Below are 52338 nucleotides of genomic sequence, written 5' to 3'. Positions count from 1 at the left end.
GTCTTCGCAGATCTCGTCCAAATGGTGCAAGGCGATGCGCGCTTCCAGCAGCGCTCCCCAGTTGTTGAAACGCGCCTTGGGGTGCAGCAGCTCAGACTGCCAGTGATCCAGTTGGCGGGTCAGTTCACGGCGCAGCGCCAAGTAGCCGTCGACCAGATGGTTGACGATGCGCAGCATCAGATCGGCTGAACTGCCTGGAATCTGAGCGCCGCTGACACGCACATCCGTTGCGCCAGACGACATCAGCCGCGAGGCGTAATGCGCCAGCGTGGTGCAACCCGGCGGGTGCACGGTGAGCAGCACGCGGTCGAACAGGGCGAAACCCACTGGACTGGTGTCGATACGGCGCAGCACCGGAGGCCCGCTCTTTCTGGGCCGTTGAACCGGCGTCGGTTGGGTGTCTCGGGGGCTTTCGCCATGACCCGCCGCTAGGCGCCGGAAGACCAGAACATCGTATTGCGAGGTGTAGTCAAAGTGCGAGGGCAGGTGCGGGTTGAGCAGGTCAGAAACGTGCAGATCCACGATGGACACGCCGCACAGATCGCGCAGACTGGCCTGGATCATGGCCTGTTGCTGTTCGAATTCGCTTCTCTCGCAGGCGATCCAGACATAGCCTCGCTCGGGCAAGGCGGCTGGTGGCACCGCGTTTTCGCTGACGCCGCCGGGAACGATGCTGAAAACGCGCATGGCGCCTGTGTGTCCGAGCGGGTTCAGCCGCGCAGCAGCCGCGCGGCGTCGCGCGCAAAGTAGGTCAGCACGCCATCGGCGCCGGCGCGTTTGAAGGCCAGCAGACTTTCCATCATCACCGCGTCGTGGTCCAGCCAGCCATTGAGGGCGGCGGCCTTGAGCATGGCGTATTCGCCACTCACCTGGTAGGCGAACGTGGGCACGGCGAATTCGTCTCTCACCCGGCGCACAATGTCCAGGTAGGGCATGCCAGGCTTGACCATCACCATGTCCGCGCCCTCGGCCAGATCCAGCGCCACCTCGCGCAGCGCCTCGTCGCTGTTGCCTGGGTCCATCTGGTAGACCTTTTTGTCGGCCTTGCCCAGGTTGGCCGCCGATCCCACGGCATCGCGGAACGGGCCGTAGAAAGCGCTGGCGTACTTGGCGCTGTAAGCCATGATGCGCGTGTGAACCAGGCCATGCGCCTCCAGTGCCTGGCGGATGGCGCCGATGCGGCCGTCCATCATGTCGCTGGGCGCCACCATGTCCACGCCCGCTTCGGCTTGGGTCACGGCCTGTTTCACCAGGATATCAACCGTGGGGTCGTTCAGGATGTAGTTGTGCTCGTCCAGCAGACCGTCCTGGCCGTGGCTGGTGTAGGGGTCCAGCGCCACGTCGGTCATCACGCCCAGCTGGGGGAAACGTTTTTTCAGTTCGCGCACTACGCGCGGCACCAGGCCGTTGGGGTTCAGCGCTTCCTGGCCGTCGGGCGTCTTGAGTGCCTGGTCGATCACCGGGAACAGCGCCATCACCGGAATGCCCAGCTTCACGCAGTCTTCGGCCACCGGCAGCAGCAGGTCCAGGCTCAAGCGTTCCACGCCGGGCATGGAGCCCACCGCTTCGCGGCGGTTCTCGCCGTCCAGCACAAACACGGGGTAGATCAGATCGGCGGGGCTGAGCCGGTGCTCGCGCACCAAGTCGCGGGTGAAGGCGTCGCGGCGCAGGCGGCGGGGACGGTAGAGGGGGTAGGGGGCAGGTGGGTACATATTCAGCATTGTGTCAAAGTGCCAGGCCGTGCATCCTGTCGATTGGGGGTCGGTGTTAAACGCTGGCCATCGATTGAAAAACCTAAAAGATTGTGTTGAACTGTGCAGTAGTAAGAAAATACTGCCAGTGGCGGGCAGATCAAGGTCCGCTGAAGGTGGTATTTTTAACCGTCGATTGACTGAAAACCGACCGTGGCGTGGTGCCAGCACCTTGTTGCGCACGGCTCTGCAGGTATCTTGTCGGTCGGTGGCCTCAACTGTCTACATATTTCTCTCGTCATGCAGCAAACCAAAAAAAGCAACGCGAACACATCCGCGTCAGTCAAGCCCGGGGGGGGTGTTGAGCCCGATGGATGGACGCTGGACGAACATTGGCCCGAATTGTTGGCGGGCCTGGCAGACCAGATCACCGAAGGCGTCAGCACCCTGCAAAGCAGCATCGACCAATTGCTGGTCAAAGGCCGCATCACCAAGGCCGAGCACCGCGCGCTCAGCATCCCGGCCGAGCGCATTAAGGTCAGCGGTATCAGTGCGCAGCAAATCAACCGCTTTTACAGTGGCCGCATTCGGCAGTCGCACGAAAAAGTCGATATGGCGGAACTGGTTGAAGGCGTGTTGCAGGAGCGAAAAAAAGAGCTCGGCGTGCTGGGCATTGCGCTGCGCCGCAAGCTCAAGCCAGTGGAGGTGCTGATCGACCCTACTGTGGCCCACACGTTTGTCAATGCGGTGCTCGACTGGGGCCTGCCTTTTGGCAGTCGGGTCGATGTGCGCATGGACCTCAATGCGTGGCCGCAGCACGCCCGCTTTCAGGTGCGCGTGTCCAACGACGGCGTGCCGCCGTCGAGCAGCACCGCGTCAGACAGCCTGAGCTGGATGTTGATCCGTCAGATTGCCATGGCCGCCGGTGGTATTGAAATCGAGCGCGAACTGAACGAAGAGGGCGTGGGTTTCACGGCGCTGTTCAACCGCACCGTGCAAGCCGTAGACGGCATTTCTGCGGTGGACCTGTCCGACGAACACTCTTCCATGTTCAAGTCGCTTTCGGGCACGTATGTGCTCACCGTGTCGCCCAATTTGCAAATTCGGGCCGATGTGCGCGACGCCCTGCGCGAGATCGGCATCATGTCTGACAGCGTGGTCGACTTCGGGCAGGCCCGTGAGGCGCTCAAGGGCCGCATGCCCAACCTGATCGTGATCGACACCGAAATCAAGGACGACGAGTTCGAGGCTTTTCGCCGCGAGCTGTTGCGTGAGGTGTTCGAATTTCCGTTTGTCGAAATTTCGCCGGACGACAGCTCCTTCGACATGTCGGGTTTCGGTGAGTTTTCCATGGCGAAAGTGGGTCGAGGCAACATCCGCGAGGCCTTGGGCACTGCGGTTATGTTTGAACTTGCCAAGATGATGTAAGCCTTTGGCGAACACACTTGCCAGCTTTTTGAGCTCTTTGTCAGATTTGACAGGGGTGCGGTGGCATCAAGAAAATATTGGTGTACCATTTCACCTGAGTGAGCCGAAAGGTGAGCTCCCCGCTTTTCCTCCCTGAGCGGGTGCCTTGGTGTGTGACAGCAAAAAGGCTTCCTAACCCGGCCCTATGGGCCGGGTTTTTTTTCGCCACCGTTTTCTCAGCGCTGTCGCTGTGAGGTTGGCGAGTGGGGCGGGAGGTGGCGGCTACACTGCCTTCATGCTATGGGTCAAATCTTTTCATATCGTTTTCATCGCCAGCTGGTTTGCCGGTCTTTTTTACCTGCCGCGCATCTTTGTCAACTTGGCCATGGTGCCGCCCGAAAGCGTGGCTGAGCGACAGCGTTTGCTGCTCATGGCACGCAAGCTGATGCGTTTCACCACCCTGCTGGCCGTGCCCGCGTTGGCATTGGGCTTGTGGATGTGGCTGCCCGCGCCGGTGGGCTGGGGTTTCGGCTGGGGCTCTGGCAACGGCTGGATGCACGCCAAGCTGGCGGTGGTTGCCTTGATCCTCGGCTACCACCATGCTTGCGGTGTCATGCTGCGCAAGTTTGAACATGGCAACAACCGGCACAACCACGTTTGGTACCGCTGGTTCAACGAGGCACCGGTGATCATGCTGGTGGTGGTCGTGGTGCTGGTGGTGGTCAAGCCTTTCTGAGGCGCTGGGCATGGCAACGTCAGTTGACCGGGTGGCGCTGCGTTGGGTCGCCCGGGTTGTTGCAGGGCGCCCTTTGGCCACCCCATCCGATCGGCCCAGCAGCCGCTTTTAGCTTGAATCCCCGTTCATCTGCCTGGCCGCTGGCCCTGCTGTTTGCGGGGCTGGTGGTGTATGCCAGTTTCTATCCGTTCACAGGCTGGCGTGTTCAAGGCGTTGCGCCGCTGGCGTTTTTGCATGCGCCACTGCCGCAGTATTGGACCGGCTTTGACGTGGTGGCCAACCTCGTTGGGTATGCCCCGCTGGGTTTTTTGCTGGCACTCGCGCTGTTGCGCTCGGGGTGGCCGCGTGCGGCCTGGCCGCTGGCGGTGTGCTTTTCGGCCTTGCTCTCGCTCGCAGTGGAGGCGCTGCAAAACTACCTGCCCATGCGCGTGCCGTCCAACGTGGACTTTGCCCTGAATGCAACAGGCGGCCTGGCGGGCGCTAGCACCGCCTGGGTGCTGGAGCGGCTGGGAGGTGTGCGCCGCTGGAGCCAGTTTCGAGCCGACTGGTTCGACCCCGGCGCCCACGGCGGGCTGGTTTTGCTGGCTTTGTGGCCCTTGGCTTTGCTGTATCCCGTGTCGGTGCCCTTCGGTTTGGGCCAGGTTGCAGAGCGGCTGGAAGCGGGGTTGCGGCGCCTGTTGGCCGAAACCCCTTTTCTGGAATGGTTGCCGTTGCGCGCGCAGGTGCCCGAGCCGCTGAGCCCACTGGCCGAGGCTTTATGTGTCGCACTGTGTCTGCTGGCCCCTTTGCTGATGGGTTACGCCGACCTGCGCTCCGTGCTGCGCCGCTTGATCTTTGCGTGCCTGTTGTTTCTTTGCGCTGTGGCGACGGCGTCCCTGTCCTCGGCGCTCACTTACGGCCCAAGCCATGCTTGGTCCTGGTTCAACCTGCCAGCGGGCATGGGGGTGGTCTTGGCCATGCTGGTCGCATTGGCCCTGCTGGCTTTGCCGCGCAGGGTGTGCACGGTGGCCATGCTGCTGAGCCTGGCGGTTTCGTTGAGTCTGCTGAACCGGGCGCCCGTCAGCCCGTATTTCGCGCAGTCGTTGGAAGTCTGGGAGCAAGGCCGGTTCATCCGTTTCCATGGACTCTCACAATGGCTGGGCTGGCTGTGGCCGTTTGCTGCCCTGGTTTTTGGTGTGCAGGCGGTGCTTCGGCCCCCTGCCGGGCGCTAAGCAAGCGCCAGGGCGAGCACTAAAATCAGCTCCATGTCTGAAAACAAGTCTTATTACGAGCGACACATTTTTTTCTGCCTGAACCAGCGCGAAGGTGGCGAGGATTGCTGTGCCCAACACAAGGCCCAGGCGGCGTTTGACCGGTGCAAGTCGCAGGCCAAAGCACAGGGTTTGCTGGGTCCGGGCAAAGTGCGCGTCAACAAGGCGGGCTGTCTGGACCGCTGTGCTGGCGGTCCCATTGCCGTGGTTTACCCCGAAGCGGTTTGGTACACCTATGTCGACGAGAGCGATATCGACGAAATTGTGCAATCGCACTTGCGCGACGGTGTGGTGGTGCAGCGCCTGGTGACGCCACCCGACGTCGGCCGCTGACCCCATGTATCTTGGCGCAGTGCCTGCAACCGCAGGCTTGCGCGGTTTTTCCCGGAGTTTGCTCATGAATGCCCAGACCGAATACCTGCTGCAGGACGGCCCAGCGGGTCGGCTGGAGGTGGCCATTGACCGGCCCACCGATCCCGCTGTGGGCGTGGCGGTGATCGCACACCCCCATCCCCTGCATGGCGGCACCTTGTCCAACAAAGTGGTGCAGACATTGGCGCGCGCTTGCGTGATGGCGGGTTGGACTGCTGTACGCTTCAATTTTCGAGGGGTGGGGCGCAGCGAGGGCGTCTATGACGAGGGCCAAGGCGAGCTGGACGACCTGCTCGCCGTGATCGCCACGCAGGCGCCCGCTGGCCCGTTGTGCCTGGCGGGTTTTTCGTTTGGGGCTTTTGTGACCAGCCACGCCGCCGCGCAGGTGCGGGATACGCGCGACTTGCAGCGCCTGGTGCTGGTCGGTACCGCTGCCAGCCGTTTCGGGGTGGCCGCCGTTGCGGCGGAACTCCATGGTCGCACACTGGTCATTCATGGTGAGCAGGACGATACCGTGCCGCTCGCGTCTGTATTGGACTGGGCCAGGCCCCAGGTGCTGCCGGTGCTGGTGGTGCCCGCAGGCGGCCATTTCTTTCACGGGCAGTTGCCGTTGCTGCGTGATCTGGTGTTGCGGCATTTGCGCGTCTGATCCAGGCCGGGCCGTTCGTTTTCTTTTTTTCTTCATCCAAGGACAGCGTTTTGTTGCGTCGATTGTTTCTCCGTGTGTTGTTCCTCTCTTTGTCGACGTTGGCGGTTTTCCCAGCCGTAGCCCAGTTGTCGCAGCCGCCCGAGGTCGCTGCCAAAGCCTATCTGCTGCTGGATCTCACGTCGGGCCAGGTGCTGGCGGCCAAAGATCCTGACCAGCCGGTGGAGCCGGCCTCCCTCACCAAGCTCATGTCCGCTTACCTGGTGTTTGACGCCCTCAAGGCCGGCAAGATCAGCTTGACCCAGACCTTTCCCGTGAGCGAGCGGGCCTGGAAAATGCCGGGCTCGCGCATGTTCATTGACCCCAAGATGCAGGTGCCGGTCGAAGACCTCATCAAAGGCATGATCGTGCAGTCGGGCAACGACGCCACTGTGGCTCTGGCGGAGGGCGTGGGGGGGTCTGTCGAGCGCTTTGTCCAGATGATGAACGAGCAGGCGAAAGCGCTGGGCATGTCCAGCAGCGGCTTCAAAAACCCCGAAGGCCTGACCGTTGCCGGCCACACCACCACGGCGCGGGATCTGGCCACGCTGGCCACCCGCCTCATGCGCGATTTCCCGGAATACGTGCCTTATTACGCCATTCAGCGCTACCGCTACCCGGGCACGCCTGCGGCCAATGACACCAACCGCAACCTGCTGCTGTTTCGCGACCCGAGCGTCGACGGGTTGAAGACCGGACACACCAACGCCGCGGGCTACTGCCTGGTGGCCACGGCCCGCCGCCAAGTGTCGGCGCTCGGCGAGGGCCCCCAAGGGCAACGCCGTTTGCTCAGCGTGTTGCTGGGTGCTTCAAGCGAAAACGCGCGTGCCGCCGAAAGCCAGAAGCTGCTGAACTGGGGTTACGCCGCCTTCGAGGCGGTGCGGCTGTTCCCTGCAGGTGCGTCGGTGGCCACACCGCGGGTCTGGAAAGGCAAAACCCCCGTGGTGAAGCTGGGCCAGCCCGGTGGCGTGGTGGTTTCGGTGCCAGCTGGTGAAGGTGGCCGTCTGAAAACCGACATCGTGCGCCCCGATCCGCTGGTGGCGCCGCTCTTGCAGGGGCAATCCGTGGGTGTGTTGCGTGTCAGCCTGGCCAGCGGTGCGTTGGTCACCGAGCTGCCACTCACCGTACTCGAAACGGTGGAAGAGAGCGGTCTGATCGGCCGCGCCTGGGATGCTTTGCGCCTCTGGATCCAGTGAGAGCCAGGCCGGCTGGGCCACCTGTTTTCAGCAGAAGTGCCACTTCGATGGCTCGCTTTTGATCGATCAGCCTCATTTGGTTTGCCAGAAAATTGGCCCCGTGCTACAGTCGAGGGCTTTTCGGAATCTTCCGGGAAGTATCCGTTTTTGCTTTTTTTAAACGTTTAGGGACGTTTCATGCCAACTATCAATCAACTCGTGCGCCACGGCCGGGAGGTCGAAAAGACCAAATCCAAGAGCCCGGCCATGGAAAACTCTCCGCAGCGTCGCGGTGTGTGCACCCGTGTGTACACCACGACCCCCAAGAAGCCCAACTCCGCTCTGCGTAAGGTTGCCAAAGTGCGCCTGACCAACGGTTTTGAGGTCATCTCCTACATCGGCGGCGAAGGCCACAACCTGCAGGAACACAGCGTCGTGCTGGTTCGCGGTGGTCGTGTCAAGGACTTGCCCGGTGTGCGTTACCACATCGTGCGTGGTTCGCTCGACTTGCAAGGCGTGAAAGACCGCAAGCAGTCGCGCTCCAAGTACGGTGCCAAGAAGCCCAAGGCCAAATAAGCTCCGCTTCGTCCAGATATCCAGTTGCTGTTTCCCCGCGTGGCGCGGTGATCCAGTGTCGTGACCCCAAGCGCGGAATGTTTCGTGTGGGTCGAGTAAGTGAGGGTTCCACTGACCCTCGCGGTGTCTGAAAAGATGCCAACTGAAGTTTTATGAGGTGAAAAAATGCCACGTCGTCGCGAAGTCCCTAAACGTGAAATCCTGCCGGATCCCAAGTTCGGCAATGTCGAGCTCTCCAAGTTCATGAACGTGATCATGGAAGGCGGCAAAAAAGCTGTCGCCGAGCGCATCATTTACGGTGCCCTGGAGCAGATCGAAAAGAAAACCGGTAAAGATCCGGTTGAAATCTTCTCGAACGCCATCAACAACGTCAAGCCCATGGTGGAAGTCAAGTCCCGTCGCGTGGGCGGTGCCAACTACCAGGTGCCCGTTGAAGTGCGTCCTGTCCGTCGTCTGGCGCTGTCCATGCGCTGGATCAAGGAGGCTGCGCGCAAGCGCAGCGAGAAGTCCATGGCTATGCGCCTGGCCAATGAGTTGGTCGAGGCCACTGAAGGCCGTGGCGGCGCCATGAAGAAGCGTGACGAAGTGCACCGCATGGCCGAAGCCAACAAGGCTTTCAGCCACTTCCGCTTCTAAGACCTGTTCCCAACGTCAGTTCAAGCGAGCCCGCAGACCCCAAAAAGGGTGGCGGGCTTGCCTTATTCAGGAGTATTTTCATGGCACGAGTTACGCCACTGGAGCGGTACCGCAATATCGGTATTTCCGCTCACATCGACGCCGGCAAGACCACCACCACCGAGCGCATTCTTTTCTACACCGGTGTGAACCACAAAATTGGTGAAGTGCACGACGGTGCCGCCACCATGGACTGGATGGAGCAGGAGCAGGAGCGTGGTATCACCATCACATCCGCTGCCACCACGTGCTTCTGGCGCGGTATGGACGGCTCTTTCCCTGAGCACCGTTTCAACATCATCGACACCCCCGGTCACGTGGACTTCACCATCGAGGTGGAGCGTTCCATGCGCGTGCTGGACGGCGCTTGCATGGTGTACTGCGCTGTGGGTGGTGTTCAGCCCCAGTCGGAAACCGTCTGGCGCCAAGCCAACAAGTACAAGGTGCCACGTCTGGCCTTTGTGAACAAGATGGACCGCACCGGTGCCAACTTCTTCAAGGTCGTGGACCAGATGAAGACGCGCCTCAAGGCCAACCCAGTGCCGATCGTCATCCCTATCGGTGCCGAAGAGCATTTCACGGGCGTGGTTGACCTGCGCAAGATGAAGGCCATCATTTGGGACGAAGCGTCCCAGGGCATGAAGTTCACCTTCACCGACATTCCTGCCGAGCTGCTTGAGCTGGCGCAGGAATGGCGCGAGAAGATGGTCGAGGCTGCGGCCGAATCCAGCGAAGAGCTGATGGACAAGTACCTCGGCGGTGAAGCGCTGACCGAAGATGAGATCACCGCTGGTTTGCGTGCCCGCACGCTCGCTTGCGAGATCCAGCCCATGTTGTGTGGCACCGCGTTCAAGAACAAAGGTGTTCAGCGCATGCTGGATGCCGTTATCGAACTGCTGCCTTCGCCAGTGGATATCGAAGACGTCAAGGGCACCGACGACGACGAGGCTCCCACCACCCGCAAGGCCGACGACGAAGAGAAGCTGTCGGCATTGGCATTCAAGCTCATGACCGACCCGTTCGTGGGTCAGCTGACCTTCGTTCGTGTGTATTCGGGCGTCATTAAAAAAGGCGATACCGTTTACAACGCGGTCAAGGGCAAGAAAGAGCGTATTGGCCGTATCGTTCAGATGCACGCCAACAACCGCCTGGAAGTTGAAGAGATTCGTGCTGGCGACATTGCCGCCTGCGTGGGCTTGAAAGACGTGACCACGGGCGAAACCCTGTGCGATCCATCGGCCATCATCATGCTGGAGCGCATGGTGTTCCCTGAGCCTGTGATTGCGCAGGCCGTCGAACCCAAGACCAAAGCCGACCAGGAAAAGATGGGCATTGCACTGGGTCGCCTGGCTGCAGAAGATCCATCGTTCCGTGTGCGCACCGACGAAGAGTCGGGCCAGACCATCATCGCCGGTATGGGCGAGCTGCACCTGGACATCATCGTTGACCGCATGCGCCGTGAATTCGGCGTGGAGGCCAACGTGGGTAAACCACAAGTGGCTTACCGCGAAACCATTCGCGGCACCATCGAAGATGCCGAAGGCAAGTTCGTTCGCCAGTCCGGTGGTAAAGGCCAATACGGTCACGTTGTGCTCAAGATCGAGCCGCAAGAGCCGGGCAAAGGCTTCGAATTCGTCGACGCCATCAAAGGTGGTGTGGTGCCGCGCGAGTACATTCCTGCGGTTGAAAAAGGCGTGATCGAAGCGCTCGGCCAAGGCGTGCTGGCGGGTTATCCCGTGGTGGACGTGAAGGTCACGCTGCACTTCGGTTCGTACCACGACGTGGACTCCAACGAACTCGCCTTCAAGATGGCGGCTATCTTCGGTTTCAAGGAAGGCTGCCGCAAGGCCCAGCCGGTCATCCTGGAGCCCATGATGGCCGTGGAAGTCGAAACGCCTGAAGACTACGCCGGTACCGTGATGGGTGACCTCTCTAGCCGCCGCGGCATGGTGCAGGGCATGGACGACATGGTGGGTGGTGGCAAGGCCATCAAGGCCGAAGTGCCCCTGTCCGAAATGTTCGGTTACTCGACGTCGCTGCGCTCGGCCACGCAAGGCCGCGCCAGCTACACGATGGAATTCAAGCATTACTCTGAAGCACCGCGCAACGTGGCAGAAGCCATCGTTGCATCGCGCGCCAAGTAAATCGCCACTCGGAAGCTCCCACCCAAAGGATTCAATCTCTTGGGTTGGGCGCAAGATTTAGCCGGTCTGCGATCATGCGCCGCTCTGTCCCCGTGCGGAGCGAATCAGCAGTGTGATGCAGACCTAAAACCAGTGACACGGGTTTGTTCTTTCTAAGGAATTGAAAAATGGCAAAAGAGAAATTTGAGCGGACCAAGCCGCACGTCAACGTTGGCACCATTGGTCACGTTGACCACGGTAAAACCACCCTGACCGCGGCCATCACCACCGTGCTGTCGGCCAAGTATGGCGGCTCCGCCAAGGCCTACGACCAGATCGACGCGGCTCCGGAAGAGAAGGCCCGCGGTATCACGATCAACACCGCCCACGTGGAATACGAAACGGCCAACCGCCACTACGCCCACGTCGACTGCCCCGGCCACGCTGACTATGTGAAAAACATGATCACCGGTGCGGCCCAGATGGACGGCGCCATTCTGGTGTGCTCGGCCGCTGACGGCCCCATGCCCCAGACTCGCGAGCACATCCTGCTGGCTCGCCAGGTGGGCGTGCCTTACATCATCGTGTTCCTGAACAAGTGCGACATGGTCGACGACGCCGAGTTGCTCGAGCTGGTCGAAATGGAAGTACGCGAGCTGCTGGACAAGTACGAGTTCCCAGGCGACGCCACCCCCATCATCCACGGCTCTGCCAAGCTCGCCCTCGAAGGCGACAAGGGTCCTCTGGGTGAAGAGGCCATCATGAAGCTTGCCGACGCTCTGGATACCTACATTCCCACGCCTGACCGCGCGGTGGACGGTGCCTTCCTGATGCCCGTGGAAGACGTGTTCTCCATCTCGGGTCGCGGTACCGTGGTGACCGGCCGTATCGAGCGCGGTATTGTCAAAGTTGGCGAAGAAATCGAAATCGTCGGTATTGCCGACACCCAGAAGACCACCTGCACCGGCGTGGAAATGTTCCGCAAGCTGCTGGACCAGGGTCAGGCAGGCGACAACGTCGGTATTCTGTTGCGCGGTACCAAGCGCGAAGATGTGCAGCGTGGCCAGGTGCTGTGCAAGCCCGGCACGATCAAGCCACACACCCACTTCACGGGCGAGATCTATGTCTTGTCCAAAGACGAGGGTGGCCGTCACACGCCGTTCTTCAACAACTACCGTCCGCAGTTCTACTTCCGCACGACCGACGTGACCGGTTCCATTGAGCTGCCAGAAGGCAAGGAAATGGTCATGCCAGGCGACAACGTGTCGATCACCGTCAAGCTGATCAACCCCATCGCCATGGAAGAAGGTCTGCGCTTCGCTATCCGCGAAGGCGGTCGTACCGTCGGCGCCGGTGTGGTTGCCAAGATCATTGCTTAAGGAGTTCGAATGTCTTCCAAGCAAAAAATCCGCATCCGCCTGAAGGCGTTTGACTACAAACTGATCGACAGCTCTGCTGCTGAAATCGTTGACACCGCCAAGCGCACCGGTGCGATCGTCAAGGGCCCTGTGCCCCTGCCGACCCGCATGAAGCGTTTTGACATCCTGCGCTCGCCGCACGTCAACAAGACCAGCCGCGACCAGCTCGAAATCCGCACCCACCAGCGTTTGATGGACATCGTGGACCCCACCGACAAAACGGTTGACGCCCTGATGAAGCTCGACCTGCCGGCTGGCGTGGACGTCGAAATCAAGCTGCAGTAAGCAGCTTTTGTGAGCCCAGTGGCATTTCGATGCCGCTGGGCTTGCAGAAACAAAGCCCGCTGGTTATACTGGCGGGCTTTTCGGACTTCTGTCCGGTAGGTTCGGCTTTGCCGATGCGGCCTGTCAATTTTGCAGTTGCCGTATTTTTAAAACGTGTCGGTGTCTCGTCAGAGGTGCCGACGCATCATCAGCCCCGGCCAATTGAAGTCGGGAACGGAGAAAACAATGAGTCTTAGCAACTCCCTCGGGTTGTTGGGTCGCAAGGTGGGCATGATGCGCCTGTTCACCGATGATGGGGACTCAGTTCCTGTCACGGTGGTCGACGTGTCTAACAACCGTGTGACGCAAGTCAAAACTCAAGCCAACGATGGCTACGATGCATTGCAGGTCACCTTTGGTGCCCGCCGTGCCTCACGCGTGACCAAGCCCGAAGCGGGCCACTTGGCCAAGGCCGGTGTTGAAGCGGGTGAGATCATCCAGGAATTCCGCGTCGCCTCCGACGTGGCTGCACAGTACCAGCCCGGTGCCGTGGTGGCCGCCACCGCGATCTTCGCGGCTGGCCAGAAGGTGGACGTGCAAGGTACTTCGATTGGTAAAGGCTTTGCCGGCACCATCAAGCGCCACAACTTCAAGTCGCAGCGCGCGTCGCACGGTAACAGCCGTTCGCACAACGTGCCCGGCTCGATCTCCATGGCACAAGACCCAGGTCGCGTGTTCCCCGGCAAGAAAATGACCGGTCACATGGGCGATGACACCAAAACCATTCAAAACCTCGATATTTTCCGCGTTGACGAAGCCCGTCAACTGCTGATGATTCGCGGCGCGGTGCCGGGATGCAACGGTGGCTTTCTCACCGTTCGCCCTGCCATCAAAGCCAAAGTCAACAAGGGAGCAAACTGATGCAAGTTGAACTCCTGAATGACCAGGGTCAAGCATCGTCCAATGTGGACGTGCCTGAGACCGTTTTTGGTCGCGATTACAACGAAGCGCTGATTCACCAGTTGGTCGTGGCCTACCAGGCCAACGCCCGCCAGGGTACGCGTGCGCAAAAAGACCGTGAGCAGGTCAAGCACTCGACGAAGAAGCCATTCAAACAAAAAGGCACGGGTCGCGCTCGCGCCGGTATGACGTCTTCGCCGCTGTGGCGCGGAGGCGGTCGTATTTTCCCGAACAGCCCTGACGAGAACTTCACCCAGAAGATCAACAAGAAGATGTACCGTGCCGGTATGGCTTCGATCTTCTCGCAGCTGGTTCGTGAAGGCCGTTTGTCGGTGGTGGATTCCATGAAAGTGGACTCGCCCAAGACCAAGCAATTTGCTGACAAGCTGAAGGCGATGAACCTGAGCCACGTGCTGGTGATCGCTGAAGAAGTCGACGAAAACCTGTACTTGGCTTCGCGCAACCTGCCCAACATTCTCGTTGTTGAGCCGCGTTACGCCGATCCAGTGTCTTTGGTGCACTACAAAAAGGTGATCGTCACCAAGGGCGCTATTGACCAGCTCAAGGAGATGTTCGCATGAGCGTCACGAAATACGACGAAGGCCGCTTGATGCAGGTGCTGGTAGCGCCCATCGTGTCGGAAAAAGCTACGCAAGTGGCTGAGCAAACCAACGCTGTGCTGTTCAAGGTGCTGCGTGACGCTTCTAAACCAGAAATCAAGGCCGCTGTGGAATTGATGTTCAAGGTTCAGGTCAAGGGCGTTTCCGTTCTCAACCAGAAGGGCAAAGCCAAGCGCTTCGGCAAGACCGTGGGTCGCCGCGATCATGTGCGCAAGGCTTATGTGACCCTGATGCCGGGTCAAGAGCTGAACTTCGGCGGGGAGGCTGTTTAATCATGGCAGTTATCAAGATGAAGCCAACCTCACCAGGCCGTCGTGGCATGGTGAAGGTTACGCGTGACCACCTCCACAAAGGTGAAGGTTTTGCGCCCCTGCTGGAACCTCAGTTCCAGAAGGCTGGCCGCAACAACAACGGTCACATCACGGTTCGCCACAAAGGCGGTGGTCACAAGCACCATTACCGCGTGGTCGACTTCCGTCGCAACAAAGACAACATCCCGGCCAAGGTCGAGCGCATCGAGTACGACCCCAACCGTACCGCGCACATTGCACTGGTGTGCTACGCCGACGGCGAGCGCCGCTACATCATCGCTCCACGCGGTGTTGAAGTGGGTGCGACGCTGTTGTCCGGTTCGGAATCTCCGATCCGCGTGGGCAACACGCTGCCTATCCGCAACATCCCCGTGGGTTCCACCATTCACTGCATCGAACTGCAAGTCGGCAAAGGCGCTCAAATCGCCCGTTCCGCTGGCGCTTCGGCTGTGTTGCTGGCCCGCGAAGGCATCTACGCCCAGGTGCGTATGCGTTCGGGTGAAGTGCGCAAGGTTCACGTGGACTGCCGCGCCACCATTGGTGAAGTGTCCAACCAAGAACACAGCCTTCGCCAGTTGGGCAAGGCCGGTGTGAAGCGTCATATGGGTATTCGCCCAACTGTTCGCGGTACCGCCATGAACCCAATCGACCACCCACACGGTGGCGGCGAGGGCAAGACCGGCGAAGGCCGTGCTCCGGTGGATCCATGGGGCAACCTGACCAAAGGCTACCGTACGCGCAACAACCGCCGTACGCAGTCGATGATCGTGTCGCGTCGCAAGAAGTAAAGGGTTGATAACATGACTCGTTCACTCAAAAAAGGCCCTTTCGTTGACCATCACCTGATGGCCAAAGTCGAAAAGGCCGTGTCCACCAAGGACAAAAAGCCCGTCAAGACCTGGTCGCGCCGCTCCATGATCCTGCCCGATTTCATCGGCCTGACCATTGCTGTGCACAACGGCAAGCAGCACGTACCCGTGTACATCACCGACCAGATGGTTGGACACAAGCTCGGCGAGTTCTCGCAGACGCGGACGTTCAAAGGCCATCCGGCGGACAAAAAAGCGAAGAAGTAAGGACCTACCATGAGTACAGAAACCCGCTCCGTCGTTCGCGGCGTGCGCCTGTCGGTGGACAAAGGCCGACTGGTTGCCGACTTGATTCGCGGCAAAAAAGTCGACCAGGCACTGAACATTCTCGCGTTCACGCAGAAAAAAGCTGCTGGCATCGTTAAAAAAGCGCTCGAGTCGGCCATTGCCAACGCCGAGCACAACGACGGCGCTGACATCGATGAATTGAAGGTCAAGACCATCTACATCGAGCAAGGCACCACGCTCAAGCGCTTCTCGGCCCGCGCCAAAGGCCGCGGCAACCGCATCAGCAAACCCACCTGTCACATTTATGTGACGGTTGGCAACTGAAGAGGTCAAGGACTATGGGACAGAAAATCAACCCAACCGGGTTCCGCCTCGCCATTTCGCGAAACTGGGCCAGCCGCTGGTACGCGAGCAACCGTGACTTCGCCGGCATGCTGGCCGAAGACATCAAGGTGCGCGAGTACCTCAAGGGCAAGCTGAAGAACGCCGCCGTTTCGCGCGTCGTGATCGAGCGCCCCGCCAAGAACGCACGCATCACCATTTACTCGGCACGTCCGGGCGTGGTGATCGGCAAAAAAGGCGAGGACATCGAGAAGCTGAAGAAAGAACTGGCTGCCAAGTTGGGCGTGCCGGTCGCGGTCAACATCGAAGAAGTGCGCAAGCCTGAAATCGATGCCAAGCTGATCGCTGACAGCATCACGCAGCAGCTCGAGAAGCGCATCATGTTCCGTCGCGCCATGAAGCGTGCGATGCAAAACGCCATGCGTCTGGGTGCCCTGGGCATCAAGATCATGTCGTCGGGCCGTTTGAACGGCATCGAAATTGCACGCTGCGAGTGGTACCGCGAAGGCCGTGTGCCACTTCACACCCTGCGCGCTGACATTGACTACGGCACGTCCGAAGCCAAGACCACCTACGGCATCATCGGTGTCAAGGTCTGGGTCTACAAGGGCGACACCCTGGGCCGCAACGATGCGCCCGTGGTGGCCGAAGCACCCCGTGCCGAAGAAGAGCGTCGCCCGCGCGGTCCACGCCGTGAGCGTCCAGCAGGTCCACCTGCACGCGCTGCGGTTCGCCGCCCTGGCGCCAATGCCGCACCGGCCGATGGCAGCGATAAGCCCGCCGAAGCCACCACCGGCACCGACAAACCCGCCGTTAAGCGCGTTCGTAAAGACGCACCCGCATCTGCAGCTGCGGACGGCAAAGGAGAATAACTATGTTGCAACCTGCTCGTCGCAAGTACCGTAAAGAGCAAAAAGGCCGCAACACGGGCGTCGCCACCAGTGGCGCCACCGTGGCTTTCGGTGACTTCGGTCTGAAGTCCACCGATCGCGGCCGCCTCACGGCCCGCCAGATCGAAGCCGCACGCCGTGCGATTTCCCGTCACGTGAAGCGTGGTGGCCGTATCTGGATCCGCGTGTTTCCGGACAAGCCGATCTCCAACAAGCCAGCCGAAGTCCGTATGGGCAACGGTAAGGGCTCGGTGGAGTACTACGTGGCTGAAATTCAGCCCGGTAAAGTGCTCTACGAGATCGTGGGTGTGCCGGAGCAGCTGGCTCGTGAAGCATTCACGCTGGCCGCCGCCAAACTTCCATTGCGCACCACGTTCGTGACGCGCTTGCTGGGTCAGTGATTCAGGAGAACATGCATATGAAAACTACTGAACTGCGCCAGAAGGATGTGGCTGGCCTCGAAGCCGAAGTGAAATCGCTGCAAAAGGCCCACTTTGGCCTGCGCATGCAAAAAGCCACGCAACAACTCAACAACAACGCCACGCTGGGCGACACCCGTCGCGCCATCGCCCGTGCCAAGACCATCCTGGCCGAGAAGCAGCGCGCTGCTGCGGTCAAATAAGGAGCGAACCCATGACGGAAGCTAAAACATCCCTCAAGCGCACCTTGGTTGGCAAGGTGGTTAGTGACAAGCGTGCCAAGACCGTGACGGTGCTGGTTGAGCGTCGCGTGAAGCACCCGCTTTACGACAAGATCGTGGCCAAGTCGAGCAAGTACCACGCGCACGACGAAAACGGTGAATACAAGACGGGCGACGTGATCGAGATCACCGAAAGCCGTCCGCTTTCCAAGACGAAAAACTGGGTGGTCAGCCGCCTGGTGCAAAAAGCCGCTCTGGTGTAAGCCTGTTTGTGCTGTTCGCAGCGCAAATCTGAAAAGCGACCGATACTTCGGTCGCTTTTTTTCTTTCTGAGCCCCGTTTTCATGGGGCCATTTTTTGAGACCCGCGGGTCCACAACCACGAGGAGCACAGCATGATTCAGATAGGCGAAAAAATTCCAGCCGCAACGTTGATGGAGTACATCGAAGTCGAAGGGAATGGCTGCAGCATAGGTCCGAACCCGGTCGACGTCCAAGCCGCCTCTGCAGGCAAAAACATTGCCGTGTTTGCGCTGCCGGGCGCTTTTACGCCAACCTGCTCTGCCAAGCATGTGCCTGGATTTGTGGAACAAGCTGCCGCTTTCAAAGCGGCTGGCGTGGACGAAATATGGTGTCTGAGCGTGAACGATGCGTTTGTGATGGGCGCTTGGGCACGCGAACAGAAGACGGGCGGTAAGGTGCGCATGCTGGCGGACGGCAGTGCCGATTTCGCCAAGGCGACAGGTCTGACGCTGGACCTGACGGCCCGTGGCATGGGCTTGCGCAGCAACCGTTATTCCATGCTGATCAAGGATGGCGTGGTTCAAAGCCTCAACATTGAAGGCCCTGGCAAGTTTGAAGTGAGCGATGCAGACACCCTGTTGGCTCAAGCCAAAGCGAGCGTCTGAGCCTTAAAGCCTTCTGCGACAAGAGCCGCGCTGTAAAAACAGCGCGGTTTTTTTGCTCAAAGGCGTTAAAGCTCGACCTTGAGGTAGTGGGCCCCCGCAATCGGGTTGTGATAATAAGGCGCAACCTCATAAAAGCCGGCTTCTTGGTACAAGGCCCGGGCCGCTTCCATATCGGTCAAGGTGTCGAGCAGCATGTTGGTGTAACCCGCCAACCGGGCTTCTGAAAGAATGAGATCCACCAACTGGCGCCCAAGGCCGAAGCCGCGGAAGGCCGGGCGCACGAACAGACGCTTCATTTCACAAGCGTTCAGGTGGTCACTCCCCTCCAGCGGGCGAAATGCACAGCAACCCGCAGGGCTACCGCCTACCAGCGCCAAAGCAATCGCCCCGTGCGGTGCCACGTATGGACCAGGCAGTTGTTCCAGCTCGGCAGCGAAGCCCTGGAAACACAGGTCGATGCCCAAATCGGCCTGGTAATCCAGAAATAGGACCCGAACGGCCTCGATGTCCTCCAGGCCATGGGCCCATCGTATGGTGATGTCGGTTGAAGAGGACTCGGTCATGTGCAGGCAAAGGGGCGATCGGGCCGCCGTGCAGGATGTGGATTGCCACTATAAAGCAGAGAAGGCCCCTACCCGGAATGGTTCCCATCAGAAGGAGCCTGTTTCGCCGAGCCAGACAAGGACATAAACTGCTGCCGCGCAGAGACTGAACACCGCCAGCGCGATGCAGCGGGTGAACCCAGTGTCGCGGGAGCCGGGCATGGGCGTAGACACGGCCTTGTCACCGAGCACCATGGGAAGCACTAGGATTTCTTTCTTCACCAGCTTGTGGAACAGGATGGCTGCGATGTGAAGAAGCACCAAGCCGAGCACGATGAATTTGCCGATGCTCTTGTGGTAACGGGTGGCCTGGCTGACGGTTTCGCCGGACACGAAGGCAACGAGGGGGCCGAAAAACGCAATTTCGTCGTCACTGATCAATCCGCTGCCGACCTGAGCCAGCAACACGGCGAGCAGTGCGAACACCGACAGTGCACCCAGTGGGTTGTGCCCTGTGGTGTGCTCGGGCCGTGCCTGGCCCTTGAGGTAGTTCAGGGCCGTACTTGGCGTGTAAAGGAAACTGGAAAAACGCGACCAATGCCCACCAATGAGGCCCCACACGAGCCTGAAAAGCAGCAGCGTGAGGACGGCATACCCCAGGCGAAGGTGCCAATTCATCCAGTTGCCACCGACGTTGCCGGTGATCAGCAGTCCGACAACACAACAGGCCAGCGCCCAGTGAAAGAGGCGGGTTGGAAGATCCCAGACGCGAATGATGTGCATAGTGGGTGCCTTAGCCGCGTCGAGCGGCATTGAAGAGGGAGTCTGGAAGGCGCGGAACAGTTGCGTTGGAACTTGGAAGAAAGTCATACACTTTGCCCAGCGCAGCCGCTTTGGTTGTGCAAAGTCTACTCAACCCGCGTAGGAGACCGCATGAAAATCTTTTCTTCACTCGCTATCGCCGCCGTGGCACTGGCTGCGTCTGTTCCCGCTATGGCGCAATTTCAAAAGCCCGAAGACGCCGTGAAATACCGCAAAGCCGCCTTCACCGTGATGGGCGCGCACGTCGCACGCATTGGAGCGATGGCCAACGGACGTGTTCCCTTCGACGCTGCTGCGGTGGCCGAAAATGCGGCTCTGATGGAGACGATGAGCAAGTTACCGTGGGCAGGATTTGGCCCCGGCACAGACAAGGGCGATACCCGCGCCAAAGCCGAGATTTGGACGGAACAAGCGAAATTCACAGCGGGTGCTGAAAAGATGCAGGCCGAAGTGGCAAAACTGAATGTGGCGGCCAAAACTGGCAACCTGGATGCGGTGAAAACGGCTTTTGGTGCCGTGGGCCAGAGCTGCAAAGCGTGCCACGACGTCTACCGCAAGGATTGATCGCCGCAGGCTGTGGCTGGCGGGCCATGCAAAAAGGCTGGTGTCTTGCGAGCGCCAGCCTTTTTAAATGGTACTCAAGCAATCAGCTCTGCGCCAGCAGCTTTTCGATGAGCGAGTGCAGCGCTGCAAAGTCAGGCTCGCCCACGTAGCGTTTGACAATGCGCCCTTGCTTGTCCACCAGGTAGGTGGTGGGTGTGAGTTTGACGTCGCCCCAGCGCTGGGCGATTTCGCCGGTGTTGTCGAGCGCCACTTTGAAGGGCAGTTGCCGCGTCTGGGCGAAATTCAGTACCCAGGCCGGAGGGTCGTAGCTCATGGCTACCGCCACGGTTTCAAAGCCTTGGTCTTTGTACTTGTTGTAGGTTGACGCCAGAGCTGGCATTTCTTTGACGCATGACACACAAGTTGTGGCCCAAAAATTCACCAGCGTCACTTTGCCTTTAAGGTCGGCTGTGGTGGTCTTGGCGCCGTCGATCAACACGAATGTTGAGTCAGGCGCTGCGTCCCGGGCACCACATCCCGCGAGCAACAAGGTGGAAGCCAAACCCAGAGCTGCCACCGCTGAGAGCAGGGTGCGCCGAGGTACCGAGGTGTGTGTTTCTTGGGTCATTGTGGTTTGAGCGTGCCGCGAATACCGTGCTCAGATTGAGCAAAACGTTTTTGATACCGTCCATCTTCAGGAGTTCACCATGCAGCGCCGCCAGTTTAACCAGTCGCTTGCCAGCGCCACAGCGTTGTTGGTTCTGGCTGTCCACCAGCAGGCTCAAGCCCTCGCGCTGGCTGACCTGACCGATAAAGACGCCAGCACCGGGCTCAAGACCGCTCTGGAACGAGGTGCGCTCGCCGCAGTGGCCTTGTTGGGCAAGCCCGACGGCTTTCTGGGCAACCCAAAGGTGCGTATTGCGCTGCCAGGTTTCCTGGAAGATGCGGCCAAACTGCTGAAGATGACCGGTCAGGGCAAGCGGGTGGACGAACTCGTGACCAGCATGAACCGCGCGGCTGAGGCTGCGGTGCCCATGGGCAAGGACTTGCTGGTGGGTGCGGTCAAAAGCATGTCGGTAACCGATGCGAAAAAAATCCTGACCGGTGGCGATAACTCGGTCACGCAATTTTTCGCCGAGAAAACACGACTCCCGCTCGGAGAGCAATTTTTGCCGGTGGTGACGCAGGCCACCGAACACGTGGGCCTGGCCGCGAAATACAACAAAGTGGCGGGCAGAGCAGCGGGTATGGGACTGGTGAAGAAAGAAGACGCCAATGTTCAGCAGTACGTGACCAGCAAGTCGCTGGATGGCCTGTACACCATCATTGGTGATGAAGAGCGCAAGATTCGACAGAACCCGGTGGGCGCTGGCAGCGCCATCCTGAGCAAGGTGTTTGGCGCCTTGAAGTGAGTCTGTGCAGCACCGTGATGCCAACGGCGTTAGCAGGTGCTTACTTCAATTTTGCGCGGGCCTCGTTCAGGCGCGCTTCCAGGTACTCGCCATAGAAGTCGGGCACGGCCACGCCCACCAGGCGTTCGGCCAGCTCCTGTCCGTTGGGGCCCAGAAACAGCACGGTGGGTGCAAAGCGGGCTTTCCAGGCGCGGGCCTGGTCGGCGGGCGTGGTGGTTTCCCCAGCAAAGCCTTGCAGGTTGGTGGTGCGGTCGCGGATGTCAATTTGCACGGCCTGCACCTTGCCCTCGGCCCGCATGGGTAGCAGATAGTGGTTGCGCACCAAGTCGCAATACGGGCAACCCGTGAGGGTGGTCATGACCACCAACGGCTCGCCCCGCGCCGCTGCGGCTTGCGCGGCCGCACGCAGTGAAGGCGGGCTGGGTAGGGCAGCGTGCGCTTTTGTGGCAGTGGCTCGCGCGGGCGTGGCTGTGGTCATGTTGGGAACCAAAATAAAGTGACAGCAAGACTGGGTGCGGCTCAGACAATACCGCGCTGCTGCAATTCAGACAAGCGCTCGGCGGGAGCGTTCAACCAGTCGCGCAAAACCTCAGCGGTGTGCTGGCCCAGCATGGGCGGAGGCAGATCGTTGCGCACTGGGGTGGCGCTGAGCTTGAGCGGGCTGGCCACCAGGTCCACCGCGTCGGCCATGGGGTGCTCCCAGCGCTGCACCATGCCGCGCGACAAAATGTGCTCGTCGGCAAAGACCTCGGCCAGGTTGTTGATCGGTCCGCCCGGCACCTTGGCGGCTTCCAGGGCGGCCAACCAGTCGGCCTTGCTGCGGGTTTTCATGATCGCCTCCAGCAACGGCACCAACGTATCGCGGTGGCGCACGCGGTTTTGGTTGCGGGCATAGCGTTCGTCAAGCGCCAGCTCGGTCTGGCCGGCAACTTCGCAAAATTTGGCGAACTGGCTGTCGTTGCCCACAGCCAGGATGATGTGCTGAGGCTGGCCTTGCGCATCGGGTGCGACTTCGAACACTTGGTAGGGCACGATGTTGATGTGTGCGTTGCCGGCTCGGCCGGGCACTTTGCCTTCTTCGCGGCCTCGCACCAGGTAGTTGGCGCCCAGGTTTGCGAGCATGGCCACCTGGGTGTCCAGCAGCGCCATGTCGATGTGCTGGCCTTCGCCGGTGCGCTCGGCGTGGCGCAGCGCCGCCTGAATGGCGACCGTGGCGTAAAGCCCAGTGAAGAGGTCAGCCACAGCCACGCCCACCTTCTGCGGACCGCCACCAGGCAGGTCGTCACGCTCGCCGGTCACGCTCATCAGGCCGCCCATGCCTTGTATGGCGTAGTCGTAACCCGCCCGGTCTTTGTAGGGGCCGGTTTGCCCAAAGCCGGTGATGGAGCAGTACACCAGGCGCGGGTTGAGGGCGTGCAACGAGGCGAAATCCAGCCCATAGCGCGCCATGTCGCCGACCTTGTAGTTTTCCACGAATACATCGGCTTTGGCGGCGAGATCGCGGATCAACGCCTGGCCTTCGGGCTGGGCAATGTCGCAGGTGATGGAGCGTTTGTTTCGGTTGGCACCTAGGTAGTAAGCCGCCTCGTGGGTGTCGGCACCATCGCGTCCGCGCAGGAACGGCGGTCCCCAGCCGCGGGTGTCGTCACCGCCGGGGTGGTTTGGGCCCGGCGGGCGTTCCACCTTCACCACGTCGGCCCCCAGGTCGGCCAGGGTTTGCGTGCACCAGGGGCCGGCGAGCACGCGCGACAAATCAAGTATGCGGATACCATCCAGAGCGTTCATTTCGCCATTGTGCGCGACCCGGCGCGGTTCGGTTGTCGCTGCCGCGTGGCCGACCCTTTGCTGGAATCCCATGTTGCTCTTTAACCGGGCTGGTGCGCCGTGCGCTCACCGCACGCTGTCTCGTTGGCTGTTGCCGTTTTTGCTGCTCGCCTGGGCAGCGTCGGCCTGCAGCCCCACCTTTAACTGGCGCGAATGGCGATCCGATAGCACGCCCCTACAGGCGCTCATGCCGTGCAAGCCCGAGAGCGCCGTGCGCCCGGTGCCGCTGGGCGGCACCCCCACCACCTTGCACATGCACAGCTGCGATACCGGTGGCTTGACCTTTGCAATAGCCTGGGCCGAACTGCCCGATGCGGCACGCGCCCCCGAGGCGCTGGCCCAGTGGCGCGGCGCGGCGCTGGCCGCCATTCGGCTGGACCCGGCTTTGGCGCTTGACGCCCAAACCCAGTGGGCTGCGCGGGTGCCAGGCGCAGCCACTGTCCAAGGCCTGACGGCCCAGGGCACCACCCACGACAACCGCCCAGTGCAGATGCGTGCGGTGTATTTCGCCCGGGGCAACCATATTTACCAGGCGGCGGTGTACGGCACCCGTCTGCCAGATGCCGAATTGACCACGTTTTTCGACGGGCTTCGGCTGCCATGAGCGGTCCCAAGCCCCGTGCAGCTGCCCACGCCAGCGCAGCCAAACGCCCTGGGCCTGAGCGCCGACCTTCGGAACCGGCGGGAGCGTACACACCCGGCGCCAACCCTGCGGTGGACCAGTTGGGTCTGCGCGCGGCGGTGGTTGTGTTTCTGTCCTTCGCGCTGGCCTACTTCTTTTCGGCCCTCGTGCGCGCCATCACTGCCACCATTTCACCCACCCTGAGCGTGGAACTGGCGCTCAACGCCAGTGATCTGGGTTTGCTGGCTGGCGGCTATTTTTTTGGCTTTGCGCTCACCCAACTGCCGCTGGGCAACTGGCTCGACCGCCACGGCCCGCGCCGGGTGATTCTGGCCTTTTTGAGCCTGGCGGTGCTGGGCTGCGTGGCATTTGCGCTGGCCACCAGCTTTTCGGGTTTGCTGGCGGCGCGGGTGCTCACCGGTATGGGCGTGAGCGCCTGCCTCATGGCGCCACTCACCGGCTACCGCCGCTGGCTCGCACCGGCCGCACAGATGCGCGCCAACTCCTGGATGCTCATGACCGGCTCGCTCGGCATGGTGGCCGCCACGCTGCCCGTGCAGTGGCTCATGCCCTTGATGGGCTGGCGCGGTTTGTTCTGGGCGCTGGCGGCGTTGATTCTGCTGTCCATGGTGGGCATTGCCGCAGCGGTGCCACCGTGGCGCCAGGCGGTGGTGCAGCCGCTCTCGCACGGCGCCAGCGGCACGCCGCCTGGCTACGGACTGATCTGGCGGCATCCGTATTTCCGCCAGATGCTGCCGATTGGTTTCGTCAACTACGGTGGCATGGTGGCGGTGCAAACACTCTGGGCTGGCCCGTGGATGGTGAAGGTGGCGGGCTACACGCCGCAGCAGTCGGCGGCCGGGTTGTTTGGCATTAACTTGTCTATGCTAGGTGCGTTCTGGCTCTGGGGCATCGTGAACCCTCGGCTGGTGCAGCGCGGACTGAGCGCCGAGCGTCTGATTGCCTGGGGTTTGCCGCTGAGTCTGGGTGTGTTGGCGACCATTGTGGTGCTGGGCGCAGGCGCGGGCTGGCCGATGTGGGCTTTGTTTTGCGTCAGCAGCACTTTCGTGGCGTTGTCACAGCCGGCGGTGGCGCTGGCGTTGCCTGCCGAGGCCGCAGGCCGTGCCTTGTCGGCTTACAACCTGGCCATTTTTTCCGGTGTGTTTGCGGTGCAATGGGGCATTGGCCTGGTCATTGACGCGTTCAGCGCACTGGGCTGGAGCGAACCCGACCGCTTCCGCGCTGCGATGGGCGTCTTCCTGCTGTGTTGTGTGCTGGCCTACCTGAGCTTTCTCCGCCCTTACGTCCGTTCAAAGGCCCGCAACACGGGTTGGCAACAAGGCTAAACTGGTGCGATGAACGGCATCCTCATCATTGCCCACGCGCCGCTGGCTTCGGCTTTGCGCGCATGCGTGTTGCACGTGTTTCCAGACAGCGCCGAGGCGGTGGCTGCGCTGGACGTTCAACCCAATATGCCGCCCGAAGAATCGCTTGCCCAGGCGCGCGCCCTGATGCGCCAGCTGGGCCAGCCCAACACCTTGGTGGTGACCGACGTGTTCGGCGCTACCCCCTGCAACGTGGCGCAAAAGCTGGTCGACGGCGTGCGCTCCAAGCTGATCACCGGCGTGAACCTGCCGATGCTCCTGCGCACCGTGTCGTACCGCCACGAGTCGCTGGACGCGCTAATCTCGCGCGCCATGATCGGTGCCACGCAGGGTGTGATTCAGGTGGCGGTGACCGCTCCCCAAAATCAGGCCAGACGAGCCCCCCATGATCAAAACCACCGTGACCATCAGCAATAAGCTCGGGCTGCACGCGCGCGCTTCGGCCAAACTCACCAAACTCGCTGGCAGCCACAGCTGCGAGGTCTGGATGTCGCGCGGTGAGCGCCGCATCAACGCCAAAAGCATCATGGGCGTGATGATGCTGGCTGCCGGCCTGGGCAGTCAGGTGGAGGTAGAAACCAGCGGCGCCGACGAGCAGCAGGCGATGGACGCTCTCGTGGCGCTGATCAACGACAAGTTCGGCGAGGGTGAGTGATGGCCTGCTGCGCCTGCATGCGTCTGGCCGTGCTGTGTATGCGGGGCTGTGCCGCGGCGCAGGCCGCTGAACGCGACCCCATCGGCTTGGGGTTCGCATGAGTTTTTCCATACACGGTCAGGCTGTTTCTCGCGGCATTGCCATCGGGCGGGCGGTGATCGTGGCGTCCAGCCGCATGGACGTGGCGCACTATTTCGTCACCACCGAGCAAGTGGACGCCGAAATCGAACGCCTGCGCAGCGCGCGCAATGCGGTGGTGGAAGAAATTGAGCGGGTGCAGCACAGCCTGGGCGCACTGGGCTCTAACGACGCGCACCCCGAACTCAGCGCGCTGCTGGATGTGCACCTCATGCTGCTGCAGGACGAGCAGCTCACCAGCGGCGTCAAGCACTGGATTGTGGAGCGCCATTACAACGCCGAATGGGCGCTCACCAGCCAGCTGGAGGTGATTGCGCGCCAGTTCGATGAAATGGAAGACCCCTACCTGCGCGAGCGCAAGGCCGACCTGGAGCAGGTGGTCGAACGCATGCTGCGGGTGATGCGGGGCATGGTGTCGCCTGTGGCCGCGGGTGCCCAACCCGGCGCACACGACAGCAGCAACGAAGCGCCCCTGGTGCTGATCGCGCACGACCTGTCACCGGCCGACATGCTGCAGTTCAAGCAAAGCGTGTTCGCCGGTTTCGTGACCGACGTGGGGGGCAAGACCAGCCACACCGCCATTGTCGCGCGCAGCATGGACATACCGGCGGTGGTCGGTGCCCGCTCAGCCAGCCACCTGATCGGGCAAGACGACTGGGTCATCATCGACGGTGATGCGGGCGTGGTGGTGATCGATCCCTCACCGGTGCTGCTGGCGGAATACGGTTTCAAGCAGCGACAGGGCGAGGTCGAGCGCGAGCGCCTGGCGCGGTTGAAAAACACACCGGCTGTGACGCTGGACGGCCAAAAAATCGAGTTGCTGGCCAACATCGAACAACCCGAAGATGCGGTGGCCGCGCTCAAGGCCGGCGCGGTGGGCGTGGGCCTGTTCCGCACCGAATTTTTGTTCATGGGCCGCAACGGCAAGCTCCCTGACGAGGAGGAACAGTACGCGGCTTACCGCCGCGCGGTGGAAGGCATGCAGGGCCTGCCCGTCACCATCCGCACGGTGGACGTGGGTGCCGACAAGCCGCTGGACCGTGGCGCTTCACGCTCGGGTGACGACTACCTGAACCCGGCGCTGGGTTTGCGCGCCATCCGCTGGAGCCTGGCCGACCCGGCCATGTTTTTGGTGCAGTTGCGCGCCATTTTGCGTGCCGCCGCACACGGCGCGGTCAACCTGCTGGTGCCCATGCTGGCGCATGCGAGCGAAATTCGCCAGACGCTGGCGCTGGTACAGCGTGCACGCGAACAGCTGGATGCGCGCGGCCAGGTGTATGGCGCGGTGCGCTTGGGCGCCATGATCGAAGTGCCGGCCGCAGCGCTCACCATCCCGCTGTTTCTGCGCCATTTCGACTTTCTGTCCATTGGTACCAACGACCTGATCCAGTACACGCTGGCGATTGACCGCGCCGATGAGGCCGTGTCGCACCTCTACGACCCGGTGCATCCGGCGGTGTTGCAGCTGCTGGCCAGCACCATTGCACAGGCGCGGGCACAGGGCAAGGGCGTGAGCGTGTGCGGTGAAATGGCGGGTGACGTGACCATGACGCGGTTGCTACTCGGTTTGGGTCTGCGCAGTTTTTCCATGCATCCGTCGCAGATATTGGCAGTCAAGCAGCAAATCTTGCGCTGCGACACGGTCAAGCTCGCCACCTGGGCGCAGAGCGTGCTGGTGGCCGAAGACCCAGCCGCGCTGATGGCCGATTGATGGGGCTGGCCCCGATGCTTCTGCGCATCCACCACGCAGCCATCATTGCCTCTGACTACGCGCGGTCCAAACGTTTTTACACCGAGGTGCTGGGGCTTGCCGTGGTGGCCGAGCACCACCGCGCCGCGCGCCAAAGCTGGAAGCTCGATCTGTCGTTGCCCGATGGTTCGCAGATCGAGTTGTTTTCATTCCCGGGCGCACCACCCCGGCCCTCGTACCCCGAAGCGCAAGGCCTGCGTCATCTGGCGTTTGAGGTGCAGGACGTGGGGTTGTGCAAGCGCGAGCTGGAAGCCATGGGCGTGGCTGTCGAAGCAGTTCGACGGGACGAAGCGACCGGTCGGCAGTTCGTCTTTTTCGCCGACCCCGACGGCTTGCCGCTGGAGCTTTACGAAGCGGCCCCATCGTTCTGAGGGCAACCTGCGTTCGAGCCAAACGTTTTGAATGCGCCTGACGCCAGCATGCGTTCGTCGTAGGCATAGCGCGCATTGTGGTGTAGGGCAGCCAAATGGGCTAGGAGCCTGCGCGGCAGAAGGCGTTAGAGCGAAACGGGTGTGAAAAGAGCCCTATTTGGCTGGGCTTTTGAGGACTGTGGCTTGTTGCCACAGCCGGAAAAACCGGGGCGAAGTGGGACGTTTTTCCGCCCTTTGCAGCCGATGCCCTTCTGCCGCGCAGGTTCCTCGGTTGAGCAGGTGTCTTATACGGACCCGACCAGCCCCAATTGAAGGTTTTCCGCGCATCTGCCACCCCCATCTTGATTGATCGGTGCCACACCCAGGAGGTTGGCGATGCGCCAGCGGCGCGGCCAGTTTGTGCAATTTCGCCAACCGCGCGGAAAAGAGGGCAGCACCAACGCCCTAGTCGCAGCTCAAATCTTGGCTGACGCGCCATGTTGTTCCCAGACGTCGCTGGCGCACTGCTTCTCGATGGCTCCCGTGCGGGTGGCCGCTGCGCCCCACCTTTTTTGCAGGCCATGCTGCTGTGTGTGTCAGTGCACAGACGAACTGCGCGCAGAAGCAAAACCTGGTGTTTGCATTAAGCGATGCGAAAGCAAAGTCAAAAACAAGAGTGACTCGAACGTTGCCTCCCAACCCGTGCAGCTGAACACAGGCCGAATGCGATGAAGCGATGTTGCTTCGAATTTTTCAGCATGGAGGCCCGATAGGAATATGACAAAAACAGGGCCAAAATTGGCGTTGGTCTTGGTGGCCGTGGGATGGATGGGCAGCGTCTGGGCCGACACCTACACGGTAACCGCTTTGGCTACCGCAGCGGTTGTGACGCCGTTGACCGTGACGAAGGCGGCCGACATGAAGTTCGGCACTTTTGCAGCCACTGGCGGTGCCGAATGTGTGATGCAGCGCACCACAACCGCGCTTTCAGCGGGAAGCGCCGTGAAGGTGCACACCGGTGCGGCGCTGACAGCGGCCACATTCGCCGTGAGGGGGGCGGCGCTCGCACTTTCGCTATCGTCTATGAAGGCTCCAGTACTGCACTGCACATGTTGCCACCATGCCTATTGACTGGACAACCGTAGCCATGTCTGCCGAAGCCGCTGTGGCAGACCTGTTCAATGGGGCGAAGGCTACCGGGGATACCCTGACCGCCGGTGTGGCCAACATCTTTGCGGTCAGTAACCTCACGGTCAGCGCCTACCAGCCAGCATCCGCCTACACGGCAACTGGGTGGTGACGGTGGCCTACAACTGAGCTGGGGTTGGCGTTGGCATGCCGGCCCGGGCGTTGTTTGCGTTGGTTTTCTCCCCAGCGGGTCTCGGTTTGGCTGTTATCGGCGGGTTTCTGTGCCGTGGTACCAGCAGTTGCTCAAACGATTGCCAGCACAGCGAATCTGTCGTTGGGTGCATTTGCAGCGATGCCAGGGGGCGGTGGCGGTACGGTCGCTGTAGCCCTGAGCGGTGTCCGCACCACGGCTGCAGGCCGCGTGATGTTGATTGGCCATGCCGGTATTTCGGCTGCGGCGTTCACGGTCAGCGACACCCCCGGTGTTGCCTACAGTCTTTCGCTGTCCATGGACAGCACCGCAGTCCTCGCGGAGGGTGACGGTCACCCCATGGCGCTTCATGGTTTTGTTGTGAGTTCCGGCGCCACTGGCGTTTTTTCCGGCTCTTCAGGGGCTATAGCTCGGTATGAGACCTTGGTGCAACCTGGGTTGTGATGCTCTCGGGCGCTTCGCCTTCTGCGCCTATTTATGTGTATGCCTTCCCCCCCCCCCCCCCAGCATGTTGACGCCACTAACGCCTTAAAAACCCCATCACCGCGCGCGTGTGGCTAGCACCGCCGCGCCGATGATCATCACCGCCGCCAGCGCCACCGACAGGCTGGGCGTCTCACCGCGCACCCACAGCAGCGTGAGCGTGGACAGCAGCGGCGTCAAGAAGCTCAGCACCCCGATCTGCCGCGCGTCGCCGCGCTTGAGTGCCGCGTCCCACAGAAAAAACGCACCGCCCAGCGGCCCCAGGCCCATCAGCATGATCAGCCCCCAGTCGCGTGCAGACAGGGCCGTGGCGGGCTCCAGCCACGCGTGGCACAGCAAAGACAGCAGCCCCGAGACCAGTGCAAAGCTGCCAATGGCGGTGGTGGGGAAGGCGCGCACCCGCTTGGTCAGCAGCGAGTAGCTGGCCCAGATGAACGCCGAGCCTAGCGCTGGAATGTAGCCCCAGGCCCATACCGCTTCGGCGCTGCCACCGCGCCCACCCAGGATGGCCAGCGCTGCGCCAGCGAAGCCCAGCAGCGCAGCCACCACATGCCTCAGGGTGAGCGACATGCCCGGCAGAAACAGGGGTGCCATCACCACAATACCCAGCGGCCAGAGGTAGTTCACCAGGTTGGCCTGCACTGGCGGCGCGTGGCGCAACGCAATGAACAGCAAAAAGTGAAAGCCAAACAGGCCGTAAACGCCAATGGCTAGCGTGGGCAGCGGCACACGCCATTGGCGAAAGTCAAAGCGCGAGAGTGGCAGGGCGATCACGCTGCCGACCAGCAAGGCCAGTCCGGTCAGCAAAAACGGGGGCACGTGCGACAGCAACACCCCGAGCGCCGCCAGTGAGGCCCACAGCGCAATGGCACCCAGCGCCAGCAGGTTGGCGCTCATGGGCAGGTTCCGTTGTTTTGCACCGCAGTTTGATCCATGACAAAGCCGAAAAGCACCACCATCTCAGATACTCCAACGGGTATTTATAAATTGCATAGGACAAAACATGAGCACCTTCGATCACAGTGGTCTGATTCAAGACATCAACGACAGCCTGGCTCCTTTTCGCAAGGCGCAGCCCGAAGCCATGGCCGGGTTTGGTGCGCTCGCCAAGGCCGCCATCACCGACGGCGCGCTCAGCGCCAAACAGAAAGAGCTGATTGCGCTGGCCATTGGCGTCACGCAGCGCTGCTCAGGCTGCATTGGCTTTCATGTGAAGGCGCTGCACCGCCTGGAATGTACCCGCGCCGAGCTGGAGGAAATGCTGGCGGTCTGCGTGTACATGGGAGGTGGTCCGGCGCTGATGTACGCCGCCGAGACCATCACAGCCTGGGACAAGATGCACCCCAACAAGGGCTGAAAAGCCCCGTGGCCTTAGGCGGCCGGCGTTGGGTTCAGTGCGTTGTGGGCCTGCACGTCCGCGTGGTAGCTACTGCGCACCATGGCCCCCACGGCGGCGTGGGTGAAGCCCATTTTGTAGGCCTCGGCTTCGAACATCTTGAATGTGTCCGGGTGCACATAGCGGCGCACCGGCAGGTGGTGGCCGCTGGGCGCCAGATACTGCCCAATGGTGAGCATGTTGATGCCGTGCGCGCGCATGTCGCGCATGACCTCCAGGATTTCTTCGTCCGTCTCGCCCAGGCCAACCATCAGGCCGCTTTTGGTGGGTACATGCGGAAATAGCGCCTTGAATTTTTTCAGCAGGTTCAGGCTGAACGCGTAGTCCGAGCCCGGGCGCGCTTCCTTGTACAGGCGCGGCACGGTTTCCATGTTGTGGTTCATCACGTCGGGCGGCGCGGCCTTCAAGATATCCAGCGCGCGGTCGTCGCGGCCGCGGAAGTCGGGCACCAGCACTTCAATTTGCGTGTGCGGGGACAGTGCGCGGGTCTTTTCAATACAGGCCACAAAGTGACTGGCACCGCCGTCGCGCAGGTCGTCGCGGTCGACACTGGTGATCACCACGTATTTCAGTTTGAGCTGCGCAATGGTCTTGGCCAAGTTGTCGGGCTCGTTCACGTCGAGCGGGTCGGGGCGACCGTGCCCCACGTCGCAAAACGGGCAACGCCGCGTGCACTTGTCACCCATGATCATGAAGGTGGCCGTGCCCTTGCCAAAGCATTCGCCAATGTTGGGGCAGCTGGCCTCCTCGCAAACGGTTACCAGTTTGTTGGCGCGCAGCACGTCCTTGATTTCGTAAAAGCGCGTCGTGGGTGACCCAGCCTTGACGCGAATCCATTCGGGTTTTTTGAGCACCTCGGCCTGCACGATCTTGATCGGAATACGCGCGGTCTTGGCCTGGCTTTTCTGTTTCGCGGTGGCGTCGTAATGGGCGGCAGACTGGGCTTCGCGCACGGTGTTTGCCGTGCTGGATGTGTCGGCCGTGGGGGTGTCGGGGCTGGTCATGGCGTGGGCGCAGATCGCGCGGTTGTGTCAGGGCGTGAGGGTGGTCTGGAGCTTCTGGCCCAAAACCTGCGCCGCTTCATCCCATGAAACGGCAACCCCAATTGTAGAAAGGTCCACCGTCTGCAGGCCAGCATAACCACAGGGGTTGATGCGCCAGAAGGGTTGAAGGTCCATGGCCACGTTCAGCGCCACACCGTGGTACGTGCAGTGGCGGCTGACCTTGATACCCAGCGCGGCAATTTTGCCCAGCCCGGTGAAATCGGGTTCTGGCGACTCACCAGGCACTTTCTTTTGCGGCCGCTGGGGCAGCAGGGCGTGGCTGGTCGGGTCCGCCAGCCGCACGTAGATGCCTGGCGCGTGGGCCACCCGGTGGCCGGTCACACCGAAATACGCCAGCGTGCGGATGACGGCCTCTTCAATGCGGTAGACGTACTCTTTGACGAAGTAGCCCGCGCGCTGCAGGTCGATCAGCGGGTAAGCGACCACCTGACCTGGCCCGTGGTAAGTCACCTGCCCACCCCGGTTGGTTTTCACCACCGGAATGTCGCCGGGTGCCAGCAGGTGGTCTTCACGGCCGGCCAGGCCTTGGGTAAACACCGGCGGGTGTTCGCACACCCAGATTGCGTCGGGCGTGTCGGTGGTACGGGCCGCCGTGCAGACCTGCATCGCCTCGTAGATGGGGGCATAGTCCACCTGGCCAAGAAATCGAAGCTCCATTCAGAGGACGATCTTGACCATGGGATGCGTGGTCAGCGTGCGGTACAGCTCATCGAGCTGCTCGCGGCTCGTGACGTGCACAGACAAGGTGAGGCCCAGGTAGTTGCCCGCCTTGCTCGGGCGTTGCTCCACCGTGGTCTCATCGAAACTGGGGTCAAATGCGCGTGCCACATGCGTCATGGCCAGCAAAAATCCCTCGGCGTTGGCGCCCATGACCTTGATGGGAAAGTGGCAAGGGTAAACAATCAGCGATTGCTCTGGCGGGATCTCGGGCGGCATGTCCATACGGAACTCCTCAAATGCATTGGTTGGCTTTCGCCGCTTGGTACCCTGCGTACAGGCGCTGGTACACAGGGCCCGGCAGGCCGCGCAAAGCACCGTGGCCTACCGGCACACCGTCCAGCAGGGTCACGGGCAGCACCTCTTTGGTGGCCGACGACAGCATGAGCTCGTCCGCGTCAAGCACCTCGGCGCGGGTGATGCGGCGCAATTCAAAAGAGATGCCTTGCTCTTGGCAAATATCTTCGATCAGGTTGAACCGAATGCCTTCCAGCACCAAGTTGTCCTTGGGCGGCCCCATAACCACGCCGTTTTTGACCACCCAGACGTTGCTGGCGGCCGCTTCGCTCAAAAAGTCACCCCGAAACATCACCGTTTCCAGCGCGCCAGCATCTGCGCTGATCTGGCGAGCAAACACCGCGCCCAGCAGACTGGTGCTTTTGATGTGGGCCTTTTCCCAGCGGAAATCGGGGGCAGTGACGCACGCCACGCCCTCTGCGCGCTGAGCGGCGCTGGCCAGCTTCATCTCTCCACACATCACAAATACCGTGGGCTTCAAGCCCGGAATCATCACGTGATCGCGCGGGGCCACGCCGCGGGTCACCTGGATGTAAATCAGCTGGTTCGGTGCAGCGGTGGTGGTCGCTAGGTCTTGAATCAGCCGCCAGGCGATCTGGAGCCACTCCTCCTTTGAGAGTGGGTTGGGAATGCGCAGTTCGGCCAGCGAGCGGTCCAGGCGGGCCAGGTGCTGCTCAAACTGGAAAATATGTCCGTTGTAGGCCGGCAGCACCTCGTACACGCCGTCACCAAAAATGAAGCCGCGGTCAAGCACGCTCACCTTGGCATCGCACAAAGGGCTGAAATCACCGTTCAGGTAACAAAGGGAGTTTGGAAGAATGGGCGTATCGCCCTGGGCCATTGGGTGCATGGGGTGGATTATCGGCTGGCACCTGCCCGCACAAAAACGATCCCCAGGAGGCTTGACGACCCCATGGGGTTTCTACGTATAATGAGCGGCTTTGCGGGACCTCTCGCGTTTGTAACCTGCTAGTAATCTGCCATGACGACAATGCCAACGGTTGAGTCGACAGCGACACAGCAAGACGAATGGGAAGATGGGGCGCAAGAACCCGAATTCAAGCCCCTGACGCGCGAAGAGGCGCAGCAGTGGCGAGCAAGTCAGCCAGTTTTTTTTGTCTGGCGCTTGGTGGGGGTGCAGTTGCTGGCGGGGCTTGTAGCTGGTTTGCTGGGTTGGTTGCTGACGCAATCGACCGCAGTAGCCTGGTCGGTTCTGTACGGCGCGGCTTCGGTGGTAATGCCTTCGGCTCTCATGGCCTACGGTCTGACCTCAAGTGCTCTGGCTCGACTTACCTCGGGTTTTGCGCAAGCTGCGTTTGCTGGCTTTCTGCTGTGGGAAGGGGTCAAAGTGCTGTTGGTGGTCACCCTGTTGTGGTTGGCCCCGGCGGTAGTTCCCGAGTTGAATTGGCTTGGCCTGTTGGCGGGCCTGGTGGTGGTACTCAAGGTGTACTGGTTGGGTCTCTGGATCCAGACCCGTCGCTCTAACGAAAACGGTTGAATTTCCGACAGATCGGTGAAACGAACATGGCAGCTGACGGTAACGCTCTAACCCCTGGTGAATACATTCGCCACCATTTGGTTCACCTGACCAACAAAAAGCAGGAGTCCATTGTGGACTTCTCCGTGATCAACATCGACTCGGTGGTTGTGAGTTCGCTGCTGGGTGTGTTGGTTTGTTTTGTGTTGTGGCTCGCAGCGCGCAAGGCAACTGCGGGTGTGCCGGGTCGCTTTCAGGCGGCGGTAGAAATGCTGGTTGAAATGGTGGACAGCCAAGCCAAAGCCGTCATTCACAACGCCAACAGCCGCAAGCTGGTTGCCCCACTGGCGCTGACTGTGTTTGTGTGGATCTTCATGATGAACTTCATGGACATGATTCCAGTGGATCTGATCCCCATGATCTGGCATTCCGCTGGTCCTGCCATGGGTTTCAAAGACTACATGCGTGTTGTTCCCACCGCCGACCTTTCCACCACGTTGGGTCTCTCGGTGTCGGTGCTGCTGATGTGCTTGTTCTATAACATCAAGATCAAAGGCCTCGGCGGCTGGGCGCATGAGCTGGTGTCTGCGCCTTTTGGTACAAGCAAGAACCCCTTCTGGGCAGTGCTGCTGGGCATTGTCAACTTCCTGATGCAGATGATCGAGTTCGTGGCGAAGACGGTTTCCCACGGCATGCGGTTGTTTGGCAACATGTTCGCTGGTGAGCTGGTGTTCATGCTGATCGCGTTGCTCGGTGCTTACGGCGCCTTGTCGCTCGGCGGTGGACTCTTCTTCGTCGGACACGTGATCGCTGGCACGGTGTGGACCTTGTTCCATATCTTGGTCATCACCTTGCAGGCGTTCATTTTCATGATGCTGGCCCTGATTTACCTCGGGCAGGCGCATGACGCTCACTAAGGCGCACTGAACGGTTGCGCTCTGGTTTTCTCTCTCGTTTGTTTCTTTCTCAACTTTCGTTCATCTCATAGGAGTCATCATGGAAAACGTTCTGGGTCTTGTCGCACTGGCTTGCGGTCTTATCGTTGGTCTGGGCGCCATTGGCGCATCCATCGGCATTGCGCTGATGGGCGGCAAATTTCTGGAGTCGTCAGCCCGCCAACCCGAGCTGATGAACGACCTGCAGACCAAGATGTTCATCTTGGCCGGTCTGATCGACGCTGCTTTCCTGATCGGCGTGGCTATCGCTCTGTTGTTCGCTTTCGCCAACCCCTTCACGCTGTAATCGGGTTTGCTGCCCAGCGCGGAGCCATGGGTGAGTGTGATGCGGGGTCTTGACCCCCGTTGCAACACCAGGCGCTTCGCGGCAGCAAGTGCGTCACCACTCTTGTCAACACACAGAAAGGCGTTGCGATGAATATCAATGCAACCCTCTTTGCGCAGGCCATCGTTTTTGCGATCCTGGTGCTCTTCACGATGAAATTCGTGTGGCCACCGATTGCCAAAGCTCTTGATGAGCGTGCGTTGAAGATTTCCGAAGGTCTGGCTGCTTCCGAAAAAGCCAAGACCGAACTGGCTGGCGCCAACAAACGGGTGGAAGAAGAGTTGAGCAAATCGCGCAACGAGTCTGCTACCCGCCTGGCCGATGCCGAGCGCCGTGCGCAAACCTTGATCGAAGAAGCCAAAGGTCGGGCCACCGACGAGGCTTCGAAGATCGTCGCTGCAGCCCGTCAAGAAGCCGAGCAGCAGGTCGTCAAGGCCCGCGAAGCTCTGCGAGAAGAAGTGGCTGCGCTGGCTGTCAAGGGCGCCGAGCAAATCCTCAAGCGCGAAGTCAACGCTGGCGTTCACGCCGAGTTGCTGGGTCGCCTGAAGACCGAGCTCTGATCGCCGCAACCCAGTCGGTATCGTCTAGAGGCATCCAAAGGTAAACCATGGCCGAAATTGCCACCATTGCCCGCCCTTACGCGGAAGCGCTGTTCCAGGCTGCCAAAGCCGACGCAGCCACGACCGCGGTCTGGCTCGACGAGCTGGCCGCCGTGGCATCGAACGACCAGCTGCGTCAGTTTGCGGACAGCCCCAAATCGTCACCTGCCCAGGTGTTTGAACTTATCTCTGGCGTGCTGAAAAGCAACCTGCCCGAAATGGGTGCCAACTTCCTGCGCACCGTGATAGACAACGGTCGCATCGCTGCACTGCCTGAGATCGCTGCCCAGTTCCGCGTCTTGAAGAACGCGCAGCAGGGTACTTTTGACGCCGTGGTCTACAGCGCTTTCGATCTGGACAGCGCTGCGCTGGCCGATCTGTCGGGTGTGCTCGAAAAACGCTTCGGCCGCAAGCTCAACCTCCAGGTTGAACTGCAGCCCGAGCTGATCGGTGGCATTCGCGTTGTGGTGGGTGACGAAGTGTTTGACACTTCGATCAAAGCCCGCCTGGAACAAATGAAAATTGCCCTGACAGCCTGACGGCTCGATCCCCGGGCGCGCCTGCATCACATTTAACGAAAGAAGGAAAGAGTCATGCAACTCAATCCCGCCGAAATCTCTGAACTGATCAAGTCCCGCATTGAGGGACTGGCCGCATCGACCGATGTGCGCAACCAGGGCACCGTGGTGTCGGTGACCGACGGTATCGTCCGCGTCCACGGCCTGTCCGATGTGATGCAGGGCGAAATGCTGGAATTCCCGGCCAACAAAGATGGCGTGCCATCCTTTGGTCTGGCTCTGAACCTCGAACGCGACTCCGTCGGCTGCGTGATTTTGGGTGAGTACGAACACATTTCCGAAGGCGAAACTGTCAAGTGCACGGGCCGCATTCTGGAGGTACCGGTCGGTCCTGAGCTGATTGGCCGTGTGGTGAATGCCCTGGGCGCGCCAATCGACGGCAAAGGTCCAATCAACGCCAAGATGACCGACGTGATCGAAAAGGTCGCTCCCGGTGTGATCGCCCGTAAATCGGTGGACCAGCCGGTGCAGACTGGTCTGAAGTCGATCGACTCGATGGTGCCCGTGGGCCGTGGTCAACGAGAGCTGATCATTGGCGACCGCCAGACCGGTAAAACGGCTGTGGCCATCGACGCCATCATCAACCAGAAGGGTCAGAACATGACCTGCGTTTACGTCGCGATTGGCCAAAAGGCCTCGTCGATCAAGAACGTGGTGCGTGCCCTGGAGCAAGCCGGCGCGATGGACTACACCATCGTTGTGGCAGCTTCGGCTTCCGAATCTGCCGCCATGCAGTACCTGTCGGCCTACTCTGGCTGCACCATGGGCGAGTACTTCCGTGATCGCGGCCAAGATGCACTGATCGTGTACGACGATCTGTCCAAACAAGCCGTGGCCTACCGCCAGGTTTCGCTGCTGTTGCGCCGCCCACCAGGCCGCGAAGCCTACCCTGGCGACGTGTTCTATCTCCACAGCCGCCTGCTGGAGCGCGCAGCCCGTGTGAACGCCGACTACGTCGAAGCTTTCACCAAGGGTGAAGTCAAAGGCAAGACCGGCTCGCTGACCGCGCTGCCCATCATTGAAACGCAGGCCGGCGATGTGTCCGCCTTCGTGCCAACCAACGTGATCTCGATCACCGACGGTCAGATCTTCCTGGAAACCAGCCTGTTCAACGCCGGTATCCGCCCCGCTATCAACGCCGGTATTTCGGTGTCGCGCGTCGGTGGCGCTGCCCAGACCAAGCTGATCAAGAATCTGTCTGGTGGTATCCGTACCGACTTGGCCCAGTACCGGGAACTGGCAGCTTTCGCGCAGTTTGCTTCCGATCTGGACGAAGCCACCCGCAAGCAGCTGGACCGCGGTGCCCGCGTGACCGAACTGCTGAAGCAGGCCCAGTACAGCCCACAGTCGATCGGTCTGATGGCGGCTACGCTGTTTGCCGTTAACAAGGGTTTCATGGACGATATCGAAGTCAAGAAAATCTTGTCCTTCGAAAACGGCCTGCACGCATTCTTGAAAGACAAGCACGTGGCCCTGCTGACAAAGCTGGAAGCCGACAAGGCCATGGACAAGGACGCTGAAGCCCAGATGGCGGCAGCCATTGCCGAGTTCAAGAAAACCGGCACGTACTGATCCGGCCCATTGACCCGATAAAGGAGCAGCAATGGCAGCAGGTAAGGAAATACGCGGCAAGATCAAATCGGTGGAAAACACCAAGAAGATCACCAAAGCCATGGAGATGGTCGCCGCCTCCAAAATGCGCAAGGCGCAGGAACGCATGCGTGCGGCCCGGCCTTACGCCGAGAAAGTGCGCCAGATCACCGGCAACCTGAGCCGGGCCAATCCGGAGTACACGCACCCGTTCATGCAGACCAACGATGCCAAAACCGCAGGTTTTGTCGTTGTGACCACGGACAAAGGCCTGTGCGGCGGTCTCAACACCAACGTGTTGCGTGCCGTGACCAACCAGCTCAAGGAACTGCAGGCGCAAGGCGTGGGTGCTGAGGCCGTAGCCATCGGCAACAAAGGTCTGGGCTTCCTCAACCGCATCAACGCCAAAGTGGTGTCCAGCGTGACGGGCTTGGGCGATACACCCCACCTCGACAAGTTGATTGGCCCCGTGAAGGTGCTGCTCGACGCTTACACGGAAGGGCGTGTCAACGCGGTTTACCTCTGCTACACCAAGTTCATCAACACGATGAAACAGGAGTCGGTGATTGAGCAGCTGTTGCCCTTGAATACCGGTGAGTTGCAGGACAACGCGGGTGGTCGCGACTGGGACTATGTGTACGAGCCCGATGCACCAGCCGTCATTGACGAATTGCTGCTGCGCTACGTCGAAGCACAGGTGTACCAGGCAGTTGCCGAAAACATGGCGTCCGAGCAGTCCGCTCGCATGGTGGCCATGAAAGCCGCAACGGACAACGCGGGAAGCGTGATCGGCGAACTCAAGCTGGTCTACAACAAGACCCGACAGGCCGCGATCACGAAAGAACTTTCGGAAATCGTCGCCGGCGCCGCAGCGGTCTGAAGCAGCCGTTCAACAGAATTCAGAGAAATTAAAAGGTATCTATCATGTCTCAAGTACAAGGCAAGATTGTTCAGTGCATCGGCGCCGTCGTGGACGTGGAGTTTCCGCGCAACGAGATGCCGCGCGTTTACGACGCCCTGAAAATGGAAGGCTCTGCCCTGACGCTGGAAGTCCAGCAACAGCTGGGCGACGGCGTGGTGCGCACGATTGCGTTGGGCTCCTCCGACGGTCTGCGCCGCGGCATGCTGGTGACCAACACCCACGCCAACATCACCGTGCCTGTGGGCAAGGCCACGCTGGGCCGCATCATGGACGTGCTGGGAGCACCCATTGACGAGCGTGGCCCGGTCGATCAGACCCTGACCGCACCCATCCACCGCAAGGCCCCGGCCTATGACGATCTGTCGCCTTCGCAGGAGCTGCTGGAAACCGGTATCAAGGTGATCGACTTGATCTGCCCGTTTGCCAAGGGCGGCAAGGTGGGTCTGTTCGGTGGCGCGGGTGTGGGCAAGACCGTGAACATGATGGAACTCATCAACAACATCGCCAAGGCCCACAGCGGTCTGTCTGTGTTCGCTGGTGTGGGTGAGCGTACCCGTGAAGGCAACGACTTCTATCACGAGATGGCCGACTCCGGCGTGGTGAACCTGGAAAACCTGGGTGAGTCCAAAGTGGCCATGGTGTACGGCCAGATGAACGAGCCTCCAGGAAACCGCCTGCGCGTTGCGCTGACCGGTTTGACCATTGCCGAGTCCTTCCGTGACGAAGGCCGTGACGTGCTGTTCTTTGTGGACAACATTTACCGCTACACGCTGGCCGGTACCGAAGTGTCCGCCCTGCTGGGTCGTATGCCTTCTGCCGTGGGTTACCAGCCGACGCTAGCCGAAGAAATGGGCCGCCTGCAAGAGCGCATTACTTCCACGAAGGTCGGTTCTATCACCTCCATCCAGGCCGTTTACGTGCCCGCCGATGACCTGACCGATCCATCGCCTGCCACCACCTTCGCACACTTGGATTCCACTGTGGTGCTGTCGCGTGATATTGCTTCGCTGGGTATCTACCCCGCTGTGGACCCACTGGACTCCACGAGCCGCCAGCTGGACCCGCTGGTTGTCGGCCAGGAACACTACGAAACCGCCCGCGCCGTGCAAAATACGCTGCAGCGCTACAAAGAATTGCGCGACATTATTGCCATTCTCGGTATGGACGAACTGGCACCTGAAGACAAGCTGGCCGTGGCCCGTGCCCGCAAGATCCAGCGCTTCCTGTCGCAGCCGTTCCACGTGGCTGAGGTGTTCACGGGTTCCCCAGGCAAGTACGTGCCACTGTCAGAAACCATCCGTGGTTTCAAGATGATCACCGCTGGTGAGTGCGATCACTTGCCCGAGCAGTCGTTCTACATGGTCGGCTCTATCGACGAAGCGTTTGAGAAAGCCAAAAAAGTCGCCTAAAGCGATGCCGTCGGGAAAATGGCAAGGTAGCCGACAGCGATGGGCCAGCCCAGATCGTTTGCCGACCACCTGCCAAGCAACCGCCGACAAGCTTGAACTCGACTTTTTACAGGAGTACATATGAGCACCATTCGCGTCGATGTGGTCAGCGCCGAAGAGTCCATCTTTTCTGGTGATGCCAAATTCGTGGCGCTGCCGGGCGAAGCCGGTGAACTGGGTATATTGCCCGGTCACATTCCGCTGATCACCCGGATCAAGCCCGGTGCTGTGCGCATCGAAAAGGCCGACGGTAGTGAAGAGTTTGTGTTCGTGGCTGGTGGCATTCTGGAAGTACAGCCGCACCACATTACGGTGCTGTCTGACACCGCCATCCGCGGCAAAGACTTGGACGAAGCCAAAGCTACTGATGCCCGCAAGCAAGCAGAGGAAGCCTTGAAAAACGCCAAGAGTGACATTGATTTGGCGAAAGCGACGTCTGAACTCGCCGTCCTGGCGGCGCAAATTTCCGCTCTGCGCAAATACCGCCAGAAAAAGTGAGCAGCTGCGGGCTGTTCATTCACGAAGAAACCGGCCATGGGCCGGTTTTTTTATGTCCGCAACCGGTATATCAGGAGGGTGCATGTGCTCGTGAATGCGGACAGGAGAAGGACTTGCCGGTCATCTATTTCTGAACATCAGGAGCTTTCCTCGGAAGATGTGGCGGCCCAACTGCCTGTGAAAGCTTTGTTCAAAGAGCCCATCTCGCGGAACATGGGGTGCTCAACATGGGGTCAGGCCAGCTGATCGGCGAAATGGGCTTGCTGGACGGAGTGGCCACGGCCGACCACTTACACCGCCAACATCGATGTGGGATGTTGACCTGCAGCGCCGTGATGGCTTTGCGGCAAAAAAAGCCCGATAGGGGAGTCCGCCTGTTGCTCCCCATGCCCAAACGCATGACTGACCGTATGCGGGGCATGACACGAAAGTTCAATGCCTTTGCACAAATAAAAGGTGGAGCGTGAGGAGTGCCCGTTGGTACTAAGCCCGGACCACACAATCGGGTAGCTCGTTTAAGCGTGGATCACCGGCCACTGATGGAAAGTGTTCTACCAACAGGGCTGACACTTCTTCCAGTGCCTGCGTCAAACCGTCTTCAAAAGCGCCGTCGTGCAAGCGGTGCGCCAGACGGTCAACGATAGCTTGCCACTGGGCCGGGCTGACGCAGCGGGTCAGCGCCCGGTCGGCCACGAATTCGATGGCGTGTTCAGCCAGCAGCAGGTAGATGAGTACCCCGTTGTTCTGCTCGGTGTCCCAAACCCCCAGCTTGCCAAACCAGCCGAGTGCACGCGCCCTGATCACGCCGGCCAGCGGATGCTGATTAGAGATGCCCCAAACGTCTGGGAGTGGCAGGGCAGCCTCCACACAAAGCCGAACTTCACCGGTGTGCCGTGCTTCACTGGCTGCCACGCGCCGAGCAAGGCGCTGTGCCAGATCATCTGGCACAGCGCGCAGGGTGTCAGAGCGGTCCAGCCATTGGTGACGGAAAATACGGATGAATTTGTTCATGGTGTCCCGTGCATTTACCATCCGCCAGAAGCGCCGCCGCCGCCAAAATTGCCACCGCCGCCCGATCGAAATCCACCGCCACCCCCCAAACCTCCACCGCCCCGAAAACCGCCACCGCTGGCGCCATCCCAGGGGCTACCGCGACCCCTGCGACCCGCTGATGGAACATGGGGAATCAGCTGCATGAACAGCCCAGCCAGCATGCCCAGCAAACCCGCCCCCACCGATATCCAGAAAACCGAGGTGATGACCCATGCGAGACCGCCTGCGCCCGCGCCGGTCAGGAGCACACCCAGCTTGTTGCCAAATATGCTGCGAAGCACCGATGAAATGATGGGAACCGCGAACACCAAAAAGATGAGAATATCCATCCACTCAAAATCGCCGCTGCCTTGGGTGGCTGAAGGCAGAGGCAGCTCTTCTCCTCGGATGCGGGCGAGTATCTGATCCACACCGGCCTGGATGCCACCGGCGTAATCGCCCGTGCGAAACGAGGGTGTCACCGCTTGGTCCAGGATGCGGCGGGCCATCAGGTCGGGAATGGCCCCTTCGAGTGTCTTGGCTGTGGCGATGCGCAGGCGGCGATCGTCTTTGGCGATCACAAACAACACGCCGTCTCCCACGTCCTTGCGCCCGATCTTCCATGCGTCACCGAGGCGCTGCGTGTAGTCGGCAATGTCTTCGGGCACCGTGGTGGGCAGCATCAGCACCACAACCTGTGAGCCTCTTTCGGCTTCGAAGGCCGCAAGCTTGGCTTCTATCGCTGCAAGGCTGGCCGCATCCAGCGTGCCCGTCTGGTCCATCACGCGGGCTTTCAGCTCTGGAATGGCTTGCAGCCCTTGGGCATGGCTGGCGAACGAGATCAGCGACGCAAACAGGCCGATAGCCAGCCAGCGAAATGAGTGCCAACAGGCCACCTCGGGGCCGCCATAGCGGCCCATGCAGGCTGTGGCCATCGGGCCTGGCCTCATGGTTTGTTGAAGTCGACGGTGGGTGGCGCCGAGATGGCGGCTTCGTTATCCACCAGGAAGTTCGCTTTGGGCGCGTAGCTGAACACCATGGCTGTCAGGTTGGTCGGGAAGCTGCGAGAGAGTACGTTGTACTCCTGAACCGTCTGGATGTAGCGGTTGCGGGCCACGGTGATGCGGTTTTCGGTGCCTTCCAGCTGTACGCGAAGGTCGCTAAAACCCTGGTTGGCCTTGAGGTTGGGGTACTGCTCCACAACCACCATCAGTCGGCTGAGCGCGCTGCTTACTTCACCCTGCGCGGCCTGAAATTTTTGCATCGCGGCCGGGTCGTTCACCATTTCAGGTGTCATCTGGATCGACGTGGCTTTGGAGCGGGCCTCAATCACCTTGGTGAGCGTGTCCTGTTCAAAACTCGCCTCACCCTTCACCGTAGCCACGATGTTGGGGATCAGATCGGCGCGGCGCTGGTACTGGTTCAACACCTCGGACCAGGCCGATTTGCTTTGCTCGTCCAGACGCTGGAAGTCGTTGTAGCCACAGCCTGTGAGGCTGGCAGCGAGCAGCAAGCCGCTGATCCAGAAAAAAACGCGTGTGACAGATGTGCGCACCGTGAAACCTCCGCAGGCCTGAGCGGCCCCTCGAAATAAAAAATGAGCGAAATGAATCAAAAGCACTATACCCCCGGCCGATGCACAGCACTGGGTCATTGGTGCAACACGGCAGGGGTGAAGACGTCAAAATACCAGCATGCCCAAACCGAAACTGCCCCTTGGTTCTCCCGATGACACCGAACACGCGTTTTACGACGCCTTGCAGCACGCCGACATTGAACGCTTGATGGCTTGCTGGGTCGACGAGGACGACATCGTCTGCGTGCACCCCGGCGGGCCACGCCTGGTAGGGCATGCGGCGGTCAGGGCTGCTTTTGAAGCGATGTTTGCCCATGGCAGCGTGCAGGCATTCGCAGAAAAAGTGCGCCGGCTGGACGCTGGCCCCTGCAGCGTGCACAGCGTGGTCGAACGCGTCTCCGTGATGGGTGATGACGGCATGCAGCATGCCTGGGTGGTGGCCACCAATGTGTACGCCAAGACCGCACAAGGCTGGCGTATGGTGGCGCATCATGCCAGCCCGGGCACTCGCACCGAGCCGGTTGAAGTGTTGACAGCCCAGCCTGTGTTCCACTAACGGGCGCCTGTTTTGCAGCCCATGATCGACCGAATTCATTCTGCAGAAGCCATGGACTACCAGGCGCCCTGGTGGTTACCTGGCGGCAACCTGCAAACCTTGTGGGCAGCTCTTGCCAGTCGGCGCCATTTTGGCTCGGCCCCCACGTGGCAGCGCAGCCGCTGGACCACGCCCGACCGCGACTTCATCGACGTGGACCATGCCCAGCACGCCAGTGCCCCACAAGCACCCCTGCTGGTGTTGTTCCACGGGCTGGAGGGTTCGTCGGGCAGTCATTACGCCATGGCGTTCGCCGACTTCGCCGCCGCCCGAGGCCTCGCTTTCGCCGTGCCGCACTTTCGTGGCTGCTCGGGCGAACTCAACCACGCACCAAGGGCTTATCACTCGGGCGATCACAACGAAATCGACTGGGTGCTGGCCCGCTTCGCACGCGAAAACCCCGGCCGACCCTTGGTCGCCGTGGGCGTCTCGCTGGGCGGCAATGCCCTGCTGCGCTGGGCCGGTGAGGCCGGTGAGGCCGCTGGTAAGTGGGTCCGTGCCGTGGCCGCAGTCTGCTCTCCGCTGGACCTCGCTGCCGGTGGCCATGCCATTGGCCATGGATTCAACCGGCAGGTGTACACGCGCATGTTTCTCTCCACCATGGTGCCCAAGGCCCTCAAAAAACTGGAACAGCACCCAGGCCTGTTTGACCGCGAAGCCTTGCTGGCGGCGCGCGATCTCTATGAATTCGACAACCTGTTCACTGCACCGCTGCACGGCTTTCGCGACACCGACGATTACTGGGCGCGTGCCTCAGCCAAGCCCGTGATGCACCGCATACGGGTGCCCGCGCTGGCCTTGAATGCGCTGAATGACCCGTTCGTGCCAGCGGCTTCGCTGCCTTCAGCACAACACGCAGGGCCCTGCGTGACGCTGTGGCAGCCAACCCAGGGCGGTCACGTAGGCTTCCCGAGTGCTGCTGGGCTTCTGGGTGTGCCGGGGCATGTGCGCACCATGCCCGAAGCGGTCGGGCGCTGGCTGCTGGCACACACCTGAAAAAGGAATTTCTCATGGATGATATCGTCAAGGCCGCCATGGCCAAATGGCCCCATGTGCCACATTGTTACGGCTGGCTCGGGCTGGACGCACGGGGCCAATGGTTCATGCGCGACGATGCAACCCAAGCCGCAGGCCCCTTTGCCTGCGAGCCCGGCGAGTCCTGCAGCGTTGCCAGGGGCTCGCTGCTGTTGCACGACAAACTGATCGAATTCATTCACCGCAACTACAGCAGCGATGCCGCCGGTTGTTGGTTCTTTCAGAATGGGCCCCAGCGCGTTTATGTCGAGCTGGACCTCACGCCCTACATCTGGCGCCTGCAGCCCGACGGCACCGTGCTGGCTCACACCGGTACATCCGCTGGCCAGGTCTTGCGGTGTTTGCTGGACGAGGAGGGCCGGTTTTACCTGCACACCGAACGCGGTTTGGGCCTGGTGCACACCAGCGACATGGCGCTCGCCGCCGATGCGGTGGAGGCTGGGCGATGGGAGCCGCAAGACGTTCAGTCGGCCAGCCTGCCCGCGCTGGGTTCGTATGTTCGCAGTCCCCTGCGGGCCTTCAACGGGCACAAGCCAGGCGTGTGAGACCATGGCTTGAAATGAGCAAACAAAAAAAAAGCCGGTCAGTGACCGGCTTTTTTCAATAAGGCTAAAGCGAATTACTTCACCGAAGCCAGCATGTACTCCACCGAAGCCTTGATATCAGCGTCCGAAGCGGCTGAACCACCTTTGGGCGGCATGGCGCCTTTGCCCTTGATGACGCTGGCGGTCAGACCGTCCACACCCAATGCCAGACGAGGAGCCCAGGCAGCCTTGTCAGCGAACTTGGGAGCACCGGCCACACCGGCCACGTGACACACCGCGCAGGCTTGCTTGTAAAGCGCCTCACCAGCGCCGGCGGCTACCGTGGCCGACGCAGGCGCTGGGGTTGCAGCTACAGCGGGTGCGGTAGCTGCAACGGCCACAGGAGCCTCTGCAACGGCTGGCGCAGCGGCTGCGGTGTCAGCAGCCTGGGCAGCCCCCTCGGCGGCGGGAGCCGAGGGCTCGGCAAACTTGCCGCCACCCGCGTTGGCCAAGTGCACCACAGCGCGGCCAATTTCTACGTCGCTGAATGCGCCACCCGCCTGGGCACCCATGGCACCCTTGCCCTTGAGCGCTGAAGTCAGCAAAGCCTCGTAACCCGTGGCCACGCGTGCAGCCCAAGCACCGGCGTCCCCAAACTTGGGCGCACCTGCCAAGCCGGCGTCATGACAGGCGGCACACTGCGCCTTGTAGACCGCATCACCCGCTTGCAGCGGGCGGTTGGCGTCGCGCAGTTCAACCGAGCCCACGCGCTGAATACGAATGGCGGTGGCCAGCTCAGGGTCCACTGCGCCTGCCGCAGGTTTGTCACCTGTTGTGACGACATAAACAAGGCCGATGATGATGAAAATAGGAGCAACAAAGGAGAAGAAAGACGTCCACAGCAGTTGTGCGGGTGTCTTGATCGGGCCGGTGTGAGATTCGTGCGCGTGGTCGCTCATGGTGTCCTCAAGGGGTGGCGGAACGGGGCCAGGATGGGTAATGGCGGGCCTGCACGGGTTGGGCAGACAGCCTGTGATTATAGCCAAGCGCCCCTTGCGCTGGCCTTGCTTGAAGGGGTAGCTGCTAGAATCCTGTTCTAACGCTGCACTGACACGGAAAGCGGCGTTGGCGCCATAAGGCGATGAACAACGGCGCGCGACGCGCCGGACAGACTATGGGTCTCTAAACAGCATGCGGCTGTAGCTCAGTGGATAGAGTATTGGCCTCCGAAGCCAAGGGTCGTGGGTTCGATCCCCGCCAGCCGCACCAAACCTCTGCTTTTCTTACGTAAGTCCTTGTTGCGTAAGAACTTGAAGCACATCAACACCTTAGACGAGTCCCGCTTGGATACATCGGCGGATACATTGACCGAGCAACACGGCCAATTTCTCCGCCCACTGTCACCGGGACTTGCGATGAAAAAGTGGCCTGGCTTCACCCGTGAGGGTGGCCGCATGCGTTTCCAAAAACGCATCCCCCAAGATGTCCGCCACGCCTTCGACGGCGCTGAGTGGATTCGGTTTCCTCTTGACTACCCGACCGAGCGTGAAGCGCAGTTGAGCGCACTCGCGTGGTTCGCCACCTATGAGCATCGGATAGCTCAAATCCGGGGCGAGGCGTCGGGCGTGTGGCGCGAGGCGCCCAAAAATGCCCCTGCGGTTCCTCCTGCGAAACCTCTGAGTGAATACATACCGGCAGAGATGCGGGCGCTGATCGTGCCGACCGCTGAGGGCATCAACAGAAGCCAACATGAGGCCATCGCAAGCGGCTCGTTAGGGTTCGATCAGCTTGCGGGCGATCAAGCGCTTCTGGCGGAAGCCGTCAAGGATGCGCTGAGTGGCCGGGGGTCAAAGCGCCTTGAACTGCTGTCCGCTTTGTTCCTCGTAGCTCGCGGGATACCTGAGGGCACGCCAGAGGCCTTTAAGCGATTCGTCCATGTGTCCGCCAGTGCGTTGCACAGTCTGGCTGTCACGCCGAATGCCCAGCGCCTTGCGGGTGAACCTGTGGAGCCCCCGCCCATGCCGGCTAGTGCTGCCATGGGTACTGGGCTACGAATCCCGGCGGTAGCTGCACCCGCCCGAGGTCTGGCGCTGGGGCCGCTGATTGACGACTACGTGACCGCGTACCCCAAGAACGAATACAAGCGCAAGATGGCGCTGGCCCTTTCGCTGTTCAAGGACACGGTGGGCGCATCAGCGCAAGTGCGGGACCTCAAGAGGGCGCACGTAGCGGACTTTCTCGACACGGTTTGCAAACCGACCCTACTGTCGGAACTACCAGTAGGTCCGTAAGCCGCCTCAAATGCTAGTTTTCGTAAAAGGAGCCTTGAGCAGGTGGCGTGAGGATTTTTGGCGGTAAATAATTCGTCTTTCATATTATAATCTTTCACATGAAACTATTGGAGGCCTGAGTGAATCCTCAAGCTAACGTCCAAGTTGATCCGGGGTATGTACTTGCCAAAGCAACTGCCCGTGCCAGCGAGCTGTTGGGGCTGTCTGGGGCGGCACTTGCCCGGGTCATTGGTGTCAGTGAGCCCACCGTTTCGCGTGTGCTCAAAGGTCAGCGAGGACTTGATCCGTCTTCCAAGGAGGGTCAACTCTCGCTGTTGCTCGTTCGTGTCTACCGATCTCTTGACGCGCTCGTAGGCACCGATGGCGAAAAGCGCCAAGTGTGGATGCAGAGCCACAACCGTGCGCTGGGCGGAAAACCGGTCAACTTGATCGAAAACCCTGAAGGACTGGTAGCTACCCTGAGCTATCTTGACGGCATGCGAGCGCCCGCATGAGTGAGGCGGTTTGGAGCCCCGACTGGTTTGTTGGAGGGGTGTTTCCCAAGGCCATGAAGGCTTGGCGTGGTGTCGAGGCGCAGCATGTGGTGTCCACCATGCGGTTGGTGGATACCAGGGATGAACAGGACGTGCTGGAATCTTTGTTGGAGAGTAGCAAGCCCCTGGCACCGGCCATGAAAGTGCCCAAGCATTTCCTGATCTACACCCCATTCCGTTACCGACCGCGACACCCCAGCCGTTTTCGCAAGGGCGGGACGCTAGGGCTCTGGTACGGAGCCGAAGATCTGCACGCGGCTTGCGCCGAAGTCGCCTACTGGCGCCACCGTTTCGTCCTGGATAGTGCAGGTCTGACCAAGGGGGATGTGATGACCGAGCACACCTTTTTCCAAGCGTCCGTTGACGGTTCGGCCATTGACCTGATGGCGCCACCCTGGGTGAGCGCTCATGCCGCCTGGACGCACGGCAGCGACTACACGTACACACAGGCTGTGGCCGAAGAGGCGGCGGAGCGAGGCGTGCAATGGATCAGCTATGAATCAGTTCGCGCGCCGGGGCGACGATGTGCTGCCGTATTGGATGTGGCCGCCTTGGATATTGTGGCAAATGGCACGACACAACAGACGTGGCGATGCAAGGCCAATCGCAATGCAGTGATGATGGTGCGCGATCAGGACTGCTTTGTTTGGGATTTCTAAGTAAGTCCAGCCATGCTTGACTTTGTGCTGTTGGCAAGCACAGCGCTCACCACGCACCTAGGTCACTGTATCAATGAGTGAAGAAGAGGCGGGGGCCGATGGTCATTGGGCGCTGACGGCAAGATTCCGCTGCTTTTTGGCGGCAAGGTGTGACAAGTGGGGGAGCGGTACACAATCACGTGTCACAGGGATCCGGCCGAAAAGATCATGTAAATCAAGAGACTAGGGACGAATAGCGTCCAAGAATGCAACGAGGCGCGACTTGTTGCTTCAACATGTTGATCAATTTTTCTGCTCTCCGAAGCCAGCTTTTTTTGGGCCATGTGGTTCACAAGACCAGGAGTCAAGGTCTGGAATCTGCTATGTCTGTGGCCCATCCATGGCCCACGCGTGGCCCACGGGCTGCCCTGATTTTCACCGCGTCAGCATTTTTTGACCACCAGCCCCGGGCTACGCACCGGGTCAGGCCAAGCCCGAAGCAGCGGCAAACCACCGCAACGGCAAGAGCGCCAAGACGGTGCTGACCGATGCAGGCGCGCTGCGCATCGACATCCCCCGTGACCGTGAGGGCACGTTCGAGCCGCAGCTCATTGGCAAGCACGAACGCCGCTTCACCGGCTTTGACCACAAGATCGTTGCCATGTACGCACGCGGCATGACCGTGCGCGAGATACAGGCCTTTTTGAACGAGATGTACTCGGTAGAGGTCTCCCCCGACCTCATCAGCCGCGTCACCGATGAAGTCATGAGCGAGGTCACGGCCTGGCAAAGTCGCCCACTGGAAGCCATGTACCCGGTGGTGTTCTTTGATGCCCTGCGCGTGAAGATCCGCGAGGATGGGGTGGTGCGCTCCAAGGCCGTGTACCTGGCCCTTGGCGTGCTGGCCGATGGCAGCCGAGACATCCTGGGGATCTAGGTCGAGAACACCGAGGGTGCCAAATTCTGGATGAAGGTGTTCAACGACTTGAAGACCCGTGGCGTGCAGGACATCCTGATCGCCGTTACCGATGGGCTCAAGGGTATGCCAGAGGCGCTGGGCGCCGTGTTTCCGGCCACAACGCTTCAAACCTGCATCGTGCACCTGATTCGCAACAGTCTGGACTTTGCCAGCTGGAAGGACAGGAAGGCACTGGCAGCGGCCATCAAGCCGATATACACGGCCACCAGCGCTGAGGCCGCTGAGGCTGAGCTGGATGCGTTTGAAGCGGGGCCATGGGGGAAGAGGTGCCCCAAGGTGGTGGGTGCCTGGCGCAGGGCCTGGGATAGGGTCATTCCGTTCTTTGCCTTCCCGCCAGAAGTGCGCCGGGTGATCTACACGACCAATGCCATCGAGAGCGTGAACGCGCGGCTGCGTAAGATCATCAAAACGCGTGGTCACTTCCCCAGTGACGATGCCGCGACCAAGCTGATTTGGCTGGCACTGCGCAACATCACGCAGGACTGGGGGCGGGCGGCGAACCACTGGAAATCAGCGATGAACCAGTTCGCCATCCTGTACCCCTGATGGCCAGTCCAAATTCCCCCACCTGTGGCCACCCCAAATTCCCCCAGGCAGGACAGGTCGGATTATGACGATTCCGGGCTGATGGCGATGCGGGCGGCGGCTTCCTTGAGGCGATAGCTCTTGCCCTCGAATTCCAGCATCGCGCAGCGGTGCATGAGCCGGTCCAGGATGGTGCTGGCCATGGTGGCGTCGCCGAGGTATTTACCCCAGTCCTGCACCACGCGATTGGAGGTGACCACGATGGCGCGGCGTAACTTGTAGCGCTGGTGCACGATGGCCTGCAGGACTTCGGCTGCATGCTCGCTGATGCGCCTGGCCAGGAACAGGTCATCGAGGATGAGCAAGTCCGGCGCGACCCAGTCCTTGAGCAGCTCGGTGCGCTCTGTAGCGCTGGCCAACGCGTAACGGGCAAACTCGGTATCGGCCTCCAGGTAACGCACGTCATAGCCCTGCAGCGTGGCCTGGTAGGCCACGGCCTTGGCCACATGGCTCTTGCCGGTGCCGGGCTTGCCGATGATCAGCGCGTTGGCACCCTCGCCGATGAACTTCAGGGTGTGCAACTCGAAGCAGGCGCTGCGCGGCAGCTTCGGGTTGAAACGCCAGTCGAAGTCCCCCAGAGAGGGGCGCTCATCCAGACCCGAGCGCTTGAAGCGGCGCTCGGTCAGACGCGAGCGCCGGCGGTCCAGCTCGTCCTGGAGCATGGCGGCAAAGGTTTCCA

The 52338-nt window shown here is 60.8% G+C and carries 66 protein-coding genes, 1 tRNA gene and 1 pseudogene (1 of these 68 only partly in view); 51 read left to right on the top strand and 17 right to left on the bottom strand.

What is annotated here, in order from left to right; translation table 11 throughout:
- On the bottom strand, positions 1–687 hold the 5' portion of the coding sequence (locus ACTG4K_RS00340) for a magnesium transporter CorA family protein (protein ID WP_439112208.1). Its footprint begins 432 nt before the window's first position; the window shows 687 of its 1119 coding nt (coding positions 1–687); it begins with the start codon at positions 685–687; its stop codon lies beyond the left edge, outside the window.
- A gap of 23 nt (positions 688–710) precedes the next feature.
- A complete protein-coding gene (gene hemB, locus ACTG4K_RS00335) occupies positions 711–1712 on the bottom strand; it encodes a porphobilinogen synthase (RefSeq protein WP_439112207.1) in 1002 nt (333 codons plus the stop codon).
- A gap of 279 nt (positions 1713–1991) precedes the next feature.
- Here hemB and ACTG4K_RS00330 point away from each other — a divergent pair, with 279 nt between their 5' ends.
- The 22 genes from ACTG4K_RS00330 to ACTG4K_RS00225 all read left to right on the top strand — a co-directional run bounded on the left by ACTG4K_RS00330 (position 1992) and on the right by ACTG4K_RS00225 (position 18139).
- Entirely contained in the window at positions 1992–3119 is a 1128-nt protein-coding gene (locus ACTG4K_RS00330; RefSeq protein WP_439112206.1) for a hypothetical protein, read from the top strand.
- Positions 3120–3393: 274 nt separating this feature from the next.
- Positions 3394–3834: a CopD family protein gene (locus tag ACTG4K_RS00325; RefSeq protein WP_439112205.1), complete on the top strand. Its 441-nt coding sequence runs from the start codon at positions 3394–3396 to the stop codon at positions 3832–3834.
- A gap of 113 nt (positions 3835–3947) precedes the next feature.
- A complete protein-coding gene (locus ACTG4K_RS00320; protein ID WP_439112204.1) occupies positions 3948–5045 on the top strand; it encodes a VanZ family protein in 1098 nt (365 codons plus the stop codon).
- A 33-nt stretch (positions 5046–5078) separates the two neighbouring features.
- A complete protein-coding gene (locus tag ACTG4K_RS00315; protein WP_439112203.1) occupies positions 5079–5417 on the top strand; it encodes a (2Fe-2S) ferredoxin domain-containing protein in 339 nt (112 codons plus the stop codon).
- Between the two features lie 64 nt (positions 5418–5481).
- Positions 5482–6105: an alpha/beta hydrolase gene (locus tag ACTG4K_RS00310; protein WP_439112202.1), complete on the top strand. Its 624-nt coding sequence runs from the start codon at positions 5482–5484 to the stop codon at positions 6103–6105.
- A 53-nt stretch (positions 6106–6158) separates the two neighbouring features.
- Positions 6159–7337, top strand: a complete 1179-nt coding sequence (locus ACTG4K_RS00305; RefSeq protein ID WP_439112643.1) for a D-alanyl-D-alanine carboxypeptidase family protein — start codon at positions 6159–6161, stop codon at positions 7335–7337.
- A gap of 177 nt (positions 7338–7514) precedes the next feature.
- Positions 7515–7892, top strand: coding sequence for a 30S ribosomal protein S12 (gene rpsL, locus ACTG4K_RS00300; protein WP_056266875.1), 378 nt, complete (start codon positions 7515–7517; stop codon positions 7890–7892).
- A gap of 165 nt (positions 7893–8057) precedes the next feature.
- Complete coding sequence (gene rpsG, locus ACTG4K_RS00295; protein ID WP_439112201.1) at positions 8058–8528, top strand: 30S ribosomal protein S7; 471 nt, start codon at positions 8058–8060, stop codon at positions 8526–8528.
- 80 nt (positions 8529–8608) lie between these two features.
- Complete coding sequence (fusA, locus tag ACTG4K_RS00290; RefSeq protein WP_439112200.1) at positions 8609–10711, top strand: elongation factor G; 2103 nt, start codon at positions 8609–8611, stop codon at positions 10709–10711.
- A 167-nt stretch (positions 10712–10878) separates the two neighbouring features.
- Positions 10879–12069: an elongation factor Tu gene (tuf, locus tag ACTG4K_RS00285; protein ID WP_439112199.1), complete on the top strand. Its 1191-nt coding sequence runs from the start codon at positions 10879–10881 to the stop codon at positions 12067–12069.
- Between the two features lie 9 nt (positions 12070–12078).
- Positions 12079–12393 carry a 30S ribosomal protein S10 gene (gene rpsJ / locus ACTG4K_RS00280; RefSeq protein ID WP_304828262.1) on the top strand — a complete coding sequence of 105 codons (315 nt, stop codon included), beginning with the start codon at positions 12079–12081 and terminating at the stop codon, positions 12391–12393.
- A gap of 225 nt (positions 12394–12618) precedes the next feature.
- Positions 12619–13293, top strand: coding sequence for a 50S ribosomal protein L3 (gene rplC, locus ACTG4K_RS00275; protein WP_439112198.1), 675 nt, complete (start codon positions 12619–12621; stop codon positions 13291–13293).
- Positions 13293–13913, top strand: a complete 621-nt coding sequence (gene rplD / locus ACTG4K_RS00270) for a 50S ribosomal protein L4 (protein WP_304835050.1) — start codon at positions 13293–13295, stop codon at positions 13911–13913. The genes rplC and rplD overlap by 1 nt, the downstream gene beginning before the upstream one ends.
- Positions 13910–14224: a 50S ribosomal protein L23 gene (rplW, locus tag ACTG4K_RS00265; protein ID WP_304835048.1), complete on the top strand. Its 315-nt coding sequence runs from the start codon at positions 13910–13912 to the stop codon at positions 14222–14224. Before rplD ends, rplW begins: the two co-directional genes overlap by 4 nt.
- A gap of 2 nt (positions 14225–14226) precedes the next feature.
- A complete protein-coding gene (gene rplB / locus ACTG4K_RS00260; protein WP_304835046.1) occupies positions 14227–15051 on the top strand; it encodes a 50S ribosomal protein L2 in 825 nt (274 codons plus the stop codon).
- Between the two features lie 12 nt (positions 15052–15063).
- Positions 15064–15339, top strand: coding sequence for a 30S ribosomal protein S19 (gene rpsS / locus ACTG4K_RS00255; protein ID WP_304835043.1), 276 nt, complete (start codon positions 15064–15066; stop codon positions 15337–15339).
- 9 nt (positions 15340–15348) lie between these two features.
- Positions 15349–15684 carry a 50S ribosomal protein L22 gene (rplV, locus tag ACTG4K_RS00250; protein WP_439112197.1) on the top strand — a complete coding sequence of 112 codons (336 nt, stop codon included), beginning with the start codon at positions 15349–15351 and terminating at the stop codon, positions 15682–15684.
- 14 nt (positions 15685–15698) lie between these two features.
- A complete protein-coding gene (gene rpsC / locus ACTG4K_RS00245; RefSeq protein WP_439112196.1) occupies positions 15699–16574 on the top strand; it encodes a 30S ribosomal protein S3 in 876 nt (291 codons plus the stop codon).
- Between the two features lie 2 nt (positions 16575–16576).
- Positions 16577–16993 (top strand): 50S ribosomal protein L16, encoded by a 417-nt coding sequence (rplP, locus tag ACTG4K_RS00240; protein WP_304835037.1) that lies wholly within the window; start codon positions 16577–16579, stop codon positions 16991–16993.
- A gap of 17 nt (positions 16994–17010) precedes the next feature.
- Positions 17011–17214, top strand: a complete 204-nt coding sequence (gene rpmC / locus ACTG4K_RS00235) for a 50S ribosomal protein L29 (RefSeq protein WP_439112195.1) — start codon at positions 17011–17013, stop codon at positions 17212–17214.
- An 11-nt stretch (positions 17215–17225) separates the two neighbouring features.
- Complete coding sequence (gene rpsQ, locus ACTG4K_RS00230; RefSeq protein ID WP_304832224.1) at positions 17226–17495, top strand: 30S ribosomal protein S17; 270 nt, start codon at positions 17226–17228, stop codon at positions 17493–17495.
- A 131-nt stretch (positions 17496–17626) separates the two neighbouring features.
- Positions 17627–18139, top strand: coding sequence for a peroxiredoxin (locus ACTG4K_RS00225; protein WP_439112194.1), 513 nt, complete (start codon positions 17627–17629; stop codon positions 18137–18139).
- Between the two features lie 65 nt (positions 18140–18204).
- On the opposite strand, the gene ACTG4K_RS00220 is transcribed toward ACTG4K_RS00225, so the two are convergent.
- Together ACTG4K_RS00220 and ACTG4K_RS00215 are read right to left on the bottom strand one after the other, a co-directional pair.
- Positions 18205–18702, bottom strand: a complete 498-nt coding sequence (locus ACTG4K_RS00220) for a GNAT family N-acetyltransferase (protein ID WP_439112193.1) — start codon at positions 18700–18702, stop codon at positions 18205–18207.
- An 87-nt stretch (positions 18703–18789) separates the two neighbouring features.
- The gene (locus ACTG4K_RS00215) at positions 18790–19464 is read right to left on the bottom strand and encodes a cytochrome b/b6 domain-containing protein (protein ID WP_439112192.1); all 675 of its coding nucleotides are present in this window, start codon (positions 19462–19464) and stop codon (positions 18790–18792) included.
- A 150-nt stretch (positions 19465–19614) separates the two neighbouring features.
- Between ACTG4K_RS00215 and ACTG4K_RS00210 the strand changes: the two genes are divergently transcribed.
- On the top strand, positions 19615–20067 hold the full coding sequence (locus ACTG4K_RS00210) for a c-type cytochrome (RefSeq protein ID WP_439112642.1): 453 nt from the start codon (positions 19615–19617) through the stop codon (positions 20065–20067).
- Positions 20068–20149: 82 nt separating this feature from the next.
- On the opposite strand, the gene ACTG4K_RS00205 is transcribed toward ACTG4K_RS00210, so the two are convergent.
- On the bottom strand, positions 20150–20674 hold the full coding sequence (locus ACTG4K_RS00205) for a TlpA family protein disulfide reductase (RefSeq protein WP_439112191.1): 525 nt from the start codon (positions 20672–20674) through the stop codon (positions 20150–20152).
- A 79-nt stretch (positions 20675–20753) separates the two neighbouring features.
- Between ACTG4K_RS00205 and ACTG4K_RS00200 the strand changes: the two genes are divergently transcribed.
- Complete coding sequence (locus tag ACTG4K_RS00200; protein ID WP_439112190.1) at positions 20754–21458, top strand: DUF4197 domain-containing protein; 705 nt, start codon at positions 20754–20756, stop codon at positions 21456–21458.
- A gap of 40 nt (positions 21459–21498) precedes the next feature.
- Here the strand turns inward: ACTG4K_RS00200 and ACTG4K_RS00195 are convergent, their stop codons facing one another.
- Both ACTG4K_RS00195 and ACTG4K_RS00190 read right to left on the bottom strand, forming a co-directional pair.
- Positions 21499–21936 (bottom strand): thioredoxin fold domain-containing protein, encoded by a 438-nt coding sequence (locus ACTG4K_RS00195; protein WP_439112189.1) that lies wholly within the window; start codon positions 21934–21936, stop codon positions 21499–21501.
- Positions 21937–21977: 41 nt separating this feature from the next.
- Positions 21978–23243: a CaiB/BaiF CoA transferase family protein gene (locus ACTG4K_RS00190; protein WP_439112188.1), complete on the bottom strand. Its 1266-nt coding sequence runs from the start codon at positions 23241–23243 to the stop codon at positions 21978–21980.
- A 70-nt stretch (positions 23244–23313) separates the two neighbouring features.
- On the opposite strand from ACTG4K_RS00190, the gene ACTG4K_RS00185 reads away from it, so the two are divergent.
- The 9 genes from ACTG4K_RS00185 to ACTG4K_RS00145 all read left to right on the top strand — a co-directional run bounded on the left by ACTG4K_RS00185 (position 23314) and on the right by ACTG4K_RS00145 (position 29965).
- Positions 23314–23886 carry a hypothetical protein gene (locus ACTG4K_RS00185; protein WP_439112187.1) on the top strand — a complete coding sequence of 191 codons (573 nt, stop codon included), beginning with the start codon at positions 23314–23316 and terminating at the stop codon, positions 23884–23886.
- Positions 23883–25250: an MFS transporter gene (locus ACTG4K_RS00180; RefSeq protein ID WP_439112186.1), complete on the top strand. Its 1368-nt coding sequence runs from the start codon at positions 23883–23885 to the stop codon at positions 25248–25250. Before ACTG4K_RS00185 ends, ACTG4K_RS00180 begins: the two co-directional genes overlap by 4 nt.
- A 9-nt stretch (positions 25251–25259) precedes the next feature.
- Positions 25260–25706 carry a PTS sugar transporter subunit IIA gene (locus ACTG4K_RS00175; RefSeq protein WP_439112185.1) on the top strand — a complete coding sequence of 149 codons (447 nt, stop codon included), beginning with the start codon at positions 25260–25262 and terminating at the stop codon, positions 25704–25706.
- The gene (locus ACTG4K_RS00170; RefSeq protein WP_439112184.1) at positions 25675–25944 is read left to right on the top strand and encodes an HPr family phosphocarrier protein; all 270 of its coding nucleotides are present in this window, start codon (positions 25675–25677) and stop codon (positions 25942–25944) included. The genes ACTG4K_RS00175 and ACTG4K_RS00170 overlap by 32 nt, the downstream gene beginning before the upstream one ends.
- A 97-nt stretch (positions 25945–26041) precedes the next feature.
- Positions 26042–27793, top strand: coding sequence for a phosphoenolpyruvate--protein phosphotransferase (ptsP, locus tag ACTG4K_RS00165; protein WP_439112183.1), 1752 nt, complete (start codon positions 26042–26044; stop codon positions 27791–27793).
- 14 nt (positions 27794–27807) lie between these two features.
- Entirely contained in the window at positions 27808–28203 is a 396-nt protein-coding gene (gene gloA2 / locus ACTG4K_RS00160; RefSeq protein ID WP_439112182.1) for an SMU1112c/YaeR family gloxylase I-like metalloprotein, read from the top strand.
- 756 nt (positions 28204–28959) lie between these two features.
- Positions 28960–29313: a DUF4402 domain-containing protein gene (locus ACTG4K_RS00155; RefSeq protein WP_439112181.1), complete on the top strand. Its 354-nt coding sequence runs from the start codon at positions 28960–28962 to the stop codon at positions 29311–29313.
- On the top strand, positions 29303–29482 hold the full coding sequence (locus ACTG4K_RS00150) for a hypothetical protein (protein WP_439112180.1): 180 nt from the start codon (positions 29303–29305) through the stop codon (positions 29480–29482). The genes ACTG4K_RS00155 and ACTG4K_RS00150 overlap by 11 nt, the downstream gene beginning before the upstream one ends.
- Before the next feature lie 114 nt (positions 29483–29596).
- Positions 29597–29965, top strand: coding sequence for a DUF4402 domain-containing protein (locus ACTG4K_RS00145; protein ID WP_439112641.1), 369 nt, complete (start codon positions 29597–29599; stop codon positions 29963–29965).
- Positions 29966–30061: 96 nt separating this feature from the next.
- Here ACTG4K_RS00145 and ACTG4K_RS00140 read toward each other — a convergent pair whose 3' ends face one another.
- Positions 30062–30901, bottom strand: a complete 840-nt coding sequence (locus tag ACTG4K_RS00140; RefSeq protein WP_439112179.1) for a DMT family transporter — start codon at positions 30899–30901, stop codon at positions 30062–30064.
- Positions 30902–31007: 106 nt separating this feature from the next.
- On the opposite strand from ACTG4K_RS00140, the gene ACTG4K_RS00135 reads away from it, so the two are divergent.
- On the top strand, positions 31008–31361 hold the full coding sequence (locus ACTG4K_RS00135; RefSeq protein WP_439112178.1) for a carboxymuconolactone decarboxylase family protein: 354 nt from the start codon (positions 31008–31010) through the stop codon (positions 31359–31361).
- 14 nt (positions 31362–31375) lie between these two features.
- Here ACTG4K_RS00135 and lipA read toward each other — a convergent pair whose 3' ends face one another.
- The 4 genes from lipA to ACTG4K_RS00115 are packed head-to-tail and all read right to left on the bottom strand — an operon-like array spanning position 31376 to position 34328.
- Positions 31376–32404: a lipoyl synthase gene (lipA, locus tag ACTG4K_RS00130; RefSeq protein ID WP_439112177.1), complete on the bottom strand. Its 1029-nt coding sequence runs from the start codon at positions 32402–32404 to the stop codon at positions 31376–31378.
- Between the two features lie 27 nt (positions 32405–32431).
- Positions 32432–33121 (bottom strand): lipoyl(octanoyl) transferase LipB, encoded by a 690-nt coding sequence (gene lipB / locus ACTG4K_RS00125; RefSeq protein ID WP_439112176.1) that lies wholly within the window; start codon positions 33119–33121, stop codon positions 32432–32434.
- Positions 33122–33406, bottom strand: coding sequence for an HP0495 family protein (locus ACTG4K_RS00120; RefSeq protein ID WP_439112175.1), 285 nt, complete (start codon positions 33404–33406; stop codon positions 33122–33124). It lies immediately after the preceding gene.
- Positions 33407–33416: 10 nt separating this feature from the next.
- Positions 33417–34328 (bottom strand): D-amino acid aminotransferase, encoded by a 912-nt coding sequence (locus ACTG4K_RS00115; RefSeq protein ID WP_439112174.1) that lies wholly within the window; start codon positions 34326–34328, stop codon positions 33417–33419.
- A 132-nt stretch (positions 34329–34460) separates the two neighbouring features.
- Here ACTG4K_RS00115 and ACTG4K_RS00110 point away from each other — a divergent pair, with 132 nt between their 5' ends.
- The 9 genes from ACTG4K_RS00110 (at position 34461) to ACTG4K_RS00070 (ending at position 41871) form a co-directional block, all read left to right on the top strand.
- On the top strand, positions 34461–34976 hold the full coding sequence (locus ACTG4K_RS00110) for an ATP synthase subunit I (protein WP_439112173.1): 516 nt from the start codon (positions 34461–34463) through the stop codon (positions 34974–34976).
- Positions 34977–35002: 26 nt separating this feature from the next.
- On the top strand, positions 35003–35872 hold the full coding sequence (atpB, locus tag ACTG4K_RS00105) for a F0F1 ATP synthase subunit A (protein ID WP_439112172.1): 870 nt from the start codon (positions 35003–35005) through the stop codon (positions 35870–35872).
- A 79-nt stretch (positions 35873–35951) separates the two neighbouring features.
- On the top strand, positions 35952–36197 hold the full coding sequence (gene atpE / locus ACTG4K_RS00100) for a F0F1 ATP synthase subunit C (RefSeq protein WP_009519254.1): 246 nt from the start codon (positions 35952–35954) through the stop codon (positions 36195–36197).
- A gap of 128 nt (positions 36198–36325) precedes the next feature.
- The gene (locus tag ACTG4K_RS00095; RefSeq protein WP_439112171.1) at positions 36326–36796 is read left to right on the top strand and encodes a F0F1 ATP synthase subunit B; all 471 of its coding nucleotides are present in this window, start codon (positions 36326–36328) and stop codon (positions 36794–36796) included.
- A 47-nt stretch (positions 36797–36843) separates the two neighbouring features.
- Positions 36844–37374 (top strand): F0F1 ATP synthase subunit delta, encoded by a 531-nt coding sequence (locus ACTG4K_RS00090; protein ID WP_439112170.1) that lies wholly within the window; start codon positions 36844–36846, stop codon positions 37372–37374.
- Positions 37375–37428: 54 nt separating this feature from the next.
- Positions 37429–38985 (top strand): F0F1 ATP synthase subunit alpha, encoded by a 1557-nt coding sequence (gene atpA, locus ACTG4K_RS00085; RefSeq protein ID WP_439112169.1) that lies wholly within the window; start codon positions 37429–37431, stop codon positions 38983–38985.
- A gap of 31 nt (positions 38986–39016) precedes the next feature.
- Complete coding sequence (gene atpG, locus ACTG4K_RS00080; protein ID WP_439112168.1) at positions 39017–39883, top strand: F0F1 ATP synthase subunit gamma; 867 nt, start codon at positions 39017–39019, stop codon at positions 39881–39883.
- Positions 39884–39927: 44 nt separating this feature from the next.
- Positions 39928–41334: a F0F1 ATP synthase subunit beta gene (gene atpD, locus ACTG4K_RS00075; protein WP_439112167.1), complete on the top strand. Its 1407-nt coding sequence runs from the start codon at positions 39928–39930 to the stop codon at positions 41332–41334.
- A gap of 120 nt (positions 41335–41454) precedes the next feature.
- On the top strand, positions 41455–41871 hold the full coding sequence (locus tag ACTG4K_RS00070) for a F0F1 ATP synthase subunit epsilon (RefSeq protein ID WP_439112166.1): 417 nt from the start codon (positions 41455–41457) through the stop codon (positions 41869–41871).
- A gap of 483 nt (positions 41872–42354) precedes the next feature.
- Here the strand turns inward: ACTG4K_RS00070 and ACTG4K_RS00065 are convergent, their stop codons facing one another.
- From ACTG4K_RS00065 to ACTG4K_RS00055, 3 genes are read right to left on the bottom strand one after another with little or no spacing between them, the layout of a single operon-like run.
- Positions 42355–42882: a TPM domain-containing protein gene (locus ACTG4K_RS00065; RefSeq protein ID WP_439112165.1), complete on the bottom strand. Its 528-nt coding sequence runs from the start codon at positions 42880–42882 to the stop codon at positions 42355–42357.
- 14 nt (positions 42883–42896) lie between these two features.
- Positions 42897–43838: a TPM domain-containing protein gene (locus tag ACTG4K_RS00060; protein ID WP_439112164.1), complete on the bottom strand. Its 942-nt coding sequence runs from the start codon at positions 43836–43838 to the stop codon at positions 42897–42899.
- A gap of 11 nt (positions 43839–43849) precedes the next feature.
- Positions 43850–44458 carry a LemA family protein gene (locus ACTG4K_RS00055; RefSeq protein ID WP_439112163.1) on the bottom strand — a complete coding sequence of 203 codons (609 nt, stop codon included), beginning with the start codon at positions 44456–44458 and terminating at the stop codon, positions 43850–43852.
- A 139-nt stretch (positions 44459–44597) separates the two neighbouring features.
- Here ACTG4K_RS00055 and ACTG4K_RS00050 point away from each other — a divergent pair, with 139 nt between their 5' ends.
- From ACTG4K_RS00050 to ACTG4K_RS00040, 3 genes are read left to right on the top strand one after another with little or no spacing between them, the layout of a single operon-like run.
- On the top strand, positions 44598–45035 hold the full coding sequence (locus ACTG4K_RS00050; protein ID WP_439112162.1) for a YybH family protein: 438 nt from the start codon (positions 44598–44600) through the stop codon (positions 45033–45035).
- Between the two features lie 21 nt (positions 45036–45056).
- Complete coding sequence (locus ACTG4K_RS00045) at positions 45057–46070, top strand: YheT family hydrolase (protein ID WP_439112161.1); 1014 nt, start codon at positions 45057–45059, stop codon at positions 46068–46070.
- Between the two features lie 14 nt (positions 46071–46084).
- Entirely contained in the window at positions 46085–46654 is a 570-nt protein-coding gene (locus ACTG4K_RS00040) for a DUF2946 family protein (RefSeq protein WP_439112160.1), read from the top strand.
- A gap of 74 nt (positions 46655–46728) precedes the next feature.
- On the opposite strand, the gene ACTG4K_RS00035 is transcribed toward ACTG4K_RS00040, so the two are convergent.
- Positions 46729–47592 carry a c-type cytochrome gene (locus tag ACTG4K_RS00035; RefSeq protein WP_439112159.1) on the bottom strand — a complete coding sequence of 288 codons (864 nt, stop codon included), beginning with the start codon at positions 47590–47592 and terminating at the stop codon, positions 46729–46731.
- Between the two features lie 234 nt (positions 47593–47826).
- Here ACTG4K_RS00035 and ACTG4K_RS00030 point away from each other — a divergent pair.
- The 5 genes and pseudogenes from ACTG4K_RS00030 to ACTG4K_RS00010 all read left to right on the top strand — a co-directional run.
- Positions 47827–47902: transfer RNA gene (locus ACTG4K_RS00030), tRNA-Arg, on the top strand.
- A gap of 41 nt (positions 47903–47943) precedes the next feature.
- Positions 47944–48924, top strand: a complete 981-nt coding sequence (locus tag ACTG4K_RS00025; RefSeq protein WP_439112158.1) for a hypothetical protein — start codon at positions 47944–47946, stop codon at positions 48922–48924.
- A 119-nt stretch (positions 48925–49043) separates the two neighbouring features.
- Complete coding sequence (locus ACTG4K_RS00020; RefSeq protein ID WP_439112157.1) at positions 49044–49418, top strand: antitoxin Xre-like helix-turn-helix domain-containing protein; 375 nt, start codon at positions 49044–49046, stop codon at positions 49416–49418.
- Entirely contained in the window at positions 49415–50116 is a 702-nt protein-coding gene (locus tag ACTG4K_RS00015) for an RES family NAD+ phosphorylase (RefSeq protein ID WP_439112156.1), read from the top strand. The genes ACTG4K_RS00020 and ACTG4K_RS00015 overlap by 4 nt, the downstream gene beginning before the upstream one ends.
- A 448-nt stretch (positions 50117–50564) precedes the next feature.
- Positions 50565–51620 (top strand): annotated as a pseudogene (locus ACTG4K_RS00010) (IS256 family transposase); the annotation flags it as partial.
- A 62-nt stretch (positions 51621–51682) separates the two neighbouring features.
- On the opposite strand, the gene ACTG4K_RS00005 reads toward ACTG4K_RS00010, so the two are convergent.
- Positions 51683–52338, bottom strand: a 656-nt coding sequence (locus tag ACTG4K_RS00005) for an ATP-binding protein (protein WP_439112155.1), incomplete at its 5' end; no start/stop codon positions are given.

It is taken from the genome of Hydrogenophaga sp. (genome assembly GCF_965657535.1).
Lineage (GTDB): Bacteria > Pseudomonadota > Gammaproteobacteria > Burkholderiales > Burkholderiaceae_C > Hydrogenophaga.
The sequence above is the reverse complement of the archived record's forward strand: the minus strand, read 5'-3'. Positions and strand labels throughout refer to the sequence as shown.

What these genes read in the sequence shown, in the direction of transcription:
- hemB (WP_439112207.1), bottom strand. Translation starts at nt 1,712, where the DNA reads ATGTACCCACCTGCCCCCTACCCCCTCTACCGTCCCCGCCGCCTGCGC.
- ACTG4K_RS00330 (WP_439112206.1), top strand. Translation starts at nt 1,992, where the DNA reads ATGCAGCAAACCAAAAAAAGCAACGCGAACACATCCGCGTCAGTCAAG.
- ACTG4K_RS00325 (WP_439112205.1), top strand. Translation starts at nt 3,394, where the DNA reads ATGCTATGGGTCAAATCTTTTCATATCGTTTTCATCGCCAGCTGGTTT.
- ACTG4K_RS00315 (WP_439112203.1), top strand. Translation starts at nt 5,079, where the DNA reads ATGTCTGAAAACAAGTCTTATTACGAGCGACACATTTTTTTCTGCCTG.
- ACTG4K_RS00310 (WP_439112202.1), top strand. Translation starts at nt 5,482, where the DNA reads ATGAATGCCCAGACCGAATACCTGCTGCAGGACGGCCCAGCGGGTCGG.
- rpsL (WP_056266875.1), top strand. Translation starts at nt 7,515, where the DNA reads ATGCCAACTATCAATCAACTCGTGCGCCACGGCCGGGAGGTCGAAAAG.
- rpsG (WP_439112201.1), top strand. Translation starts at nt 8,058, where the DNA reads ATGCCACGTCGTCGCGAAGTCCCTAAACGTGAAATCCTGCCGGATCCC.
- fusA (WP_439112200.1), top strand. Translation starts at nt 8,609, where the DNA reads ATGGCACGAGTTACGCCACTGGAGCGGTACCGCAATATCGGTATTTCC.
- tuf (WP_439112199.1), top strand. Translation starts at nt 10,879, where the DNA reads ATGGCAAAAGAGAAATTTGAGCGGACCAAGCCGCACGTCAACGTTGGC.
- rpsJ (WP_304828262.1), top strand. Translation starts at nt 12,079, where the DNA reads ATGTCTTCCAAGCAAAAAATCCGCATCCGCCTGAAGGCGTTTGACTAC.
- rplC (WP_439112198.1), top strand. Translation starts at nt 12,619, where the DNA reads ATGAGTCTTAGCAACTCCCTCGGGTTGTTGGGTCGCAAGGTGGGCATG.
- rplD (WP_304835050.1), top strand. Translation starts at nt 13,293, where the DNA reads ATGCAAGTTGAACTCCTGAATGACCAGGGTCAAGCATCGTCCAATGTG.
- rplW (WP_304835048.1), top strand. Translation starts at nt 13,910, where the DNA reads ATGAGCGTCACGAAATACGACGAAGGCCGCTTGATGCAGGTGCTGGTA.
- rplB (WP_304835046.1), top strand. Translation starts at nt 14,227, where the DNA reads ATGGCAGTTATCAAGATGAAGCCAACCTCACCAGGCCGTCGTGGCATG.
- rpsS (WP_304835043.1), top strand. Translation starts at nt 15,064, where the DNA reads ATGACTCGTTCACTCAAAAAAGGCCCTTTCGTTGACCATCACCTGATG.
- rplV (WP_439112197.1), top strand. Translation starts at nt 15,349, where the DNA reads ATGAGTACAGAAACCCGCTCCGTCGTTCGCGGCGTGCGCCTGTCGGTG.
- rpsC (WP_439112196.1), top strand. Translation starts at nt 15,699, where the DNA reads ATGGGACAGAAAATCAACCCAACCGGGTTCCGCCTCGCCATTTCGCGA.
- rplP (WP_304835037.1), top strand. Translation starts at nt 16,577, where the DNA reads ATGTTGCAACCTGCTCGTCGCAAGTACCGTAAAGAGCAAAAAGGCCGC.
- rpmC (WP_439112195.1), top strand. Translation starts at nt 17,011, where the DNA reads ATGAAAACTACTGAACTGCGCCAGAAGGATGTGGCTGGCCTCGAAGCC.
- rpsQ (WP_304832224.1), top strand. Translation starts at nt 17,226, where the DNA reads ATGACGGAAGCTAAAACATCCCTCAAGCGCACCTTGGTTGGCAAGGTG.
- ACTG4K_RS00225 (WP_439112194.1), top strand. Translation starts at nt 17,627, where the DNA reads ATGATTCAGATAGGCGAAAAAATTCCAGCCGCAACGTTGATGGAGTAC.
- ACTG4K_RS00220 (WP_439112193.1), bottom strand. Translation starts at nt 18,702, where the DNA reads ATGACCGAGTCCTCTTCAACCGACATCACCATACGATGGGCCCATGGC.
- ACTG4K_RS00215 (WP_439112192.1), bottom strand. Translation starts at nt 19,464, where the DNA reads ATGCACATCATTCGCGTCTGGGATCTTCCAACCCGCCTCTTTCACTGG.
- ACTG4K_RS00210 (WP_439112642.1), top strand. Translation starts at nt 19,615, where the DNA reads ATGAAAATCTTTTCTTCACTCGCTATCGCCGCCGTGGCACTGGCTGCG.
- ACTG4K_RS00205 (WP_439112191.1), bottom strand. Translation starts at nt 20,674, where the DNA reads ATGACCCAAGAAACACACACCTCGGTACCTCGGCGCACCCTGCTCTCA.
- ACTG4K_RS00200 (WP_439112190.1), top strand. Translation starts at nt 20,754, where the DNA reads ATGCAGCGCCGCCAGTTTAACCAGTCGCTTGCCAGCGCCACAGCGTTG.
- ACTG4K_RS00195 (WP_439112189.1), bottom strand. Translation starts at nt 21,936, where the DNA reads ATGACCACAGCCACGCCCGCGCGAGCCACTGCCACAAAAGCGCACGCT.
- ACTG4K_RS00190 (WP_439112188.1), bottom strand. Translation starts at nt 23,243, where the DNA reads ATGAACGCTCTGGATGGTATCCGCATACTTGATTTGTCGCGCGTGCTC.
- ACTG4K_RS00185 (WP_439112187.1), top strand. Translation starts at nt 23,314, where the DNA reads ATGTTGCTCTTTAACCGGGCTGGTGCGCCGTGCGCTCACCGCACGCTG.
- ACTG4K_RS00180 (WP_439112186.1), top strand. Translation starts at nt 23,883, where the DNA reads ATGAGCGGTCCCAAGCCCCGTGCAGCTGCCCACGCCAGCGCAGCCAAA.
- ACTG4K_RS00175 (WP_439112185.1), top strand. Translation starts at nt 25,260, where the DNA reads ATGAACGGCATCCTCATCATTGCCCACGCGCCGCTGGCTTCGGCTTTG.
- ACTG4K_RS00170 (WP_439112184.1), top strand. Translation starts at nt 25,675, where the DNA reads ATGATCAAAACCACCGTGACCATCAGCAATAAGCTCGGGCTGCACGCG.
- ptsP (WP_439112183.1), top strand. Translation starts at nt 26,042, where the DNA reads ATGAGTTTTTCCATACACGGTCAGGCTGTTTCTCGCGGCATTGCCATC.
- gloA2 (WP_439112182.1), top strand. Translation starts at nt 27,808, where the DNA reads ATGCTTCTGCGCATCCACCACGCAGCCATCATTGCCTCTGACTACGCG.
- ACTG4K_RS00155 (WP_439112181.1), top strand. Translation starts at nt 28,960, where the DNA reads ATGACAAAAACAGGGCCAAAATTGGCGTTGGTCTTGGTGGCCGTGGGA.
- ACTG4K_RS00150 (WP_439112180.1), top strand. Translation starts at nt 29,303, where the DNA reads ATGCCTATTGACTGGACAACCGTAGCCATGTCTGCCGAAGCCGCTGTG.
- ACTG4K_RS00140 (WP_439112179.1), bottom strand. Translation starts at nt 30,901, where the DNA reads ATGAGCGCCAACCTGCTGGCGCTGGGTGCCATTGCGCTGTGGGCCTCA.
- ACTG4K_RS00135 (WP_439112178.1), top strand. Translation starts at nt 31,008, where the DNA reads ATGAGCACCTTCGATCACAGTGGTCTGATTCAAGACATCAACGACAGC.
- lipA (WP_439112177.1), bottom strand. Translation starts at nt 32,404, where the DNA reads ATGACCAGCCCCGACACCCCCACGGCCGACACATCCAGCACGGCAAAC.
- lipB (WP_439112176.1), bottom strand. Translation starts at nt 33,121, where the DNA reads ATGGAGCTTCGATTTCTTGGCCAGGTGGACTATGCCCCCATCTACGAG.
- ACTG4K_RS00120 (WP_439112175.1), bottom strand. Translation starts at nt 33,406, where the DNA reads ATGGACATGCCGCCCGAGATCCCGCCAGAGCAATCGCTGATTGTTTAC.
- ACTG4K_RS00115 (WP_439112174.1), bottom strand. Translation starts at nt 34,328, where the DNA reads ATGCACCCAATGGCCCAGGGCGATACGCCCATTCTTCCAAACTCCCTT.
- ACTG4K_RS00110 (WP_439112173.1), top strand. Translation starts at nt 34,461, where the DNA reads ATGACGACAATGCCAACGGTTGAGTCGACAGCGACACAGCAAGACGAA.
- atpB (WP_439112172.1), top strand. Translation starts at nt 35,003, where the DNA reads ATGGCAGCTGACGGTAACGCTCTAACCCCTGGTGAATACATTCGCCAC.
- atpE (WP_009519254.1), top strand. Translation starts at nt 35,952, where the DNA reads ATGGAAAACGTTCTGGGTCTTGTCGCACTGGCTTGCGGTCTTATCGTT.
- ACTG4K_RS00095 (WP_439112171.1), top strand. Translation starts at nt 36,326, where the DNA reads ATGAATATCAATGCAACCCTCTTTGCGCAGGCCATCGTTTTTGCGATC.
- ACTG4K_RS00090 (WP_439112170.1), top strand. Translation starts at nt 36,844, where the DNA reads ATGGCCGAAATTGCCACCATTGCCCGCCCTTACGCGGAAGCGCTGTTC.
- atpA (WP_439112169.1), top strand. Translation starts at nt 37,429, where the DNA reads ATGCAACTCAATCCCGCCGAAATCTCTGAACTGATCAAGTCCCGCATT.
- atpG (WP_439112168.1), top strand. Translation starts at nt 39,017, where the DNA reads ATGGCAGCAGGTAAGGAAATACGCGGCAAGATCAAATCGGTGGAAAAC.
- atpD (WP_439112167.1), top strand. Translation starts at nt 39,928, where the DNA reads ATGTCTCAAGTACAAGGCAAGATTGTTCAGTGCATCGGCGCCGTCGTG.
- ACTG4K_RS00070 (WP_439112166.1), top strand. Translation starts at nt 41,455, where the DNA reads ATGAGCACCATTCGCGTCGATGTGGTCAGCGCCGAAGAGTCCATCTTT.
- ACTG4K_RS00065 (WP_439112165.1), bottom strand. Translation starts at nt 42,882, where the DNA reads ATGAACAAATTCATCCGTATTTTCCGTCACCAATGGCTGGACCGCTCT.
- ACTG4K_RS00060 (WP_439112164.1), bottom strand. Translation starts at nt 43,838, where the DNA reads ATGGCCACAGCCTGCATGGGCCGCTATGGCGGCCCCGAGGTGGCCTGT.
- ACTG4K_RS00050 (WP_439112162.1), top strand. Translation starts at nt 44,598, where the DNA reads ATGCCCAAACCGAAACTGCCCCTTGGTTCTCCCGATGACACCGAACAC.
- ACTG4K_RS00045 (WP_439112161.1), top strand. Translation starts at nt 45,057, where the DNA reads ATGATCGACCGAATTCATTCTGCAGAAGCCATGGACTACCAGGCGCCC.
- ACTG4K_RS00040 (WP_439112160.1), top strand. Translation starts at nt 46,085, where the DNA reads ATGGATGATATCGTCAAGGCCGCCATGGCCAAATGGCCCCATGTGCCA.
- ACTG4K_RS00035 (WP_439112159.1), bottom strand. Translation starts at nt 47,592, where the DNA reads ATGAGCGACCACGCGCACGAATCTCACACCGGCCCGATCAAGACACCC.
- ACTG4K_RS00015 (WP_439112156.1), top strand. Translation starts at nt 49,415, where the DNA reads ATGAGTGAGGCGGTTTGGAGCCCCGACTGGTTTGTTGGAGGGGTGTTT.